The 54,137-nt window shown below is 71.2% G+C and carries 60 protein-coding genes, 3 tRNA genes and 2 pseudogenes (2 of these 65 cut by a window edge); 43 read left to right on the plus strand and 22 right to left on the minus strand.

Annotated features, from left to right (window positions below):
• Positions 1-757: the 5' portion of a glutamyl-tRNA reductase gene (locus QK288_RS03400; protein WP_281266409.1), read on the minus strand. The gene continues 554 nt to the left of window position 1, outside the view; only the first 757 of its 1,311 coding nucleotides appear in the window; the start codon lies at positions 755-757; its stop codon lies off the left edge, out of view.
• A gap of 38 nt (positions 758-795) precedes the next feature.
• On the opposite strand from QK288_RS03400, the gene hemE reads away from it, so the two are divergent.
• The 12 genes and pseudogenes from hemE (at position 796) to QK288_RS03460 (ending at position 10,884) form a co-directional block, all read left to right on the plus strand.
• Positions 796-1,917, plus strand: coding sequence for a uroporphyrinogen decarboxylase (gene hemE, locus QK288_RS03405; RefSeq protein ID WP_281266410.1), 1,122 nt, complete (start codon positions 796-798; stop codon positions 1,915-1,917).
• Entirely contained in the window at positions 1,914-3,230 is a 1,317-nt protein-coding gene (locus tag QK288_RS03410; RefSeq protein ID WP_281266411.1) for an FAD-dependent oxidoreductase, read from the plus strand. Before hemE ends, QK288_RS03410 begins: the two co-directional genes overlap by 4 nt.
• 95 nt (positions 3,231-3,325) lie before the next feature.
• Positions 3,326-3,580: a hypothetical protein gene (locus QK288_RS03415; RefSeq protein ID WP_281266412.1), complete on the plus strand. Its 255-nt coding sequence runs from the start codon at positions 3,326-3,328 to the stop codon at positions 3,578-3,580.
• Positions 3,577-4,035, plus strand: coding sequence for a phage holin family protein (locus QK288_RS03420; RefSeq protein ID WP_281266413.1), 459 nt, complete (start codon positions 3,577-3,579; stop codon positions 4,033-4,035). The genes QK288_RS03415 and QK288_RS03420 overlap by 4 nt, the downstream gene beginning before the upstream one ends.
• Before the next feature lie 26 nt (positions 4,036-4,061).
• Positions 4,062-4,298 (plus strand): DUF3618 domain-containing protein, encoded by a 237-nt coding sequence (locus QK288_RS03425; RefSeq protein ID WP_281266414.1) that lies wholly within the window; start codon positions 4,062-4,064, stop codon positions 4,296-4,298.
• Positions 4,299-4,356: 58 nt separating this feature from the next.
• Entirely contained in the window at positions 4,357-5,076 is a 720-nt protein-coding gene (hemQ, locus tag QK288_RS03430; RefSeq protein WP_281266415.1) for a hydrogen peroxide-dependent heme synthase, read from the plus strand.
• Complete coding sequence (locus QK288_RS03435) at positions 5,073-6,308, plus strand: ferrochelatase (protein ID WP_281266416.1); 1,236 nt, start codon at positions 5,073-5,075, stop codon at positions 6,306-6,308. The genes hemQ and QK288_RS03435 overlap by 4 nt, the downstream gene beginning before the upstream one ends.
• A complete protein-coding gene (hemC, locus tag QK288_RS03440) occupies positions 6,305-7,282 on the plus strand; it encodes a hydroxymethylbilane synthase (protein WP_281266417.1) in 978 nt (325 codons plus the stop codon). Before QK288_RS03435 ends, hemC begins: the two co-directional genes overlap by 4 nt.
• Positions 7,283-7,311: 29 nt before the next feature.
• A pseudogene (locus QK288_RS03445) lies at positions 7,312-7,995 on the plus strand (uroporphyrinogen-III synthase); the annotation flags it as partial.
• A 66-nt stretch (positions 7,996-8,061) separates the two neighbouring features.
• Positions 8,062-9,054, plus strand: a complete 993-nt coding sequence (gene hemB / locus QK288_RS03450; protein ID WP_281267650.1) for a porphobilinogen synthase — start codon at positions 8,062-8,064, stop codon at positions 9,052-9,054.
• Between the two features lie 20 nt (positions 9,055-9,074).
• A complete protein-coding gene (gene hemL / locus QK288_RS03455; protein ID WP_281267651.1) occupies positions 9,075-10,406 on the plus strand; it encodes a glutamate-1-semialdehyde 2,1-aminomutase in 1,332 nt (443 codons plus the stop codon).
• A 19-nt stretch (positions 10,407-10,425) separates the two neighbouring features.
• Entirely contained in the window at positions 10,426-10,884 is a 459-nt protein-coding gene (locus QK288_RS03460; protein ID WP_281266418.1) for a DIP1984 family protein, read from the plus strand.
• Positions 10,885-11,107: 223 nt separating this feature from the next.
• Here QK288_RS03460 and QK288_RS03465 read toward each other — a convergent pair whose 3' ends face one another.
• The 5 genes from QK288_RS03465 to QK288_RS03485 all read right to left on the minus strand — a co-directional run bounded on the left by QK288_RS03465 (position 11,108) and on the right by QK288_RS03485 (position 16,083).
• A complete protein-coding gene (locus QK288_RS03465; RefSeq protein ID WP_281266419.1) occupies positions 11,108-11,893 on the minus strand; it encodes an ATP-binding cassette domain-containing protein in 786 nt (261 codons plus the stop codon).
• Entirely contained in the window at positions 11,890-13,218 is a 1,329-nt protein-coding gene (locus QK288_RS03470; RefSeq protein WP_281266420.1) for an FCD domain-containing protein, read from the minus strand. Before QK288_RS03470 ends, QK288_RS03465 begins: the two co-directional genes overlap by 4 nt.
• 38 nt (positions 13,219-13,256) lie before the next feature.
• On the minus strand, positions 13,257-13,925 hold the full coding sequence (locus QK288_RS03475; RefSeq protein WP_281266421.1) for a GntR family transcriptional regulator: 669 nt from the start codon (positions 13,923-13,925) through the stop codon (positions 13,257-13,259).
• Positions 13,926-14,013: 88 nt separating this feature from the next.
• Positions 14,014-14,991 (minus strand): acryloyl-CoA reductase, encoded by a 978-nt coding sequence (locus QK288_RS03480; protein WP_281266422.1) that lies wholly within the window; start codon positions 14,989-14,991, stop codon positions 14,014-14,016.
• Between the two features lie 63 nt (positions 14,992-15,054).
• Entirely contained in the window at positions 15,055-16,083 is a 1,029-nt protein-coding gene (locus QK288_RS03485) for a 6-phosphofructokinase (RefSeq protein WP_281266423.1), read from the minus strand.
• A gap of 74 nt (positions 16,084-16,157) precedes the next feature.
• On the opposite strand from QK288_RS03485, the gene QK288_RS03490 reads away from it, so the two are divergent.
• Complete coding sequence (locus QK288_RS03490; protein ID WP_281266424.1) at positions 16,158-17,111, plus strand: DNA-3-methyladenine glycosylase 2 family protein; 954 nt, start codon at positions 16,158-16,160, stop codon at positions 17,109-17,111.
• A gap of 125 nt (positions 17,112-17,236) precedes the next feature.
• On the opposite strand, the gene QK288_RS03495 is transcribed toward QK288_RS03490, so the two are convergent.
• Positions 17,237-17,815 carry a hypothetical protein gene (locus QK288_RS03495; protein WP_281266425.1) on the minus strand — a complete coding sequence of 193 codons (579 nt, stop codon included), beginning with the start codon at positions 17,813-17,815 and terminating at the stop codon, positions 17,237-17,239.
• A gap of 139 nt (positions 17,816-17,954) precedes the next feature.
• Between QK288_RS03495 and QK288_RS03500 the strand changes: the two genes are divergently transcribed.
• Genes QK288_RS03500 through QK288_RS03510 form a run of 3 tightly spaced genes read left to right on the plus strand, consistent with a single transcriptional unit; the run spans position 17,955 to position 19,845 of the window.
• Positions 17,955-18,638 carry a YceI family protein gene (locus tag QK288_RS03500; protein WP_281266426.1) on the plus strand — a complete coding sequence of 228 codons (684 nt, stop codon included), beginning with the start codon at positions 17,955-17,957 and terminating at the stop codon, positions 18,636-18,638.
• Positions 18,635-19,150 carry a sigma-70 family RNA polymerase sigma factor gene (locus QK288_RS03505; RefSeq protein ID WP_281266427.1) on the plus strand — a complete coding sequence of 172 codons (516 nt, stop codon included), beginning with the start codon at positions 18,635-18,637 and terminating at the stop codon, positions 19,148-19,150. The genes QK288_RS03500 and QK288_RS03505 overlap by 4 nt, the downstream gene beginning before the upstream one ends.
• Positions 19,147-19,845, plus strand: a complete 699-nt coding sequence (locus QK288_RS03510) for a zf-HC2 domain-containing protein (protein WP_281266428.1) — start codon at positions 19,147-19,149, stop codon at positions 19,843-19,845. The genes QK288_RS03505 and QK288_RS03510 overlap by 4 nt, the downstream gene beginning before the upstream one ends.
• 12 nt (positions 19,846-19,857) lie before the next feature.
• On the opposite strand, the gene QK288_RS03515 is transcribed toward QK288_RS03510, so the two are convergent.
• A complete protein-coding gene (locus QK288_RS03515; RefSeq protein WP_281266429.1) occupies positions 19,858-20,325 on the minus strand; it encodes a MarR family winged helix-turn-helix transcriptional regulator in 468 nt (155 codons plus the stop codon).
• Between the two features lie 94 nt (positions 20,326-20,419).
• Between QK288_RS03515 and QK288_RS03520 the strand changes: the two genes are divergently transcribed.
• Entirely contained in the window at positions 20,420-23,977 is a 3,558-nt protein-coding gene (locus QK288_RS03520) for a bifunctional proline dehydrogenase/L-glutamate gamma-semialdehyde dehydrogenase (RefSeq protein WP_281266430.1), read from the plus strand.
• Positions 23,978-23,980: 3 nt separating this feature from the next.
• Here the strand turns inward: QK288_RS03520 and QK288_RS03525 are convergent, their stop codons facing one another.
• Complete coding sequence (locus tag QK288_RS03525; protein WP_281266431.1) at positions 23,981-24,613, minus strand: nucleotidyltransferase domain-containing protein; 633 nt, start codon at positions 24,611-24,613, stop codon at positions 23,981-23,983.
• A gap of 30 nt (positions 24,614-24,643) precedes the next feature.
• On the opposite strand from QK288_RS03525, the pseudogene QK288_RS03530 reads away from it, so the two are divergent.
• From QK288_RS03530 to QK288_RS03540, 3 genes and pseudogenes are all read left to right on the plus strand, one after another.
• A pseudogene (locus tag QK288_RS03530) lies at positions 24,644-24,784 on the plus strand (tyrosine-protein phosphatase); the annotation flags it as partial.
• A gap of 110 nt (positions 24,785-24,894) precedes the next feature.
• Entirely contained in the window at positions 24,895-25,173 is a 279-nt protein-coding gene (locus QK288_RS03535) for a tyrosine-protein phosphatase (protein ID WP_281266432.1), read from the plus strand.
• Between the two features lie 45 nt (positions 25,174-25,218).
• Positions 25,219-26,040, plus strand: a complete 822-nt coding sequence (locus QK288_RS03540) for an ornithine carbamoyltransferase (RefSeq protein ID WP_281266433.1) — start codon at positions 25,219-25,221, stop codon at positions 26,038-26,040.
• A 3-nt stretch (positions 26,041-26,043) separates the two neighbouring features.
• Here QK288_RS03540 and QK288_RS03545 read toward each other — a convergent pair whose 3' ends face one another.
• The 3 genes from QK288_RS03545 to QK288_RS03555 form a co-directional block, all read right to left on the minus strand.
• Complete coding sequence (locus tag QK288_RS03545) at positions 26,044-26,241, minus strand: hypothetical protein (protein WP_281266434.1); 198 nt, start codon at positions 26,239-26,241, stop codon at positions 26,044-26,046.
• Between the two features lie 218 nt (positions 26,242-26,459).
• The gene (locus QK288_RS03550; RefSeq protein ID WP_281266435.1) at positions 26,460-26,807 is read right to left on the minus strand and encodes a hypothetical protein; all 348 of its coding nucleotides are present in this window, start codon (positions 26,805-26,807) and stop codon (positions 26,460-26,462) included.
• Positions 26,804-27,082, minus strand: a complete 279-nt coding sequence (locus tag QK288_RS03555; RefSeq protein ID WP_281266436.1) for an SDR family NAD(P)-dependent oxidoreductase — start codon at positions 27,080-27,082, stop codon at positions 26,804-26,806. The genes QK288_RS03550 and QK288_RS03555 overlap by 4 nt, the downstream gene beginning before the upstream one ends.
• A gap of 80 nt (positions 27,083-27,162) precedes the next feature.
• Between QK288_RS03555 and QK288_RS03560 the strand changes: the two genes are divergently transcribed.
• Positions 27,163-27,780 (plus strand): HAD family hydrolase, encoded by a 618-nt coding sequence (locus tag QK288_RS03560; RefSeq protein ID WP_281266437.1) that lies wholly within the window; start codon positions 27,163-27,165, stop codon positions 27,778-27,780.
• A gap of 3 nt (positions 27,781-27,783) precedes the next feature.
• Here QK288_RS03560 and QK288_RS03565 read toward each other — a convergent pair whose 3' ends face one another.
• Positions 27,784-28,095 (minus strand): hypothetical protein, encoded by a 312-nt coding sequence (locus QK288_RS03565; RefSeq protein ID WP_281266438.1) that lies wholly within the window; start codon positions 28,093-28,095, stop codon positions 27,784-27,786.
• A 28-nt stretch (positions 28,096-28,123) separates the two neighbouring features.
• Between QK288_RS03565 and QK288_RS03570 the strand changes: the two genes are divergently transcribed.
• Positions 28,124-28,930: an alpha/beta hydrolase-fold protein gene (locus QK288_RS03570; RefSeq protein WP_281266439.1), complete on the plus strand. Its 807-nt coding sequence runs from the start codon at positions 28,124-28,126 to the stop codon at positions 28,928-28,930.
• A 21-nt stretch (positions 28,931-28,951) separates the two neighbouring features.
• Here QK288_RS03570 and QK288_RS03575 read toward each other — a convergent pair whose 3' ends face one another.
• The 3 genes from QK288_RS03575 to QK288_RS03585 are packed head-to-tail and all read right to left on the minus strand — an operon-like array spanning position 28,952 to position 30,932.
• Complete coding sequence (locus QK288_RS03575) at positions 28,952-29,716, minus strand: DUF2071 domain-containing protein (protein WP_281266440.1); 765 nt, start codon at positions 29,714-29,716, stop codon at positions 28,952-28,954.
• Positions 29,713-30,564 carry a nitroreductase family protein gene (locus QK288_RS03580; RefSeq protein WP_281266441.1) on the minus strand — a complete coding sequence of 284 codons (852 nt, stop codon included), beginning with the start codon at positions 30,562-30,564 and terminating at the stop codon, positions 29,713-29,715. The genes QK288_RS03575 and QK288_RS03580 overlap by 4 nt, the downstream gene beginning before the upstream one ends.
• A complete protein-coding gene (locus tag QK288_RS03585; protein WP_281266442.1) occupies positions 30,561-30,932 on the minus strand; it encodes a hypothetical protein in 372 nt (123 codons plus the stop codon). Before QK288_RS03585 ends, QK288_RS03580 begins: the two co-directional genes overlap by 4 nt.
• A gap of 81 nt (positions 30,933-31,013) precedes the next feature.
• Here QK288_RS03585 and QK288_RS03590 point away from each other — a divergent pair, with 81 nt between their 5' ends.
• A complete protein-coding gene (locus tag QK288_RS03590) occupies positions 31,014-32,009 on the plus strand; it encodes a DUF418 domain-containing protein (RefSeq protein WP_281266443.1) in 996 nt (331 codons plus the stop codon).
• 7 nt (positions 32,010-32,016) lie between these two features.
• Here the strand turns inward: QK288_RS03590 and QK288_RS03595 are convergent, their stop codons facing one another.
• Positions 32,017-32,454, minus strand: a complete 438-nt coding sequence (locus QK288_RS03595) for an Lrp/AsnC family transcriptional regulator (RefSeq protein ID WP_281266444.1) — start codon at positions 32,452-32,454, stop codon at positions 32,017-32,019.
• Positions 32,455-32,672: 218 nt separating this feature from the next.
• Here QK288_RS03595 and ddaH point away from each other — a divergent pair, with 218 nt between their 5' ends.
• A complete protein-coding gene (ddaH, locus tag QK288_RS03600) occupies positions 32,673-33,566 on the plus strand; it encodes a dimethylargininase (RefSeq protein ID WP_348639036.1) in 894 nt (297 codons plus the stop codon).
• Positions 33,566-34,798: an ornithine--oxo-acid transaminase gene (rocD, locus tag QK288_RS03605; protein ID WP_281266445.1), complete on the plus strand. Its 1,233-nt coding sequence runs from the start codon at positions 33,566-33,568 to the stop codon at positions 34,796-34,798. Before ddaH ends, rocD begins: the two co-directional genes overlap by 1 nt.
• Positions 34,799-34,843: 45 nt before the next feature.
• Here the strand turns inward: rocD and QK288_RS03610 are convergent, their stop codons facing one another.
• Positions 34,844-35,842 (minus strand): SDR family oxidoreductase, encoded by a 999-nt coding sequence (locus QK288_RS03610; RefSeq protein ID WP_281266446.1) that lies wholly within the window; start codon positions 35,840-35,842, stop codon positions 34,844-34,846.
• 265 nt (positions 35,843-36,107) lie between these two features.
• Between QK288_RS03610 and QK288_RS03615 the strand changes: the two genes are divergently transcribed.
• Positions 36,108-37,118: an aldo/keto reductase family protein gene (locus tag QK288_RS03615; RefSeq protein ID WP_281266447.1), complete on the plus strand. Its 1,011-nt coding sequence runs from the start codon at positions 36,108-36,110 to the stop codon at positions 37,116-37,118.
• Positions 37,119-37,181: 63 nt separating this feature from the next.
• Here QK288_RS03615 and QK288_RS03620 read toward each other — a convergent pair.
• The 3 genes from QK288_RS03620 to QK288_RS03630 all read right to left on the minus strand — a co-directional run bounded on the left by QK288_RS03620 (position 37,182) and on the right by QK288_RS03630 (position 37,474).
• Positions 37,182-37,254: transfer RNA gene (locus QK288_RS03620), tRNA-Phe, on the minus strand.
• A gap of 1 nt (position 37,255) precedes the next feature.
• Positions 37,256-37,332, minus strand: a tRNA-Asp gene (locus QK288_RS03625).
• A 69-nt stretch (positions 37,333-37,401) separates the two neighbouring features.
• A tRNA-Glu gene (locus tag QK288_RS03630) sits at positions 37,402-37,474 on the minus strand.
• Between the two features lie 323 nt (positions 37,475-37,797).
• Here QK288_RS03630 and QK288_RS03635 point away from each other — a divergent pair.
• Positions 37,798-39,084: a M23 family metallopeptidase gene (locus tag QK288_RS03635; protein ID WP_281266448.1), complete on the plus strand. Its 1,287-nt coding sequence runs from the start codon at positions 37,798-37,800 to the stop codon at positions 39,082-39,084.
• 32 nt (positions 39,085-39,116) lie between these two features.
• Complete coding sequence (locus tag QK288_RS03640) at positions 39,117-40,520, plus strand: C40 family peptidase (RefSeq protein ID WP_281266449.1); 1,404 nt, start codon at positions 39,117-39,119, stop codon at positions 40,518-40,520.
• A 109-nt stretch (positions 40,521-40,629) separates the two neighbouring features.
• On the opposite strand, the gene QK288_RS03645 is transcribed toward QK288_RS03640, so the two are convergent.
• Complete coding sequence (locus QK288_RS03645) at positions 40,630-41,121, minus strand: inorganic diphosphatase (protein ID WP_070417329.1); 492 nt, start codon at positions 41,119-41,121, stop codon at positions 40,630-40,632.
• 64 nt (positions 41,122-41,185) lie between these two features.
• On the opposite strand from QK288_RS03645, the gene tilS reads away from it, so the two are divergent.
• From tilS to QK288_RS03720, 15 genes are all read left to right on the plus strand, one after another.
• Positions 41,186-42,205 (plus strand): tRNA lysidine(34) synthetase TilS, encoded by a 1,020-nt coding sequence (gene tilS / locus QK288_RS03650; RefSeq protein ID WP_281266450.1) that lies wholly within the window; start codon positions 41,186-41,188, stop codon positions 42,203-42,205.
• Between the two features lie 9 nt (positions 42,206-42,214).
• Positions 42,215-42,766, plus strand: coding sequence for a hypoxanthine phosphoribosyltransferase (gene hpt / locus QK288_RS03655; RefSeq protein ID WP_144765016.1), 552 nt, complete (start codon positions 42,215-42,217; stop codon positions 42,764-42,766).
• 127 nt (positions 42,767-42,893) lie between these two features.
• Positions 42,894-44,879: an ATP-dependent zinc metalloprotease FtsH gene (ftsH, locus tag QK288_RS03660; RefSeq protein ID WP_281266451.1), complete on the plus strand. Its 1,986-nt coding sequence runs from the start codon at positions 42,894-42,896 to the stop codon at positions 44,877-44,879.
• Between the two features lie 5 nt (positions 44,880-44,884).
• Complete coding sequence (gene folP, locus QK288_RS03665) at positions 44,885-45,808, plus strand: dihydropteroate synthase (protein WP_281266452.1); 924 nt, start codon at positions 44,885-44,887, stop codon at positions 45,806-45,808.
• Positions 45,805-46,200, plus strand: coding sequence for a dihydroneopterin aldolase (folB, locus tag QK288_RS03670; RefSeq protein WP_281266453.1), 396 nt, complete (start codon positions 45,805-45,807; stop codon positions 46,198-46,200). The genes folP and folB overlap by 4 nt, the downstream gene beginning before the upstream one ends.
• Positions 46,197-46,841 (plus strand): 2-amino-4-hydroxy-6-hydroxymethyldihydropteridine diphosphokinase, encoded by a 645-nt coding sequence (folK, locus tag QK288_RS03675; protein WP_281266454.1) that lies wholly within the window; start codon positions 46,197-46,199, stop codon positions 46,839-46,841. The genes folB and folK overlap by 4 nt, the downstream gene beginning before the upstream one ends.
• Positions 46,838-47,314 carry a DUF3180 domain-containing protein gene (locus tag QK288_RS03680; protein ID WP_281266455.1) on the plus strand — a complete coding sequence of 159 codons (477 nt, stop codon included), beginning with the start codon at positions 46,838-46,840 and terminating at the stop codon, positions 47,312-47,314. The genes folK and QK288_RS03680 overlap by 4 nt, the downstream gene beginning before the upstream one ends.
• A 19-nt stretch (positions 47,315-47,333) precedes the next feature.
• A complete protein-coding gene (locus tag QK288_RS03685; protein WP_281266456.1) occupies positions 47,334-47,855 on the plus strand; it encodes a PH domain-containing protein in 522 nt (173 codons plus the stop codon).
• Between the two features lie 8 nt (positions 47,856-47,863).
• The gene (locus tag QK288_RS03690; RefSeq protein WP_281266457.1) at positions 47,864-49,618 is read left to right on the plus strand and encodes a PH domain-containing protein; all 1,755 of its coding nucleotides are present in this window, start codon (positions 47,864-47,866) and stop codon (positions 49,616-49,618) included.
• Positions 49,615-50,307, plus strand: coding sequence for a Rossmann-like and DUF2520 domain-containing protein (locus tag QK288_RS03695; RefSeq protein WP_281266458.1), 693 nt, complete (start codon positions 49,615-49,617; stop codon positions 50,305-50,307). The genes QK288_RS03690 and QK288_RS03695 overlap by 4 nt, the downstream gene beginning before the upstream one ends.
• A gap of 2 nt (positions 50,308-50,309) precedes the next feature.
• Entirely contained in the window at positions 50,310-50,786 is a 477-nt protein-coding gene (locus QK288_RS03700; RefSeq protein WP_281266459.1) for a hypothetical protein, read from the plus strand.
• A 40-nt stretch (positions 50,787-50,826) separates the two neighbouring features.
• On the plus strand, positions 50,827-52,395 hold the full coding sequence (lysS, locus tag QK288_RS03705) for a lysine--tRNA ligase (protein ID WP_281266460.1): 1,569 nt from the start codon (positions 50,827-50,829) through the stop codon (positions 52,393-52,395).
• A 40-nt stretch (positions 52,396-52,435) separates the two neighbouring features.
• Positions 52,436-52,639 (plus strand): hypothetical protein, encoded by a 204-nt coding sequence (locus tag QK288_RS03710; RefSeq protein ID WP_281266461.1) that lies wholly within the window; start codon positions 52,436-52,438, stop codon positions 52,637-52,639.
• 79 nt (positions 52,640-52,718) lie between these two features.
• A complete protein-coding gene (locus QK288_RS03715) occupies positions 52,719-52,850 on the plus strand; it encodes a hypothetical protein (RefSeq protein ID WP_281266462.1) in 132 nt (43 codons plus the stop codon).
• A 340-nt stretch (positions 52,851-53,190) separates the two neighbouring features.
• Positions 53,191-54,137: the 5' portion of a sigma-70 family RNA polymerase sigma factor gene (locus QK288_RS03720; protein ID WP_281266463.1), read on the plus strand. The gene runs 115 nt beyond the window's last position; the window shows 947 of its 1,062 coding nt (coding positions 1-947); its start codon is at positions 53,191-53,193; its stop codon lies off the right edge, out of view.

Raw genomic sequence — 54,137 nt, forward strand, 5'->3', positions numbered from 1 at the left:
CGATCACCGGGACCTCGCTCGAGGTGCAGGTGATGACGACGTCGCTCGTGGCGATCGCCCGGCGCAGGTCGTGGGCGGCGACGAGGTCGTGCTTCGCGGCGAACCACGGGGCGCGGCCGGACGGCGAGTACACCTGGATGCGCTCGGCTCCGCGGTCGCGCAGTGCGGCGATCGTCGTGGCCGCGTAGCTGCCCGTCCCGACGAGGAGCACGTTCGTCTGCGCCCAGTCGGTCACGCGGGACGACGCGAGTTCGAGGCCGAGGCGCACGAGCGAGCGACCGGCCGCCCCGATGCGGGTGCGGGTCTTGACGCCGCGGGAGGTGTGCGCGGCTTCCTGGAAGAGCCGCTCGAGGTCGGAGGTGGTGGTGCCGTTGGCGCGCGCGTCCTCGAGCGAGCGGCGGACCTGTCCTGAGATCTCGGTCTCGCCGATGACCACGGACTCCAGGCCGCTGGAGACGGCGAAGAGGTGCTGGACGACGTCCTTGCCGCCGAGCACGGAGACGGAGTCGAGGACGTCGGTGCCGGCCAGTCCGCTGGCGCTGGCGACGGCCTCAACCGTGGCGGACACGGCGGAGTCGCTGTCGCCGGCGATGTCGAGGTAGGCCTCGAAGCGGTTGCAGGTCGCGAGGACCACGGCACCGTCGAGGACGTCCGACTCGGTGACCAGTCGGGAGGCGGCCGCGGGGGCGCCGATGCTCAGTCGCTCCAGGAGGTCGAAGCTGGCGTTGCGATGCGACGCCGTGAGACAGATGAGCACGTACTCCATGGTACCGCGCTCGATGGGAGAATCGTGCGGTGACCGACGCATCCACAGCCGTACTGCCCGCAACGCACCCGCTCGCCGACGGTCGCACCGCCCGATCCCCGCTGGTCAGGGCGCTTCGCGGGGACCGCCCCGAGACGCTGCCGGTGTGGTTCATGCGCCAGGCCGGACGGTCGCTCCCCGAGTACCGCGAGCTCCGCGTCGGCACCGCGATGCTCGACGCGTGCCTCGACCCGGCGATGGCGTCCGAGATCACGCTGCAGCCCGTCCGCCGGCACGGGGTGGACGCCGGCATCTTCTTCAGCGACATCGTCGTCCCGATCAAGCTCGCGGGTGTGGACGTCGAGATCGTCCCCGGTCGCGGCCCGGTCCTCGGTTCCCCGATCCGCACGGCTGCTGACGTCGACGCGCTCGAGTCGCTCGACCCGGCCGCGCTCGCACCGATCGCCGAGGCCGTCCAGCGCACCGTCGCCGAACTCGGGAGCACCCCGCTCATCGGGTTCGCCGGTGCCCCGTTCACCCTCGCTGCCTACCTGGTCGAGGGCGGCCCGTCGAAGGACCACATCCGCGCCCGCACGCTCATGCACGCCGAGCCGGAGACGTGGTCGCGCCTGCTCGCGTGGGCGGCCGAGGTGTCGGGGACGTTCCTCCGCGCCCAGGTGCTCGCCGGGGCATCGGCCGCACAGCTCTTCGACTCGTGGGTCGGGTCGCTCTCCCGCGCCGACTACCTCGAGCACGTCGCACCGCACTCCGCCGCGGCGCTCGCGCACGTGGCCGACCTCGGCGTCCCGCGCATCCACTTCGGCGTCGGCAGCGGTGAGGTCCTGCGGGACATGACGACCCTCGGCACCGACGCGGTCCAGGTGGACGCGGTCGGCGTCGACTGGCGGCTCCCGTTGGACGAGGCCGTCGCCCGCGTCGGCACCGGCGTCACCGTGCAGGGCAACGTCGACCCGGCGATGCTCTCCGCGCCGTGGGAGGTGCTCGAGGCGCACGTGCGCGACGTTGTCCGTCGCGGTGGCGCTGCACGCGCGCACGTCGTGAACCTCGGGCACGGTGTCCCGCCGGAGACCGACCCGACCGTGCTGACCCGCCTGGTCGAGCTCGTGCACGCGCTCGGGGACGGAACCGACGTCGCCGGGAGCCCCGCGTGACGGAGGCGATCGTCGTCGGCGGCGGGGTCGCCGGGCTCGTCGCCGCTCGTGACCTCGCCAAGGCCGGGGTGCACGTGGTGCTCGTCGAGGCCTCCGGCACGCTCGGCGGCATGGTCCGCCGGCACACCGTCGCCGGCATCGACCTCGACATGGCGGCGGACTCGTTCGCGACGAGGACCGACGCCGTGTCGACGCTCGCGATCGAACTCGGCCTCGGCAACGACGTCGTCGCGCCCGACCCCCGGGGTGCGTGGCTCATGACGCGCTCCGGCAGGGTCGCCCCGATCCCCGCGACCGGGCTCCTCGGCATCCCCGGCAGCCCCATGGCCGCCGACGTGCTCGCCGTCGTCGGCCAGGGCGCCGCCTTCCGGGCCCAACTCGACTCCCTCATCCCGTCACCCGTCGGCGCGAAGGCCCGGTCGCTCGGCGAGCTCGTCCGGAAGCGGATGGGCGCGAGGGTCCTCGACGACCTCGTCGTCCCGATCGTCGCCGGTGTCCACTCCACGCACCCGGACGACCTCGACCCCGACCGTGTCGCACCGGGACTCCGTGCCGCCCTGCAGCGCGAGGGCTCCCTCGCCCGCGCCGTGCTCGCGCTCCGCGAACGTGCGACGGCCGGCTCCGCGGTGCAGGGCATCCGGGGCGGGATCGTCCGGATCGTCGACGAGCTCGTCCGTGACATGGAGACGTACCGGGTGGACGTCCGGCTGCACACCCGTGCGACTGCGATCGAGCGCGCCGCGGTCGAGGTGCGGGGAGCGGACGGCACCACCGAGCGACTCGTCGCCGACCACGTCCTGTCGGCGGTGCCCGACCCGCACCGACCGGCGGCACCGAACCGCACCGGCATCGAGCTCGTCACCGTGGTGGTCGACCAGCCCGCCCTCGACGCCGCGCCGCGCGGCACCGGGATGCTCGTGCACCCGGATGCCACCGGTGTGCGGGCAAAGGCGCTCACGCACGCCACCGCGAAGTGGCCGTGGCTGGCCGATGCGGCCGACGGGCGCCACGTCCTGCGACTCAGCTATGCGACGTCCGCAGCCGACCCGGCGGACGTGGGTACGAGCCTCCCGATCGACCCGCGGAGCGAGACCGGCGTGCGGGCGACGACGGACGCGACCACCCTGCTCGGGACGCCGATCGCCCCGGAGGACGTCCTCGGAGCAGCCCGCGTCCTCTGGAACGGTCCGGACGGCGGCGCCTCCGGCCTCGCCGACGGCGTCGTCGGGATCGGGGAGGGGTCCCGCGGTCGGGGGCTCGCCGGGATCGTCGACGGAACCAGGTCCGCCGTGCGGGGTCTGCTCGGTTCCTGAGCGGACCGCCGACCTCCCGAGGGCTACTGTTGGTGGAACGCCGACACATTCCGTTCGGCGCATGACCACCGCACACTGACTCAAACGGAGGAACCATGCGAGGCAGGCTCCTGTTCGTCGCCGGCGCAGCACTCGGGTACGTCCTGGGATCGCGAGCCGGACGGGCGCGGTACGAGCAGATCAAGACCGTCACCGGCAAGATCTGGAACAGCAACGGCGTCCAGCAGGGCGTCCACACCGTCGAGGAGTTCGTCGCGGACAAGACGCCCGACGTGGCCGAGTTCGTCGGTGAGCAGACCAAGAAGGTCGTCCGCAAGGTCGGCCAGAAGAAGGACGCCCAGGCCTCATGACCGACACCCGTGACCGGAAACCGCGATCGCTGTTCGGTCTCGTCGGGGACGTCCCACAGCTCGTCAAGAACCTCGTCAAGGGTGAGATCGCGCTCCTCAAGGCCGAGCTGGTCGGCAAGGCGAAGGTCTTCGCGATCGCCGCGGGGCTGCTCATCGCGGCGCTCGTCATCGTGCTGTACGCGATCGGCGTGCTGCTGACGGCCGCCGTGATGGGCCTCGCGACGGTCATGCCCGCGTGGCTGGCTGCGCTGGTCGTCGCCTTCGTGATGCTGGTCGTCGCCGCGATCCTCGGGTTCGTCGGCTGGAAGCGTTTCAAGAAGGGGCTGCCGATCACGCCGAAGCGCACGATCGACAGCGTGAAGAACGACATCAACGCGGTGAAGGGCATGGGCAAGAAGCCCACACCAGAGACCCAGCACGCGTCCCGCAAGCCGGACGTCGGCGGCCGGTTCTGACGCCCGTACCATCCCCGGAGGAACCCGTGACCGACCAGCACCCCCACGACCAGCTCGCCGACGACGTCGCCGCGACCCGTGCCCAGCTCTTCGACACCCTCGACGCGATCGAAGACAAGCTCAACGTGCCGAAGCAGATCGGCATCGCTGCGTCGAAGGTGAAGCGCGGCGCGCAGGAGAACCCGGTGCCGTACCTGGCCGGGCTCGCAGCGGGCGTGGCAGTGGTCGGGGGTATCGTCGTATCGGTGCTCCGACGGCGGTAGCGCTCGCCGCCGGACGGGGAGCGGCGTTCCCCCTTGCAACCGATAGGACAATGGACGCATGAGTTCCACCGTGCCCACGCACGAGCCGTCTGCTGACTCCGGGATCGACCCGAACCTCCTCACGGCGTACGCGCTGTGGGCCGTGTTCCGCCGGCCCCTCGGCCCGATCCACACCGTCGGTGACGACGCCGTGGCCGAGCTCGACGCCGTCGTGACCGCCGCCGCCGACCGTGGCGTGACCATCCGCGGGTTCTACGACGTCTCCGGCTTCCGTGCCGACGCGGACGTCATGATCTGGCTGCACGGCGACGACGCGCAGGCGATCCAGGCCGTGCTGCGCGAGATCCGCCGGACCGGGTTGTTCCAGGACGCCGAACCGGTGTGGCACGCGATGGCGATGCACCGCGAGGCCGAGTTCAACAAGCGGCACACCCCCGCGTTCCTCCGCGGCAAGGACCCGGAAGCGTGGATCACGGTGTACCCGTTCGTCCGCTCCTACGAGTGGTACCTCCTGCCCGAGGAAGAGCGCAGCACGATGCTCCGCGACCACGGGATCGCCGGCGCGAAGTACCGCCGCGTGCTGACGAACACCATCGCCACCTTCGCCCTGAGCGACTACGAGTGGATCCTGCCGCTCGAGAGCCCCGACCTGGTGGACCTCGTCGACCTGATGCGCGACCTGCGCTACACCGAGGCGCGCATGCACGTGCGCGAAGAGGTCCCCTTCTTCACCGGTCGTCGGGTGACGACCGCCGAGCTGCCGGAGGTCCTGTCATGACCGACACGTCCAAGATCACGAACGGCCAGCTGGTGATCGCCGCGACCCCCGCTGCTGCGGACGGCCCCGAGCACGTCGAGACCCCGGTGGCGTACGACGCCATCCTGCTCGCCGGGTTCGGCGGACCAGAGGGCCAGGACGACGTCATCCCGTTCCTCCGCAACGTCACGCGTGGCCGTGGCATCCCGGACGAGCGACTCGAAGAGGTCGCGCACCACTACCGCCACTTCGGCGGGGTCAGCCCGATCAACGCCCAGAACCGTGCGCTGAAGGCCGCGCTCGAGGCAGAGCTCGCCGCGCGCGGGATCGACATGCCGGTCCTCTGGGGCAACCGCAACTGGGAGCCCTACCTCGAGGACGCCTTCACCGAGGCGGCCGAGAAGGGTCACACCAAGCTCATCGCCATCGCCACGAGCGCCTACTCGTCGTTCTCGAGCTGCCGGCAGTACCGCGAGGACTACGCCCGCGTGCTCGACGCCACCGGCCTGATCGACACGATCCAGGTCGACAAGGTCCGGCAGTTCTTCGACCACCCGGGCTTCGTCCGTCCGTTCGTCGATGGTGTGCGGGACGGCATCGCACAGGCGATCGCCGAGAACGACGGACTCGACGTCGCGAACGAGCTGCAGATCCTGTTCTCGACGCACTCGATCCCGTCGACCGACGCCGCCAAGTCCGGTCCGGACTTCCGTGGCTTCGGCGACGGCGGTGCGTACGCCGCCCAGCACGAGGCCGTCGCCCAGGTCGTCCTCGACCAGGCGTGGGCGGAGCTCCTCGAGCAGCCGGAGCACGCGCACCTGCAGGGCACGACGAAGCCGGCGTGGAAGCTCGTCTACCAGTCGCGCTCCGGCCCGCCGACGCAGCCGTGGCTCGAGCCCGACATCAACGACTACATGAACGAGGAGCTCAAGGGCGGCCCGACCCGCGCGGTGCTCATCGTGCCGCTCGGCTTCGTGAGCGACCACATGGAGGTCATGTGGGACCTCGACGAAGAGGCGACCGAGACCGCCGAGGAGCTCGGCTTCTGGTCGATCCGCACGCAGACGCCCGGCGTCGACCCGGCGTACGTCGCCGGCCTCGTCGACCTGGTGCTCGAGCGCGTCAATGGCACCCCGACCGCGGAGCGTCCGCACATGACGGACATCGGCCCCTGGTACGACGTCTGCCGTCCGGGGTGCTGCGAGAACGAGCGTGCCGGGTTCAAGCCGGCGGCTGCCGGGCTCGCACCGTGACCGACGAGCAGCCGGCCGCCGGTGGCCCGACGCCGATCCGGCTCGGGACCCGCGCCAGCCGGCTCGCGGTCGCGCAGTCGCAGGACATCGCCGACCGTCTGTCGAAGGCGGCCGGTCGTCCGGTCGAACTCGTCACGGTGACGAGCGAGGGCGACACGAACCGTGCGTCGCTGGCATCGCTCGGCGGCACCGGCGTCTTCGCCAGCGCCCTGCGCGAGGCCCTCGTCGCGAACGAGGTCGACGTCCTCGTGCACTCGCTCAAGGACCTGCCGACGGCGCCGTACCCGGGGCTGACGATCGGCGCGGTGCCGAAGCGTGCCGACGCCCGTGACGTCCTGGTGGCCCGGAACACCGCCACGCTCGACTCCCTGCCGGAGGGCGCGAAGGTCGGCACGGGGTCGCCCCGCCGCGTCGCCCAGCTCAAGGCGAAGCGCCCAGACCTCGAGGTCGTGGACATCCGCGGCAACATCGACACCCGCATGGGCCGCGTGGAGGACGACCTCGACGCCGTGGTGCTCGCCGCCGCCGGCCTCGGCCGCATCGAGCGACTGAACGAGGCGACCGAGCTCCTCGACCTCGGTTTCTGGCCGAGTGCTCCCGGGCAGGGCGCGCTCGCGGTCGAGATCCGTTCGGACGAAGTCGACCGGAACCTCTTGGCTGCGCTCCGGAAGATCGAGCACGCGGCGACGCGACTGACCGTGTCGGCCGAGCGTCGGGTCCTCGAGAAGCTCGAGGCGGGCTGCTCCGCACCGATCGGCGCCACGGCCATCGTCGACGCCGAGATGCTGCTCGTCTCGGCCACGGTCTACCGACCGGACGGATCCGAGTACCGCACCGCGTCGCACGCCGCCGTCCTCGACGGCTCGGCGCAGGAGCGTCTCGCCGACGCGCTCGAGGTCGGTGACCGCGTCGCGGCCGAGCTCCTCGAGAACGGTGCCGCCGACCTGGCGGACATCGCGACGTCGTCGGAGTAGCCACGGACACCCGGGCGTCCGTCGTCGTCATCCCGCGGGGTGGCGGCTGGGGCGACCGTGTCGCCGCGGCCGCGCGCGAGCGCGGGCTGGACCCACGGATCGTCCCGTTGATCTCGTCTGCGCCCCCCGTGGATCCGGTCCCGTTGGAGACGGCGGCCTGGAGGCTCGGATCACCCTCCGCCGCCGGTGACGAAACCAGCGTGGCTGGGTACGAATGGATCGTGGTGACCAGTGCGACGGCGGTGCGCGTCCTCGCCGGACGCGTGGCGGTCCTCCCGTCGGGTGTCCGCGTGGCGGCGGTCGGTGACCGCACCGCCCAGGCCGCCCGCGATGCGGGCTGGGCGGTCCACCTCGTCCCGGAGGACGCGTCGGCGCGCGGGCTCGTCGACGCGTTCCCGGACGTGTCCGGCGCGGTGCTCTTCCCGCGGTCGGACATCGCCGCTCCCACCGTCGTCGACGGCCTGCGCGCCCGCGGCATCGACGTGGACGACGTGGTCGCGTACCGTACCGTGGGGACCGGCGACGAGCCGGTCTCCCTCGACACGGTGCCGGATGCGGTCCTCGTGACGAGCGGCAGCGTCGCCCGCGAGATCGCCCGCCGGATGACCCCGCTCGACCCCCGCACGCTCGTGGCGTGCATCGGCCCCGGAACCGCCGCCGACGCCCGCGCCGCGGGACTGCCCGTGCACGTCGTCGCGCCGGCCCGCTCCGCAGAATCCCTCCTCGACGCCGTCGTCGAGATCCTGAACCAGAACGCCCCCGAACAGGAAGGCACCTCAGTGACCGGCCGCTTCCCCCAGGTCCGCCCCCGCCGACTCCGCGCCACCCCGGCGATGCGTCGTCTGGTGGCCGAGACCCGTCTCCACCCGTCCGAGCTCGTGCTGCCGATGTTCATCCGCGAGGGCGCCACGTCCGCGGTGGACATCTCGAGCATGCCCGGGGTGCAGCAGCACTCGCTCGACTCGTTCCGGCGCGCGCTCGTCGACGCCGCCGACGCCGGGATCGGCGGGGTGAACCTGTTCGGCGTGCCCGTCTCGAAGGACGCGACCGGTTCGGGTGCGACCGACCCCGACGGCATCCTCAACGTGGCGATCCGCATCGCGCGTGAAGAGGTGGGTGACGCGCTCGTCGTGCAGTCCGACCTGTGCCTCGACGAGTTCACCGACCACGGGCACTGCGGTGTCCTGGCCGCGGACGGCAGTGTCGACAACGACGCGACCCTGCTGCGCTACCGCGACATGGCGGTCGCCCAGGCCGAGGCCGGCGCCGAGCTCGTCTGCATGAGCGGCATGATGGACGGCCAGATCGCCGCCGCACGTGACGCGCTCGATGCCGCGGGGTTCACCGGCACCGCACTCCTCGCGTACGCGGCGAAGTACGCGTCGGCGTTCTACGGCCCCTTCCGCGAGGCCGTGTCGTCGTCGCTCGTCGGCGACCGGCGGACCTACCAGATCGATGCCGCGAACGGTCGCCAGGGCCTCCGCGAGGTGGCTCTGGACGTGGACGAGGGCGCCGACATCGTGATGGTGAAGCCCGCGATGAGCTACCTCGACGTCCTCGCGTCGACCGCTGCGACGTCGCCGGTCCCGGTCTGGGCGTACCAGATCTCCGGCGAGTACGCGATGATCACCGCGGCGGCGCAGAACGGCTGGATCGACCGCGACGCCGCCGCGATGGAGTCGCTCGTCGGCATCAAGCGCGCCGGCGCCGACGCGATCCTGACCTACTTCGCGGTCGACATCGCCCGCACGCTCCGCCAGGAAGGCATCTGATGACGACCGCAGCTTCTCCCATGACGAACGGCCAGCTCTTCGGCCGCGCGAAGAACAGCATCCCCGGCGGCGTGAACTCGCCGGTCCGCGCCTACGGTTCCGTCGGCGGCACCCCGCGGTTCCTGGTGTCCGCGAAGGGGCCGTACGTCACCGACGCCGAGGGGCGCGAGTACGTCGACATGGTCGCGTCGTGGGGGCCCGCGATCCTGGGGCACGCGCACCCGGGCACGGTCGAGGCCGTCCAGCAGGCCGCCGCACGCGGGCTGTCGTTCGGTGCGTCGACCCCCGGGGAGACCGAGCTCGCCGAACTCGTGAAGCAGCGGGTGTCGGTCGACGGCGACGGCCCCATCGAGAAGCTCCGACTCGTGTCCACCGGGACCGAGGCCACGATGACGGCGATCCGGCTCGCCCGCGGGTACACCGGTCGGGACCTGCTCGTGAAGTTCGCCGGGCACTACCACGGCCACTCCGACTCCCTGCTGGCCGAGGCCGGATCCGGCGTCGCGACACTTGCGCTCCCGGGGAGCGCCGGCATCACCGCGGAGACGGCGGCGCAGACCCTCGTGCTGCCGTACAACGACCTCGACGCCGTCCGCCGCGCGTTCGACGAGCACTCCGAGCGCATCGCCGGCGTCATCGTCGAGGCCGCCGCCGCGAACATGGGTGTGCTCGCGCCGGAACGTGGCTTCAACCGGGCGCTCGCGCAGATCGTGCAGTCGCACGGCGCGCTGCTCATCGTCGACGAGGTCCTGACCGGGTTCCGCGTCGGGGCCGCCGGGTGGTGGGGGCTCGAAGCGTCGAAGGTCGTCCCGGACGGCGCCGGGTGGAAGCCCGACCTGATCACGTTCGGCAAGGTCATCGGCGGCGGTATGCCCCTCGCGGCGCTCGGTGGTCGTCGCGAGGTCATGGACTACCTCGCCCCGCTCGGCCCCGTGTACCAGGCGGGGACGCTCTCCGGGAACCCGCTGGCGGTGGCCGCCGGGATCGCCACGCTCCGTGCGGCGACGGCATCGGTCTACGAGTCGCTGAACCGGACGGCGTCGGTGATCTCCGCGGCGACGTCGGAGGCGCTGTCGGCCGAGGGGGTCGCGCACACCGTCCAGCGCGCCGGGAACCTGTTCTCGTTCGCGTTCTCGGAGCAAGCACCGCGCAACTACGACGACGTGCGGGCGCAGGACACCTGGCGGTACGCGCCGGTCTTCCACGCGATGCTCGATGCCGGTGTGACGCTGCCGCCGAGTGTGTTCGAGGCGTGGTTCGTCACGGCCGCCCACGACGACCGTGCCGTCGGGCGGGTGCTCGACGCGCTGCCGGCTGCGGCGAAGGCGGCTGCAGCGGCCACGGCCCCCTGACCGCTGGTTGGATGGCGGCATGCAACTCGCCGAAGCCCTCATCGAGCGGGCCGACCTGCAGAAGCGCATCGAGCAGCTCCGCGCCCGGATCGCGGGGAACGCCCGCTACCAGGAGGGCGAGGAGCCGGACGAGGACGCCGCTGCGCTCCTGGTCGAAGCCGAGTCGGCGATCGATGCGCTGGAGTCGCTCGTCGCCCGCATCAACGCGACGAACTCCGCGACCGTGCTCCCCGACGGCACGACCGTGACCACACTCCTGGCGCGCCGTGACGCACTCCGGCTCCGGCACGCGCTGGTCACCGGCGCGGCGGACGCGACCGGTGGTGGCTCGTACCGGCAGATGCGCAGTGAGCTCCGCACGTTCGCCGCGCTGCCGACGGCGGAGCTCCGGTCACGTGCCGATGCCCTCGCGAAGGAGCTCCGCGAGCTCGACGCGACGATCCAGCGCACGAACTGGGAGGTCGCCCTGGCGGACTGACACGACGAGCACGCGGTGCGTCGGTAGGCGGACCGGGGCGGGTACGGACCCGATGGACCGGCGGGTGATCCGGTCCTCTGTCGGCGCCGTGGGCAGCGCCAGGCGCAAGCCGTGCACATCGCAGCCCAGCACCGAGCACCGGTGACGGCGTACAGGGCACATCGCAGAACCGCGTACCGACCGGACCACCGAGGGTGGGACAGGGGACAGCACCGCTTCCCGGCTAGGCCGAGCGTCGAGCGTGCCAGCGCCCTTCTGCGCGCACGATGGCGAGCGGGAAGTCGAACGCGTGCGACACGGCGGACGACGTGATCACCTCGTCGGCGTCGCCCTGCGCGACGGCGGCACCGTCCCGGAGCAGCATCGCGTGGGACGTGGACGCCGGCAGGTCCTCGAGGTGGTGCGTGACCATCACGCTGCCGAGGTCCGGGTGTCGTCCGCGGAGGGCGTCGATCGTCTCCAGGAGGTGCTCGCGGGCGGCGACGTCGAGCCCTGTCGCCGGCTCGTCGAGGAGCAGGAGCTCCGGCTCCGACATCAGTGCTCGGGCGATGAGCGCACGGCCGCGTTCGCCCTGGGACAGGACCGGCCACCGGGAGTCGCGACGTGCCGTGAGTCCCACCGAGGCGATGTGCTCCTCGGCGCGTGCGACCTCGTCCGCCGTCGGCTCCCACCGCATCATGAGGTCCGTCGTCCCGGTCAGCCCGGTCAGGACGGTCTCGAACACCGTCAGCGGGGAGAGCATGCGGTGCCGGGGGTCGACGTGCCCGATGTGCTCGCGGAGTGCTCGGACGTCGACCCGGCCGAGCCGCGATCCGAGGACCTCGACCGTGCCGGCGGTGGGGTGCCCTGTCGCCCCGAGAACGGCGAGCAAGGTCGACTTGCCGGCGCCGTTCGGTCCGAGCAGGGCCCAGTGCTCGCCGCGCCGGACGGTCAGGTCGATGTCGTGCAAGAGGTCTCGGCCGGACCGGGTCACGCGGACGCCGGCGGCACTGATGAGGACGTCGTTCACGACTCCATCGTTCCGTACCGCGCACGGACGTCGACGACGTGCGCGTCGAAGTGGGTGGCGAGCGCGTGGAACGCCTCCGACACGGTGTCGGCGTCGCGGGAGTGGACTGCCTGGTCGAGCAGCTGGAGGTAGTCCTCGACGGCCCACTGCCGAACCGGCGGCGGCTCCGGCAGGATGTACGCCAACCGGGAGATCACGACGCTCGTCGTCTGTCGCATGGCGCGGTTCGGGCTGCGGAGCGCGAAGAACCTGGCGATCTCGAGCAGCGTGCCCGTGTAGGCGAAGTCCCGGACCCTGGCCTCACGCCGGGTCCGAGCGACCAGGGCGTCCAGCTCGGCGACGTCCGCGTCGGTCAGGTCCGCGATGCAGGTCCGTGCACACATCTCGTGCAGTCCGAGCAGCAGCCCGACCGTCTGCGCCCAGTCGTCGACCGTCGGCGTCGTCACCAGGATGCTGTCGTCGCGGTCGGGACCGGCGGCGACGAGCCCCATCACCTCGAGCCGTCGGATCATCGGCAACAGGCGCTGCAGGGGGACCCGGAACCGTGCGGTGAGGTCCCGGAACGCGTACGAGCGACCCGGTTCGAGCGACCCGTCGCGCACGGATCCGAGGAGTTCGAACCAGTCGTCGTCCGCGCGCCAGTCGGCCCAGTAGAGGGTCTCCGACGCTCCTCCAGCCGGGCGGGCCAGCGAGTCCGGCTCCCGGCCCAGTTCTCGGGCGCTCTCCGCCAGGTAGCGGCTCCACAGCCGCGCCAGCACGTGCGCGGCGCGTTCGGCGCTCCGGACGTCCCGGAGGCGGAGCGCCTGCGACGAGGAGGCCAGCCAGGCCTCGACGTCCGGGTTCCGCCACGGGGGTCTGGTGGCGAGGCCGTAGCGGGTCTGCTGCATCGACCGCACGAGGAGCCGTGCCGTGAAGGAATCCGGGCTCGTGCCCGCCCAGAAGTCGAGCGTCGCGAGCACCGTCGTGTCGAGCTCGTCGCCACGGTCGGCAGCCGCACGACGCGTGGCGGCCACGAGGGCGGCGTACCGCTCGACGTCGTCGTCCGCCGCGACGGGCACCAGGGCGCGCATCGCCACCTCGACGACACCGACGAGCAACCAGGTGCCCTCGGCCCACGCCACCGGGTCGAGCGGCGGGAAGCGCACCACGTCCCCGGGCAGCACGCGGGCCAGGCCGATGTCCGCGAGCCGCTGCAGGGCGCCCTCGAGCACCGCTGGGTGCACGGCGAACCGATCGCAGAGCGCGAGCACGTCGTAGTCGGTGTCGTCGCGGAGCGAGCCGTCCCGGATGCCGGCGAGCACGGTGGTGAACGCCTCGTCGAACACGGGACGACGGTCCCTGCCCGAGCGCGCGTCGTCCATGGTCAGCCGCGCGCGGCGCGGACCGACTCGATGTGCTGCTCGAAGTTGCGCGTGAGTGCACGCCCTGCCTCGGCCGCGGTCTCGCCGTCGCGGTCTTCGAGCGCGGAGCGCAGGATCGAGAAGAAGGCCTCGGACTCGTACTGCTCGAACGCCGGCGTCGGGTTGAGCGTGAAGCGCACGCGCTCCAGGGCGCCGTCGGCAGCGACCTGCACGAGCGGGTTGCCGCCGTGCGCGATCGCGAACTCGACGATCTCGGTGACGGCGCCGCTGAACCCGTAGTCGCGGACCCTCCGGAGCCCGTCGGCACGGTCGAGGAGCTTCTCGAGCGCGGAGGCATCGGCGTCGGTGTACTCGGGAACGCCCCAGCGCAGGCTGAGTTCGAAGAACCCGGCCATGGCGCGCGTGGCGATCACCCAGTCGTCGATCGTCGGCGTCGCGACACGGGTGTACCGGTTCGCTTCCATCTCCACGAGCCCGATGTCGACGAGCTTCGCGATCGCCTCGCGGATCGGGGTGCGACTCACCCCGAGCCACTGCACCAACTCGTCGTCATTGAGGCGTTCGCCGTGCTGGAGCGTGCCGTCGCGGAGCGCCGCGAGCATCTTGTCGTAGACGACGTCGCGCAGGAGCTTCCGGGGCGAGTTCTCGACGGTGGACTTCGGGACCGGCATCCGGGTGCTCCTCACATTGCGGCGTTCGGAATTCCAATCCTAACGTGTCAATATGCAAGCGTTTGTAGAATAATAGTATTGCAGAACGTCAGTACGATGTATCGACGATGGTTCGACCGTGCACCTGCCCGGCGACGATCGACGGCCCGAGCGCGATCGCCTCGGAGAGACCGACCGTGCGGGTGACGGACGCGAGCAGGGTCGGGTCGAGTTCGGCGGCGAGCAGGTTCCATGCCCCGCGCCGGAGCGCAGCCGGAGCGTCCACCGAGTTGATGCCGAGCAGCGACACCCCGCGCAGGATGAACGGCAGCACCGTCGTCTGGAGCTGGACGTCCTGGGCGAGCCCGCAGGCCGTCACCGCCCCGCCCCAGCGGGTCGAGGCGAGCAGGTTCGCGAGCGTCGCGCCGCCCACGCTGTCCACCGCGCCGGCCCACACCGCCTTCTGCATCGGCTTGCCGCGCTCCCCGAGCGGTCCACGGTCGACGACGTCCGTCGCACCCAGCGCCCGGAGCGACTCCGCGTTGCCCGGACGGCCGGTCGAGGCGGTCACGCGGTACCCGCGCCCGGCGAGGAGGGGGATGGCGACCGAACCGACGCCGCCGGAGGACCCCGTCACGAGGACCGGGCCGTCCGACGGGTCGACGAAACGGGCGAGCGCCAGCACGCTGAGCGCGGCCGTGAACCCGGCGGTGCCGATCGCGGCGGCGAAGTCCTCCGGCACCGAGTCGGGCAGCACCACGAGCGACGCCGACGGCACGACCGCCCGGGTCGCCCACCCGCCGTGCCGCGTCTCACCGGCGCCGGCGCCGTTCAGGACCACGTGGTCGCCGATCGCGACGTCGTGCACGCCCGGGCCGAGCGCGGAGACCGTCCCGACCACGTCGATCCCCGGTACCAGCGGGTCGATCCGGGCGACGCCCGGGTCACCGGCCAGCGCGAGGCCGTCCTTGTAGTTGACGCTGGAGTACGAGACGTCGACGAGGGCTTCGCCCTCGCCGGGGTCCGCCACGTCGACGGACGTGACGGCGGGGGCACTGGAACTGGAGACGAGGACGGCGCGGGTCACGCGCCGAACGCTACCCCGAGCCTCCAGTCAGGGCTCGACCGGAAGGCCGGACCGGACCGGAGGTCACCCGAACAGGATGGCGGCCTCGTCGAACCGCGCCTGCGGCACGGTCTTCAGCTCACCGAGCGCGTCCTCGAACGACACGTGCACGATGTCCGTGCCACGGAGCGCCACCATCCGTCCCCAGCGCTCCTCGACCACGGAGTCGATCGCCGCCAGGCCCAGGCGCGTCGAGAGCACCCGGTCGTACGCCGTCGGGGTGCCGCCGCGCTGGATGTGGCCGAGCGTCGTCGCACGTGTCTCGATGCCCGTCATCTCCTCGATGAGCGGTGCCAGGCGCTCGCCGATGCCCCCGAGCCGCGGGCGGCCGAAGGCGTCGAGCCCGCGCTCGGAGTGCGCGTTGTCCTCGTGGTCGGGGACGAACCCCTCGGCGACGACGACGAGCGGCGCGCGGCCGCGGTCGTACGCGGACCGGACCCAGGACGCGATCTGTTCGAGCGAGGTCTTCTGCTCCGGGATGAGGATCGCGTGCGCACCGGCCGCCATGCCGGACTGCAGTGCGATCCAGCCGACGTGCCGGCCCATCACCTCGGCGACCATGCAGCGCGAATGCGACTCGCCGGTGGTGCGCAGGCGGTCCATCGCCTCGGTCGCGATCTCGACCGCGGTGTCGAAGCCGAACGTGTAGTCGGTGGCGCCGAGGTCGTTGTCGACCGTCTTCGGGACGCCGACGATCTTCAGCCCGGCATCGGTGAGCCGCTTCGCCGCCGCCAGGGTGCCCTCGCCGCCGATCGCGATGATGGCGTCGATGCCGTGGCGCTCGAGCATGCGCTCGATGTTCTCCACGCCGCCCTTCTCGCCCTCGAACGGGTTCGTCCGGCTCGTCCCGAGGATCGTGCCGCCCTGCTTCGCGATGCCCTGGATGTCCTTGCGGCCGAGCGGGACGATGTCGCCCTCCACGACGCCGCGCCAGCCGTCGCGGAAGCCGACGAACTCGTGGCCGTGGATCGCGATGCCCTTGAGGACCGCGGCACGGATGACCGCGTTGAGGCCGGGGCAGTCGCCGCCGGAGGTGAGGATGCCGATGCGCATGGTGGGACTCCGATGTCGGGTGTGTGGATCTGGTCCCATCTTGGCCGACGGTGGTTTCGCTTACCATCCCTGTCATGCGCCTCGCCCGTCTCGACCCGGCTCCGACCGGCGGCGTGCGACGGTTCGACACGGTCTACCGGCCAGGAGGCCCTGTGCACGTGGCCGCGACGCTCCGGCCCCTGCAGCGCGGCTCCGGCGACCCCGCGTTCCGGGTGGTCGGCTCGGACGTGTGGCTCGCGTTGCGCACGCCGGACGGGCCCGCGTCGGTGGCGATCCGGCAGGCCGGGGACTCGATCGGGATCTCCGCGTGGGGGGACGGCGCGGAGTGGGCGGTCGAGCACGGACCGGACCTGGTCGGGCGTGGCGACGACTGGTCCGACCTCGACGTGTCCTCGCACGCGTTCCTCGCCGACGCCCGGCACCGGCAGCCGGGGCTGCGGTTGTGCCGGACGAACACGGTCGTCGCGATGCTCGTGCCGGCGATCATGGAGCAGAAGGTCACCTCCCGGCAGGCATGGGGTGCATGGCGGTACCTGTTGCGCAAGTACGGCACCCCGGCACCAGGGCCCGCCCCCGTCGGGATGATCGTGCCGCCGTCCGCCGCCGAGTGGGCGAAGGTGCCGAGCTGGGAGTGGCACCGAGCCGGCATCGAACCCGGGCGCTCGGCAACGGTCATGCGTGCCGTGAAGGTCGCCCCGGCCCTCGAACGGACGCTGGCGCTCGGCCGCGGGGGCACGGTCGTCGCCGCCCGGCTGCAATCGATCCCCGGCATCGGGAAGTGGACCGCTGCCGAGACGGCGCAGCGCTCCCACGGCGACCCGGACTCCCCGAGCGTCGGGGATTACCACGTGCCGGCGCTCGTCGGGTGGGCGCTGACGGGAGGCCCGGTGGACGACGACGGCATGCTCGAACTCCTCGAGCCCTGGCGTGGGCACCGCGAGCGGGTCGTGCGGCTCATCGGCGGCAGCGGTTTCCGGAAGCCCGCGTTCGGCCCCCGCATGACGATCCAGGACCACCGCCACCACTGACCCCGCGGTGCCCGCGTACCCGCGTACCCGCGTACCCGCTTCGCACCCCGCCACGAACATCGCGCCCCGACACGACGGGGCGCGATGTTCGTCCTGGGGCGCGATCCCGGGATCGCCGCCCAGGGCTACTTCTGCTCGGTGCCGTCGGGGTTCACGACGTACCAGACCCCGCCGACGCCCTGCCCGGTGACGTCGCCCGGCTTCGCGTCCGCCGCGTAGGTGTAGATCGGGCGACCGTCGACCGTGACCTGGAGCTTCCCGTCGACGCCCGTGATCGTGCCGACCTCGCCCGTCACCCCGGACACGGCGGGCTTCGCCGCGTCGGACTCGATCGCCGGCCATGCAGCGGCGCACCCGCCGGAGCAGGAGCTCTTCCCGGAGCCCTTGACGTCCTCGTCGTAGAAGTAGGCGGTCATGCCTTTCCCGTCGACCACGACCGTGCCGAGCGAGGTGGACGCCGTCGCGATGCCGTCGTCGGCGCCGTGCCCGCCGCCGCTGTCGCCGCCCTTGTCGTCGGTGCCGTACGCGCCGCCGGACGACGGAGACGACGCAGACGACGCAGACGACGAAGACGCCGACGCGGACGGAGCGGACGACCCGCCCGACGACGCCGACGACCCGGCCGAACAGCTCGCGAGCGCCAGCGCCGCGAACGCGACGCTCGCGACCAACAGCACGGAACGGGTGGAACGTGTGGTGCGCATGGGTGACCCCTGTCCTGCGGAGCCGAGCCGGGCCTCCCGGCACGAGCGGTCCCGCTCACCGGTGACACGGGTCGGCGGACCGGATCGTTCGATCCCGACCCGGATTGAACGATCCCGCTCCCTGCGTCGTTTCCCGGGCATGAGGACTCGGACCAAGGTGCTGCTCGGGATCGCCGCAGGCGTGGTCGTCATCGGCGCGGCCGGTGTGATCGGCGGACCGATCGTCTACGCGAACCTCGTGAACGGCTCGGCGGAGGCCGAGCCGACGCTCGCCCCGACCGGCGGGGCGACGCTCGACCCGGCCGATGCCGACGGCACGTGGCAGGCGGGCAACGACTCCTTCGCCGGGTACCGGGTGCACGAGGTCCTCCGGGGCCAGGATGTGACCGTGACCGGACGCACGAAGGACGTCGACGCCACCGCCACCGTGGCCGACGGGTCGCTCGATCGTGCGACGGTCACCGTGCAGGTCGCCTCGATCGCCACCCCCGAGTCGGCCCGCGACGAGTACTTCCGCTCCCAGGCCCTGCAGACCGACCGCTTCCCCACCGCCACCTTCCGGGTGACCGACCCCGTCGACGTGCGGGCGGCGCTCGCCGGCACCGACCGGGACGTGACCCTCCGCGGCGACCTGACCATGCACGGTGTGACGAAGACGGTGGAGGCGGACGCGCAGCTCGGGGTCGACGGCGACGGGCACGTCCAGGTCGCCGGGTCGATCCCGGTCACGTTCGCCGACTACGGCGTCGACGCGCCCGACCTCGGCTTCGTGAAGGTCGACGGCTCCGGCGCGGTCGAGTTCTCCCTCGAGCTGACGCGGTGACCGTGGGGGAGCGTCCCGCCGACGAACCGCTCGTGGCGCTGCACGCCGAGCACGGGGACGCGCTGCTGCGGTACGTGCGGCACCTCACTGCGGACCGAGCGCTCGCCGATGACGTGGTGCAGGAGACCCTGGTGCGGGCGTGGCAGCGACCAGCGGTGCTCGAGCGCGAGCCCGATGCTGCTCGGGCCTGGCTGTTCACCGTCGCGCGGAACCTGGTCGTCGATGACGCCCGCTCCGCCCGGCACCGACGCGAGTTCGGGACGGAGACCCCGGTCGACGAGGTGCAACCCGACCGGACAGACGCGGTGCTCGACGGCATCGTCGTCGCCGACGCACTCGCAGCACTCTCACCCGAGCACCGGCGGGTCGTCGTCGACGCGTACTGGCTCGGCCACACCGTCCCCGAGATCGCCCGCCGCCACGGCATCCCCGAGGGCACCGCGAAGTCCCGCCTGCACTACGGCCTCCGCGCACTCCGACTCGCACTGCAGGAACGAGGGGTGACCCGATGACCGAGGACCGCTACCGGGACTGGGACGCCGCGTACGTGCTCGGCTCGCTGCCGAGCGACGAGCGGCTCGAGTACGAACGGCACCTGGAGACGTGCGCCGCGTGCCGCGCCGCCGTCGCGGAGTTGGCCGGCATGCCGGGGCTGCTCGGTCGGTTGCCTGCCGAGGACGCCGTCGCGATCGCGGACCCGGACGGGAGGCCCGACCCGGCTCCGGCACGCCCGCTCGCCACGGTCGCGCACCGGGTGAGGACCCGCCGTCGCCGCCGCAGGGTGCTGGTCACCGTCACCGCGGGGCTCGCCGTCGTGGCCGCCGTGCTCGGCGGGGTCGCGATCGGTGCAGCCCGCGTTGGTCCGGCTCCGACGTCCGTGTCCGCAGGGTCCGAGCGCTACGCGATGTCGCCCGTCGCGGCCGCCGGGCTGCGGGTGGACCTCGACGTGACCCGGAAGGCCTGGGGGACCCGGTTCGACTGGGGCTGCACGTACGGCGGCCGCGACTGGGGGAACGGCAGCAGCGTCATGTACGACCTCGTCGTGGTGCGGAAGGACGGCACCGACGAGACCGTGGCGTCGTGGACGGCGTCCGGGCGCTCGGCTGCCGGCCTCGCGGCGGCGACGGACGTGCCGCTCGGCTCGATCGCGTCGGTCGAGGTCCGGTTGCACGGCGACACGAGGACCCTGGCGACCGTCCGGATCTGAGGGTCGTCCTGGTCAGTCGTGCACGGGGTCGACCGGGCCGAGCGCGTCCTGGACCCGGGCGCTGACCGACCGCAGCGTGTCCGCGTGGTCGCCCACGGGCTTCCAGAACAGCTGCTCGAGTGCGGCGGTGTGCGCGCGGATGCCGGCGAGCACCGCGCGGCGGCCGTCCGGCGTCATCACGACCCAGCTGCCGCGGCCGTCCGTCGGGCAGTCCGCGCGCTCGACCAGGCCGCGGGACACCATGCGCGTGACCTGGTGGCTGACGCGGGACTTCTCCCAGCCGATGCCGGCCGCGACGTCCCGCACACGCAAGCGGTGGTCCGGCTGCCGGTGCAGCCCGATCAGGATCTCGAACTCCGGGATCGAGATGCCCGCGCCGTGCTGCACGGCGTGGTCGAGGGCGCGGTCGAGACGTCTCCACACGTCGTGGTACGCGTCCCAGGTGGCCCAGTCGTGGCCGCCATCGCCCTGCTTCGACATGCGAGCAAGCGTATCCCGCTGACACATCGCTGACTGTTGGCCAGCACTCGGCGCGCTCCGAGGTGAGGTCGGTGCTGCGGCATACGATCAGACCATGCCGAGCGCCCGCCTCCAGGACTGCACCGACGACGCCGTGGCGCTCGTGCGACGCTGGCTCGCCGCGTCCGCGGGGGTCAAGCCCGATCCGGGTGCGGCCCGGCTGGCTGGCGTGCTCCGCGACGAACAGGGCCTCGACTTCACGTTCGGCTTCGTCGACAAGGTGATCCGTCCGGAAGACCCTCGCGTCGCCGCACGGAACCTCGAGAAGGTCAGCCAGGACGTCCCCGACTTCCTCGCCTGGTACCTCCGCGGCGCGGTCACCTTCGGTGGCGGCTTCGCGACGATGGCGCCGTGGGCCGTCATCCCCACGGCACGGAAGATCCTGCGCCGGATGACCGGCCACCTCGTCGTCGACGCGACCCCGGCGAAGCTCGGTCCGGCGCTCGCCAAGATCGGCGGCGACGGCACCCGGCTCAACGTGAACCTGCTCGGCGAAGCCGTCCTCGGCAGCGCCGAGAGCGACCGCCGGCTCCAGGGCACGATGGACCTCCTCGCGCGGGACGACGTCGACTACGTCTCGATCAAGGTCAGTGCCGTGGTGCCGCAGATGTCGATGTGGGCGTTCGACGAGACCGTCGACCGCGTCGTCGACCGCCTCGTGCCGCTCTACCGGCTGGCGGCGTCGAGCCCCACGCCGAAGTTCATCAACCTCGACATGGAGGAGTACCGCGACCTCGACGTCACGCTCGCGGTCTTCCAGGAGCTGCTGGGGCGCGAGGAGTTCCTCGGCCTGCACGCCGGCATCGTGCTGCAGGCGTACCTGCCGGACGCCGCGGGAGCGCTCGAGTCGTTGACGTCCTGGGCGATCGCCCGCAGGGCACGCGGTGGTGCCCCCGTGAAGGTCCGGCTGGTCAAGGGGGCCAACCTCGCGATGGAGCGCGTCGAGTCGATCGTGCACGACTGGCCGCTCGCGACGTGGGGCAGCAAGCGCGAGACCGACACCGCGTACCTCCGGATGCTCGACACCGCCCTGACGCCCGAGCGCACCGACGCCGTCCGCATCGGCGTCGCCGGGCACAACCTCTTCGACCTCGCGACCGCGTGGGTGCTCGCCCAGCGCCGCGGGGTGACCGACGCCGTGGACGTGGAGATGCTCCTCGGCATGGCCGCCACGCACGCCGACGCCGTCCGCGCCGACGTCGGACAGATCCTCCTCTACACACCCGTCGTCCAGCCGGACGAGTTCGACTCCGCGATCGCGTACCTGGCTCGGCGCCTGCAGGAGAACGCCAGCCCCGAGAACTTCATGTCGGGGGCGTTCGACATCGACCACGACCAGGCCGTGTTCGACCGGGAACTCGCCCGTTGGACCGCGTCCGTCGCGGCGCTCGACGACCCGGTCCCGGCGACGAACCGCACGCAGGACCGACGACGCCGCCCGGCCGAACCCGGCCCGCGCGACCACTTCGACAACGTCCCGGACACCGACCCGGCGATCCCCGCGAACCGAGCGTGGGCGGCGGACGTCCTCCGCCGCGTGCCCCGGTCGCAGCTCGGCAGCCAGACCATCCGCGGCGCACGGGTCCTCGACCGCACCAAGCTCGAACGGATCGTCGGCAGCACCGCCCAGGCCGGCGTGAACTGGGGCCGTCAGGACCCAGGTGACCGCGCCGAGCTGCTCGACCTGATCGGGCACGAGCTCGAGGTCCGGCGCGGCGACCTCATCGAGGTGATGGCGGCCGAGACCGGCAAGACCATCACCGAGGCCGACGCAGAGGTCAGTGAGGCGATCGACTCCGCCCACTACTACGCCGACCAGGCTCGAGGGCTCGCGTCCGTCACCGGTGCGCGGTACGTGCCCCCGCGACTGACCGTCGTCGTGCCGCCGTGGAACTTCCCCGTCGCGATCGCCGCCGGTGGGGTGCTCGCCGCGCTCGCCGCCGGCAGCGGGGTCGTCCTGAAGCCCGCCCCGGAAGCGAAGCGCTGCGGTGCCGTCCTCGCCGACGTGCTCTGGGACGCCGGAGTACCGCACTCGCTGCTGCAGCTCGTCGACCTCGACGAGGACATCCTCGGCCGACAGCTGATCGCGCACCCGGCCGTCGACCGCATCATCCTCACCGGGGCCGCCGAGACCGCCAGGTCCTTCACGTGGTGGCGTGCCGGGCTGCCCCTCACCGCCGAGACCAGCGGGAAGAACGCCATCGTCGTGACGCCGTCGGCCGACCTCGACCTCGCCGTGCAGGACGTCGTCCGATCGGCGTTCGGGCATGCCGGCCAGAAGTGCTCCGCGGCGTCGCTCGTCATCCTCGTCGGGTCCGTCGCCGAGAGCGAGCGGTTCCGTCGGCAGCTCGTGGACGCCACCAGGACGCTCCGGGTCGCCTGGCCCGACGATCCCACGGCGCAGATGGGTCCGCTCATCGCCGAACCGAAGGGCAAGCTCCGCACGGGTCTGACCGAGCTCGGCCCGGGGGAGTCCTGGCTCGTGCAGCCGGTCCCGCTCGACGACTCCGGTCGGCTCTGGTCGCCCGGCATCCGCGACGGCGTTCGTCCCGGGAGCGACTTCCACCAGACCGAGTACTTCGGCCCGGTGCTCGGGATCATGCACGCCGAGACCCTCGACGACGCGATCGCGATCCAGAACGGCACCGACTTCGGCCTCACCGCGGGGATCCACTCCCTCGACGTCGACGAGGTGGCCGACTGGATGGACCGCGTTCAAGCGGGCAACCTGTACGTGAACCGCGGCATCACCGGGGCGATCGTCCGACGCCAACCCTTCGGCGGGTGGAAGCAGTCCTCAGTCGGTACGGGTACCAAGGCGGGTGGTCCGATGTACGTCGCGACCCTCGGCCGCTGGGAGCCGACACCGCGCAAGGTCCACAAGAGCATCCAGCTGCACGGTCTCCCGCCGCGGGTCACCGCCGTGATCGAGGCAGCACGCAGCGGGCTGACCTTCGAGGAGTTCGACCAGGTCCGGGCCGGTGCCATCAGCGACGTGCAGGCCCGCACGGAGCAGTACGGCGTCTCGCACGACCCCTCGGCGCTCGTCGTGGAGCGGAACGTCTTGCGCTACCGCCCGCAGTCGATCATCGTGCGCCAGTCCGAGGATGCGTCGAGCGGGGACCTCATCCGCGCGCTCGTCGCCGCCACCGCCGCGCGCGCACACATCCTCCTGAGCACGGCGCGGCCGTTGCCCGGTCCCCTCACCCAGCTGTTCGCGTCGAGCAGGTCCCCGCTCGACGTCGTCGACCACCTGGTCGAGTCGGACGAGGAGTTCCACCGTCGCGCGGCATCGGGCGACGTCTTCCGCGACAGCTGGTCGAGCCCGACCGACGAACCGGAAGACGCCCTCGACGTCGTCCTGTCACAGGGGCGCGAGCGCCCGAAGCACACGGCCTTCGGCGGACCGGGCGCGCGCATCCGCCTGCTCGGCGGGGACGCCCTCGCGCTCGAGGAAGCGCTCGGCGCCAGCATCGACGTCGCGATCCACCACGCTCCCGTCGTCGAGTCGGGGCTGATCGAGATGCTGCCCTACCTCCGCGAGCAGTCGGTGTCGATCACCACGCACCGCTTCGGCGACGTCGACCGCGAGTTCGCCGAGCTCCGCGTCTGAGCGTCAGCCGCCGTCCGCGAGGTCGATCAGCGCGACGAGGCCGGCGGGATCTGGTGCATACCCGGAGTCGCGCTCCGACCGCCGTGCGCCGTAGAGCTCGTAGGCGCGGAGCGCCGTCTCCGGCTCCAGCCGATCCGACGTGAGCGCCGCCACCTCGGCCGCGCGCGCGTCGAAGGGAGTGGCGACCCGGTGGTGGACGGTCCCCGCTGCCAGGTCGGCGGCGCGCATCGACTCGACCAGTGCCTCCCGTCCGATCCCCAGGACCAGGTGCAGGCCGATGAGCAGGTTGCCGCGACCGAGCCGCGTGGCGGCGAGGGCCGCGTCGAACCGCACGGCGTTGTCGACGGGAGGCTCCGGCAGGACGAGCGTCGACCCGATGGCCGTCAGGTCGACCCGACGGCCATCCCGGGTGACCAGGCGGAGCACCTGCCCGTCGTCCGTGACGGACTCCTGCCAGGCCCACAGCCGGGTGTCGAGCAGCCGCTCGACGTCGAGGTGCTCGGACGTCGAGACCTCGACGTCGAGGTCGCTCCACTCGTCCAGGTCCCCGTCGACGAGCGAACCGTACGCCCGCACGCTCCCGTCCGGCAGCGCAGCGCGCAGCCGCTCGAGCAGTTCCGCCTGCCACGTCGCCATCGCTCCAGCATGCCGGATTACGGTGTCGGGATGGCACCGACAGCACGCAGGCTCGCCGCCGAGGGGCTGGTCAACGCCCGTGACCTCGGGGGCCTGCCGACGAGGGACGGCGGGACCACGCCGGCCGGTCGGTTCTTCCGGTCCGAGTCGGTCGACCGGGTCACGACGGACGGGTGGGCGGCGCTCCGCGACGCCGGCGTCCGGACCGTCGTCGACCTCCGGGCGCCGAACCCGGGGGTGTGCTGTTCCACTGCGCCGGCGGTCGGGACCGGACCGGGATCGTGTCCCTCGCGCTGCTGTCGATCGCCGGGGTCGCGGCTGACGCCATCGTGGACGACTACCTCGTCACGGTGGAGACCGCACCCGCATTGTTCGCCTCGATCGGTGTCCCGGTGCACGAGGAGCAGATCGAGGCGCTCTGCGCCGAGCACGGCACCACGGTCGCGGACGCGTTCCGCGCCGTCGTCGACGGCTTCGACGTGGACGCGTTCGTCGCCCGGTCCGGTCTGGACGCATCCGAACTGGAGGCCCTGCGCACGTTCCGCGCGCGCGTCACGTGAGTCGTGCCTCCCGTCCAGGGCAGCGGTCGCCCCTATCGTGGAACGATGCGGCACCTGATCCGACTCGACGACTGGACGGCCGCCGACGCGGCGGCCGTGTTCTCCCTCGCCGACGCCTACCGCGGTGGCGCGGGGCCGGTGACGGACGGTGCGGCGGTGATGTTCTTCCCGCCGTCGAGCCTGCGCACGCGGGTCTCGTTCGAGCGGGGTGCGCAGCTGATGGGCCTGCAGCCGATCGTCTTCCCGCCGGAGACGCTCGACAAGCCCGAGGCGCTCGGCGACGTCGCGGGGTACCTGGCGCAGTGGGCCGACGTCGTCGTCGCCCGGCACCCGTCGATCGCGGTGCTCGAGGAGCTGGCAGGTGCGGACGCGCTTCCCGTGGTGAACGCGATGACCGACGAGAACCACCCGTGCGAGGTGCTCTCCGACGTGTACGCGCTGTCACGGCAGAGCGACGTCCGCGCGCTGAACTTCCTGTTCGTCGGCGCGAACGGCAACATCGCGCGGGCGTGGCAGGAGGCCGCCGCGCTCTTCGACCTCGACCTCGTCCAGTGCTGCCCCGACGGACTCGCGACGCCGGGAGCGGTGTGGACGGACGACCTCGCGACCGCGATCCGTTCCGCCGACGTCGTGCTGACCGACGGGCCGGGTCGACACACTGCGGCGCTGGAGCGCTTCCGGATCACCACGGAACTGCTGGCGACCGCACCGTCCGGCGTGCGGTTCGCCCCGTGTCCGCCCTTCGTCCGCGGGCGAGAGGCGACCGCCGAGGCGCTCGCGGGGGAGGCCTTCGTCGGGTACGGGTTCAAGCGGTCCCTGTTGCCCGTGCAGCAGGCCGTACTGGCGTACTGCCTCGGCCTCGGCTAGCGATCAGTCCTCTTCGTCGCCGCGGTCTTCATCCACGACGCCGGTCTCGTCCATCCGGTCGCGGAGGTGGTCGGCCATCGCGGCCGCGCCCTCGTGCCCGTGGTCCTGGTCGACCTGCTCGATGAGGCCCGAGAGCTTCTCGTGGTTCGTGGCCTCGGTGGCGCCGTCCATGACGGGCTCGGTCTGTTCGTTGTCGCTCATGGTCGGGACGCTACGCGCGGGCCCCGTGAGCCACGCGAAACGGACACCCGAACTGGGGGACCGAACTGTCTGTCCCCCTTTGTGCGGACCCGCTAGTGTCGTCATCAGCGAACCGCACCCGATCGGCGGTACCCCCGACCGCCGAAGGTTCGCCGAGAGCAACGATGCTCCGGCCCTTGAGCGTCCCCTGTGCTCGGGCCGGAGCATCCTTGCTCGTGTCAGCGCCTGCGGCCTGCCCCGACCAGGGTCACCTCGGCCACCGCGAGTGCGCTGGCGATGGCGAGCTGGCTGGTCGCGACCCGCTGCCATGGGCCGCCGACGAACAGCAGGGGCAGCATGGTCACCGCGTGGACGACGTCGACGGCTGCTCCGAGTGTGTGGGCGTTCCCGGATCCGGAGCGCAGCAGCAGCGTCGCCTGCGCGAGCTGTCGCGCTCCGAGGACCCGGTTGAAGACGGCGGTCCGCGGCTGCCGCCCCGCGCCGAGCAGGTGCACGACCCCGAGCGTGGCCCTGACGCCCTCGACGACCGATGCGCCCCGAGCGCGGGAGACCCTGACCCGACTCACCGACGTCGCCCCGCTGCGACCGCCGCGGGCAGGCTCTGTCCGTCCTCCGCCTCGGTCTGCTGCCCCGACACCAGTGTCTTCGCGGCGTACCAGTCGGCGAATGAGGCACTGACGCGGTTCCCGATGATGGTGGCGCGGACCTCTGCTGCCGCGGCTTCCGTGCCGTCCAGTCCGCGGGCGAGGACCGCGACGTCCCACCCGCGGGCGGCAAGCTCCCGAACCGTTGCTCGTCCGAGGCCTGCCGAACCACCGGTCACCACTGCTACTCGTGTCATGTGCCCCTTGTACCGGGGCGAGTCCGCGTCGGGCTCAGGTGCTGTCCCCCGGACGCGCTCGTCGATGAGAGCATTCCGATGTGTCTGTTCTCAGCGGTGTCCGTGCGGTCGTGTTCGACGTCGGCGAGACCCTCGTCGACGAGACCAGGGCATGGACCGAGCTCGCGAGACACGCCGGTGTCACGCCGTTCACGCTGATGGCTACGCTCGGGGCGCTCATCGAGCGTGACGTCGCCCACCGCCAGGTCTGGGACGCGCTCGGAGTGCCGGCACCAGGACGGACGCAGGGGGTCGAACCAGCCGATCTCTACGACGATGCACTGTCGACACTCGACACCGTGCGCGACGCCGGATTCCTGGTCGGCATCGCCGGCAACCAGCCGATCGGGATCGAGCGGCAGCTCGCGGCCGCGGGGTTCGTGGCGGACTTCGTCGCGTCGTCCCAGGCATGGGGGACGGAGAAGCCGTCGTCGGCGTTCTTCGACAGGATCGTGGAGCGCACCGGTACGACGCCCGACCGGATCCTGTACGTCGGTGACCGACTCGACAATGACGTGCTCCCCGCCAGACGTGCGGGCATGCGCACGGCGTTCATCCGGCGTGGGCCGTGGGGGCATCTGCACGCCGGACGACCCGAGGCGAAGCTCGCCGACGTCACGATCAGCTCGCTCCAGGAGCTTCCGCCACTGCTCGGCTGATCGTCAGAGACCCTTGCGGCGGTCGGTCTCCCACAGGTCGAGCTCGATCGAGTCGCCCTCCGGCAACAGCCCGGCGAGGATCTCGACCAGGCGCTGCGCCTGCGAGGCGTGTTCGCGTGCCTCGCCCTCGGTCGGCCAGCCCGACTCCCATGAGTACCGGTCGTTGAAGTTCGCGGCCCACGCACGGACTGCCGCCTCGACTCGTGGCGGCAGGTCGGGCTGACCCGGGCCGCACTTCCCGACGTCGGCCCAGAACGGCCAGAGGACGCCGTACTCGTTCATCAGCCGGTAGTGCATCGGTTCATCAAACGGCATGGAACGGTCGTCGGCTAGCGTCGCTCGTGTGAGTCGCGATGTCGAGACCCTGCCGAAGACCTACCAGCACGGACCGGACTCGGTCCCGCACGACGGGATCCCACGCGGTCGCATCGAGCGGTTCACGTGGGATGCCAGCAGCGTCTACCCGGGCACGACCCGCACGGTCCACGTGTTCGTCCCTGCGCAGTACGACCCCGCGGAGCCGGCAGCGCTCATGGTGTTCCAGGACGGAGGGCTCTACCTCGACCCAGGACTCGACATGCGCGCGGGGACGGTCTTCGACAACCTCATCGCCGAGGGGGCGATGCCCGTCACGATCGGGGTGTTCGTCGATCCTGGGCAGCCCGGGAACCGCAACGCCGAGTACGACCCCGCCGACAGCCGGTACGGCGAGTTCCTGCTGCGCGAGATCCTGCCGGCCGTGCGCGAGCGGTTCGGACTGGCGATCACGGACGACCCCGATCAGCGCGCGATCTGCGGCGGCAGCAGCGGTGGCAACTGCGCGTTCACGGTCGCGTGGGAGCACCCCGATTCGTTCCGCAGGGTGCTGACGTTCGTCGCGAGCTTCGCGCAGATCCCCGGTGGCAACCCGTACCCGTCACTGATCCGCTCGACGCCCGCGAAGCCGCTGCGGGTCTTCCTGCAGGCGAACCGGTTCGACCTCAACCACGACGAGCCCGAGCTGAACTGGTACAGCAACAACCTCCTCGTCGACGCTGCTCTCGCGGAGCGCGCCTACGACCACCGTCTGGTGCTCGGCGACGGCGGCCACAGCCCGAACCACGGGGGAGTGATCCTGCCTGATGCCCTGCGCTGGTTGTGGCGGGCATGAGGATGCCCGCCGAAGCGAGCCTCAGCGACCGACACCGAACCGCGTCGTCACCCCCGGCGAGTACAGCACCGAGTCCGGCGGCAGCTCCGCGAGCGAGAACGGCAGCCCTGCGGCCCCCAGCAGGTCGTCCCGCACCATCCGCACCGACGCCCGGTGCAGTGGCCACGACTCGTGCTCGTTCGGCCAGAACCGCGTGACCCCGGCTCGACGGACGTGCATGCCCCACCGCGCCGTCAGGAACGTGTCGAGCGCCGAGGGCTCGTCGATCGCATCGCCGATCGACACGTCGACCACCGACCGCAGCTGCGTCCCGTGTCGACGCATCGCGTACCCGACCCGACCAGAGCCGACCCGGCACTCGGCACGCGCCCAGTGGTACGGCAACCCGGTGAGCGTCCGAGCACCGATGGTCGGAGCGAGGCGCCCGGCATCGAGCGACAGGAACACGACCCCGTGCTGTCCGTGCTCGTCGACGGTGTACACGCGGACGTTCACCTCGACGAAGGTCCCGAGTCCGTCCGGCACGGCGATCGGCGGGAACCGGGTGTCCTCGAACCGGAACCCGATGAGCCCCACCCACGTGGTCGTCCCGTCGTCGGTGCCGTCCGCGGCCATCGTGTCGGGTCGGGTCCCCGCCGGCAGGAGCGGTGCCACCGCCGAGATGTCCACCCGCCAGTGCACGAAGACGACGTCGCGCCACGCCTGCTCGATCCACGGTCGCCCCGGCAGAGCAGGGGCAACCGCCTGGAGGCCCGGCTCGAACCCGGCAGACCGGGCGGCGGTCACGAGACGCTCGCGTCGTCGATGTGGGTCGCCACCGGCGCGTCGTCCCACCCCTGCTGCGGGGTGTCGCAGGTCCCACGGAAGACGTACTGCGACGGCCGCTTGCGCTCGCTCGAGGTCCAGTCGATCGCGGGTCGCCGACGCTCCGGCGGCAGGTACCCGATCCGGTACACGGCCATCAGCTCGAGCTCCGGCGGCACGCGCAGCAGCCCCTCGATCTCCTCCCACGCGCCGGGGGTCTCCATCGGGAACGACACGAACTGGATGCCGAGGCCGAGCTCGGTCGTCGACAGCCAGATGTTCTCCATCGCGGCGCCCATGCTGAACACCGAGTAGAAGCCGGAGAGCTCCTCCTTCCGGTACTCGTGCCGGTCGAGCATCACCCCGAGCAGCAGTGGCGACCCGGCGACGAGCTTCCGGTTCTCCTCGCCGAGCGTCTGCGGCACCCGGAGCGTGTTCATGAGGAGCTGCCCGCGCTTCGTGAACACCTGCTTCGTGAAGGGCTTGAGCGGCCCGGGGAGCTTGTCGAACAGCATCCCGTCGCGCCGTTCGTCCATCTCGGCCTGGCTGAAGCGGAAGTAGGGCTTGTAGCGCTGGAAGAACGTCCCCTCGGCCATCGTGCGGGTCATCGAGCGCCCGCTGATCTCCGCGACGCGTTCGATGGTCGGCCGTTCCTCGACGAGCACGAACCGCCACGGCTGGCTGTTCAGCTGCGACGGAGCCCGGCCGGCGAGCTCGACGAGGAGCCGCTGGTGCTCCTCGGAGACCGGATCGGGCAGGAACGCCCCGTTCGTCGTGCGCCGGCGCCGGATGGCCTCGAAGAGCTCCACTGCTGTCCTCCCAGCGGTCATCGCCGGAACAGCATCGCCCCGAGGTAGGACGGCGCGGCGGCGACCGCGACTCTCCAGTGTGCTCCGGTGCGGGGGTTGGTGCGCGGCGCCATCGCGAGCGGCACCAGTGCCGGCAGCAGGAACAGCGCCGACCGGGAGCGCGTCCAGAACGGCGTGGTCGCCGCGACACCCGTGAGGGTCGCGGTCACGACGAACAGGCCGTGGTGCACGAACCGCAGCTTCTTCGTCCGGATCAGGCGCACCGCCACGGCGGTGCCCCAGAGGCAGTTGGCGACGTAGGCGGCGGTCGCAGCGGTGACCATCCGGCGGGCGGCCACCGATCCGCCGGGAGGCTGGGGGAGCCTCCCGGCCGTCGTCTTGCGTCCCATGGATGCCAACCTACGCGCTCACCCCCCGAGATCATCCATGATGCTGACGCGTGGAATATCAGTATTCAGTACGGTGAAAGGATGACATCGAGTTCCGAACGCCACCGTTTCATCGACGTGCTCAGGGGCTTCGCGCTCTTCGGCATCCTCTTCGTCAACGCGATCGACATCTCGCGTGTCGGGAGCGGCTGGGTCGAACTCCACAACACCGCGCTGCCGGCCGACCCGGTCCGCGATCTGCTGTACCTCACGACGCAGACGCGGTTCGTCCCGATCTTCAACACGCTGTTCGGAGTGAGTCTCTTCTTCGTCCTGCAGGGCGCTCGGGAACGCGCCGCACGGCCCTGGCTCGTGATGGTCCGCCGACTGGTGGGTCTGGTGCTCATCGGTGCCGTGCTCATGCTGGTCTACCCGGGGAACGTCCTGACCGAGTACGGCGTCGCCGGACTGGTCGTGCTGCCGATCGTCCTGTTCGCACCCCGCTGGCTCACCCTGACTGTCGGGGTGGTGCTCACGGTGGCCGGGTACGCGCTGACCGGAGGCGGTCTCGCGGCGACACCGGGGCTCATGCTGCTCGGCGCCGGACTCGCTGCCTACGGCATCCCGAAGGCGCTGGGCGGCTCGGGGCGCTGGGTCGTCGTGGTGTTCGTCGTCGCGACCGCGGTCGGTGTCCCGCTGGCGTGGGCGCAGGTGGCCGAGCACTCCGGGGACCCGCGGTTCTCCGTCATCGGTGGGATCGCCGGTGGCGTGACGGCGGTGGCTTACACGACCGGGCTCGCCCTCCTCTGGCGGACTCCACTCCGACGAGGACTCGCGGCGTTCTTCGAGCCGCTCGGGCGGATGGCGCTCACGAACTACGTCGCCGCAGCTGTGGTGCTCGCCGCCATCAGTGCGGTCGTGGACTTCTCCATGGTGACTGCCGTGTGGCCGGTCGTGGCGATCGGCTTCGTGCTCATCGTGGTCCAGTCGGTGTGCAGCCGATCCTGGCTCCGGCGTTTCGCCTACGGGCCGGTCGAGTGGCTCTGGCGGACGGCGACCTGGGTGCGTCCGGCACCGTGGCGGTCCGTGGCCCGATGACGGCGGTTCAGGCGGATTCGCGCGAGACGAGCCGGGACAGCACGATAGCGCTGCGGGTGTGGTCCACCTGCGGGGCGAGCCGGACCCGATCGAGCGCTTCCTCGAGCGCGGGGAGGTCCTTCGAGCGCATGTGCACCACCGCGTCGGCGCTGCCCGTGACCGTGCCGGCGTCGACGACCTCTGGCACGGAGTCGAGCAGCGAGCGCAGCTCGTCGGGGGAGACCGTGCCGCGGCAGTAGAGCTCGACCCAGGCCTCGGTGCCACGGTCCTCGACCGCGGGGTCGACCTTGATCGTGAACCCACGGATGACGCCGTCGGCGACGAGCCGGTCGACGCGACGCTTCACGGCCGATGCGGAGAGCCCGACGATCGATCCGATGTCGCCGTAGCCGGCGCGTGCGTTGTCCCGGAGTTGATCCAGGATGCGGTGGTCGAGCGAATCCATCGATGACCATCGTACGCGGAGTTCTTGCGAGAACGTCGGGCTGAACGCACGAAACGTGCGCGCCGACCTGCTGCCTTCTCCGCCGCGGCTTCCCTAGACTGGGCCTCGGCGTCGACCTGGTCCGCCCGCGGAACACACGGTGAGTGAGCCTGCATCTCACCGAGATCTCTCGAGGTGGTTCCTGGCAGGCTCGGGCCCGAAGTCCCAGGAGGACTCCAGTGTCGACTCAAGCACCCGCCACCACCACGGCACCGTTCCGGACCGCCACGAAGCGCACGATCCTGATGTGCAAGCCGGACTTCTACACGGTGAGCTACCGGATCAACCCGTGGATGCACCCCGAGGACCCGACCGACACCTCGAAGGCCGTCGCGCAGTGGCAGGACCTGTACGACGTGTACCAGGGGCTCGGCTTCGAGATCCACCTCATCGACCCGATCGACGGCCTGCCCGACATGGTCTACGCGGCGAACGGCGGCTTCGTCCTCGACGGGGTCGCGTACGGCGCCAAGTTCCAGTACCCGGAGCGCCAGCCCGAGGGCCCCGCGTACATGGACTGGTTCCGGCAGGCGGGCCTCCGGGTCGCCGAGCCCGTCGAGACGAACGAGGGCGAGGGCGACTTCCTGCTCGTCGGCGACGTCATCCTCGCCGGCACCGGGTTCCGGTCGGACAGCACGTCGCACGACGAGATCGCGAAGGTCTACGGCCGCGACGTCATCACCCTCAAGCTCATCAACCCGAGCTTCTACCACCTCGACACCGCCATCGCCGTGCTCGACCCGGAGCCCGACGCCGAGGGCAAGTCGAACATCGCGTACCTCGAGAGCGCGTTCGACGAGCCGTCGCTGGCGATCCTCCGTGAGCGCTTCCCGGACGCGATCATCGCGACCGAGGAGGACGCCGCGATCCTCGGCCTGAACTCGTACTCCGACGGGTACAACGTCGTGATCGCCTCGCGTGCGACGACCTTCGCGTCGCAGCTGCGCGAGAAGGGCTACAACCCCATCGGCGTCGACCTGTCCGAGCTGCTGCTCGGCGGCGGCGGCGTGAAGTGCTGCACGCTCGACCTGCACCCCGTCGGCACCGGCACGTCCGTGGCCCGGTCCGTCTGATGACCGGGTCCAGCACCGCGCTCGGCACGAAGACGGCCGCGGCGCTCGCCGTCGAGGACCGCGCCCTCGCGCACAACTACAGCCCGCTGCCCGTCGTCATCGCGTCGGGCGACGGCGCGTGGGTGACGGACGTCGACGGCAAGCGGTACCTGGACGGTCTCGCGGCGTACTCCGCCGTGAACTTCGGGCACGGCAACGCCAGGCTGCTCGATGCCGCACGCGCGCAGCTCGACCGCGTCACGCTGACCAGCCGCGCGTTCGTGAACGACCAACTCGGGCCCTTCGCCGCGGGGCTCGTCGAGCTGACGGGCACCGACATGGTGCTCCCGATGAACACCGGGGCCGAGGCCGTCGAGTCCGCGATCAAGGTGTCGCGGGCCTGGGGCTACCGGGTGAAGGGCGTGCCGCAGGGCAAGGCCACGATCATCGTCGCGTCGGGGAACTTCCACGGCCGGACGACGACGATCATCTCGTTCTCGGACGACCCGGTCGCGCACGACGACTTCGGGCCGTACACGCCGGGGTTCCGGACGGTGCCGTACGGCGACGCGTCGGCGCTGCGGGACGCGATGGACGACACCGTCGTCGCCGTGCTCGTCGAGCCGATCCAGGGCGAGGGCGGCGTGGTCATCCCGCCCGCGGACTACCTGCCGTCGGTCCGGGCGATCTGCGACGAGTTCGGCGCGCTGTTCGTCGCCGACGAGATCCAGTCTGGGCTCGGGCGGACCGGGCACACCCTCGCGGTGTCGCGCGTCGACGTCCGTCCCGACCTCATCACGCTCGGCAAGGCACTCGGTGGCGGGATCGTCCCCGTGTCCGCGGTGGTCGGCTCCCGCGATGTGCTCGGCGTCCTGCGCCCAGGGGAGCACGGCTCCACGTTCGGCGGGAACCCCCTGGCCGCGGCGGTCGGCTCCGAGGTCGTCGCGATGCTCGGTGAGGGCACCTTCCAGCAGCGGGCACTCGCCGGCGAGCCGGTCCTCCGTGGGCTGCTCGACGACCTGGTCGGCAAGGGTGTCGTGACGCACCGCGTCGCCGGGCTCTGGGCGGGCATCGACATCGACCCGGCACTTGGCACCGGCAAGGAGATCGCGACGGCGATGGCCGAGCGCGGGGTGCTCGTCAAGGACACCCACGGGTCGACGATCCGCTTCGCGCCGCCGCTCGTCGTGACCGACGACGAGATCGCCACGGCGATCGGGGCCCTGGAGTCGGTCCTGCGCGACCGCAACTGACCTGCCGGACCCGCACCAAGCCTCCCGGCCGGTGCCGGCCCGCGGTCAGACCGCCCAGCGCTCCGCGAGCTCGTCCATCAGCGAGTCGAGTCGCTCGTCGACGACCTGGGCTTCCGGGTGTGCCTCGAACCAGGCGATGACCTCGCGAGCACCTTGCCGGTACGTCGTGCGCGGGCGGTACCAGGGCACGAGCCCGCGGATCTTGCTGTTGTCGAACACCGAGCTGTTGGCCTTGTCGCCGAGCAGCGCTGCGCCCCACTCGGCGTCAGCCGCGGCGATCGCGTCTGCTGGAACGTGCACGATCTTCAGGTCGTCGACCCCGGCCGCGTCGGCGATCGTCCGCGCGATGGCGTTCCACGTCGGGGCCTCGTCGCTCGTGATCGTGAACGCCTCGCCGATCGCCTCGTCGCGGTCGAGCAGACCGGTGAACCCGACGGCGAAGTCGCGGCTGTGCGTCAGGGTCCAGAGCGAGCTTCCGTCGCCCGTGATGATGATCGGCTTGCCGGCGCGCATCCGGGCGACAGCGGTCCACCCGCCGGTGAGGGGGAGCTTCGTCTCGTCGTAGGTGTGCGACGGGCGGACGATCGTCACCGGGAAGTCCTGCTCGCGGTACGCCTGCACGAGCAGTTCCTCGCAGGCGATCTTGTCGCGGGAGTACTGCCAGTAGGGGTTCTTCAGCGGGGTCGACTCGGTGATCGGCAGGTGCGTCGCGGGGGTCTGGTACGCCGAGGCCGAGCTGATGAAGACGTACTGGTTTGTCCGGCCGGCGAAGAAGTCGATGTCGGCCTGCACCTGGTCCGGCGTGAAGGCGATCCAGTTGACGACGGCGTCGAAGTGTCGATCGCCGAGGGCGTCCGCCAGCGCCGCCCGGTCGGAGACGTCGGCGCGGAGCCGGGTGACGGCGTCGGGCAGCTGCCGCGCGTCGGTGGTGCCGCGGTTCAGCACCGTGACGTCGATGCCCTGCGACACCGCCTCGTGCACGCAGGCCGCGCTGATGACGCCGCTTCCGCCGATGAACAGGACACTCGCTCCGTTGCTGGTCATGGGTCCACGAAACCACGTCGTGCGGCGGGGGTCGCGCAGCTTCGGCCGCGGAGCGCCTCGTCCTCGCTGCGGAGGTGTGGCCGGGACGAAACTGCGTTGCTATCACCGACGTGAAGACCCCGGAACGATCACTGGCTCAGGCCACATCGCCGGGGTTTCGTCTTGTCGCTCGTCGCTTGGCGGCGCATCCATGAGCGCACGAGACCGGGGGACTAGCGTCACGACCGAGCCGCACCGACGCGGCCACGACAGGAGTGACACGCACATGGAGTACCGCTACCTCGGCAACTCGGGCCTCAAGGTCTCCGAGATCACCTACGGCAACTGGCTGACCCACGCGTCCCAGGTCGAGAACGACGCCGCCATCGCCTGCGTCCGGGCAGCGCTCGACGTCGGCATCTCGACGTTCGACACCGCCGATGTGTACGCCAACACCGGTGCCGAGACCGTCCTCGGCGAGGCACTCAAGGGCGAACGCCGGCAGTCGCTCGAGATCGCCACGAAGGTCTTCGGGCCGACCGGACCCAAGCAGCACAACGACACGGGGTTGTCGCGGAAGCACATCCTCGAGTCGATCGACGGCTCGCTCGGTCGCCTGCAGACGGACTACGTCGACCTGTACCAGGCGCACCGCTTCGACTACGAGACCCCGCTCGAGGAGACGATGCAGGCCTTCGCTGATGTCGTCCGGCAAGGCAAGGTGCTCTACGTCGGCGTCTCCGAATGGACCGCCGAGCAGCTGCGCGCGGGTGCGGCGCTGGCGAAGGAGCTCGGCTTCCAGCTCATCTCGAACCAGCCGCAGTACTCGGCGCTCTGGCGGGTCATCGAGGGCGAGGTCGTCCCGACCTCGAAGGAACTCGGCATCTCGCAGATCGTCTGGTCGCCGATCGCGCAGGGCGTGCTCACGGGCAAGTACAAGCCGGGCCAGCCGCTGCCCGAGGGCTCGCGTGCCACCGACGACAAGGGCGGCGCGGACATGATCAAGCGGTTCATGCGCGACGAGGTGCTGTCGTCGGTGCAGGAGCTCGAGCCCATCGCGAAGGAGCTCGACCTGTCCATGGCGCAGCTCGCGGTCGCGTGGGTGCTGCAGAACGAGAACGTCGCGTCGGCGATCATCGGCGCATCGCGTCCGGAGCAGGTGCAGGACAACGCCGGCGCCGCGGGGGTCACGATCCCGGCAGAGCTGCTCTCGCGGATCGACGACGTCCTGGGCGGCGTCGTCGAGCGGGACCCGGCGAAGACGAACGACAGCTCGCCGAAGACCCGAGAGGCCTGAACGGCAGACCCGAGAGGCTTGAACGGCGAAAGGCCCCTCACTCGCGTGAGGGGCCTTTCACCGTGGCTGGACACGGCATCGATCCGTGGACCTTTCGATTTTCAGTCGAACGCTCTACCAACTGAGCTATCCAGCCGTGGCGACCCTGACGGGACTTGAACCCGCGACCTCCGCCGTGACAGGGCGGCACGCTAACCAGCTGCGCTACAGGGCCATGTTGTGTTGTGTCTTGCTCTTCGTACCGGTCTTGCTCTGCACTACGTTACTTGCTCACTCCGGAGAGTGACCCCAACGGGATTCGAACCCGTGCTGCCGCCGTGAAAGGGCGGTGTCCTAGGCCACTAAACGATAGGGCCGCAAGCAGTGCATCGCGCTACCGATGGACAAGCATACGGATGCCCCGCCCCGATGACAAATCGGGGCCCCGGACGTGCGTCCTTCCGGCGTGTCGCGGGTCTCCGTACACATGCCGCAGCTTCACTCACCGTGGAGCAAACTGCTCCGATCGTGGGAGAGACTCCTGACGATCATGTGCCGTCGATGGCCGAGTGCGACCATCGTCGTCGGCCCGTGCCCCTCATCCGAGGGGCTGGAGCGGGTCGGCACCTGTTGTTACTGTTGCGTTTGTTAACAGTGTTACGTGCGTGAGCCTTGCCGCGCTGTTACGAAATCGAGATACATGTCGACCTCACCTTCGCAGTCCCTCAGCTACCGTCGCCGCCTCATCGCGGCAGCGGTCGCCGTCGTGCTCACCGCCGGGACCATCGCCGCGATCGCCCCGGTCGAGCAGGCCTCGGCGGCGAGCTACCCGAGCTGGAACGACGTGCAGGCGGCCAAGGCGTCGCAGGCCGCACAGCAGGAGAAGGTCACCGAGATCAAGGGCCTGATCTCGAACCTCAAGGCCGACGCCGCGGCGAAGCAGAAGTCGGCGGACGCTGCCGGGACGGCGTACCAGACGGCGCAGACGAAGTACGACGAGGCCACGCTCCAGCAGCAGAAGCTGCAGACCCAGGCGGACGAGGCCGAGAAGACCGCGGCCCAGTCGGAGCAGCAGGCGGGTCAGCTCGCGGCACAGCTCGGTCGGGCCAGCGCGAACGACGTCACGACGGACCTCCTGACGCACCCGACCGACTCGAAGGACTACCTCTACGAGCTCGGCGCCATGTCGAAGCTCAGCGAGCAGGCCGACGGCATCTACTCCCAGGCAACGCAGGACCGGGGGACCGCACAGGCCCTCGCGGACAAGTCGGACGTCGCGAAGAAGGCGCTCGGTGACCTCGCCGACGCCGCGCAGCAGAAGATGCAGGCCGCACAGTCCGCAGCGGATGCGGCCGAGAAGGCCGTGGACGCGCAGAACAGCAACCAGGCGCGGCTCGAGGCGCAGCTCACCCTGCTGACCTCGAACGCGTCCGACGTCGAGGCGAAGTACAACAAGGGCGTCGCCGCCGAGAAGGCCCGTCAGGCGGCACTGGCGAAGGCTCGCGCGGAGGCCGCGGCGAAGGCGGCTGCCCAGGCGCCTGCGGCGAGCGGTGGGACCGGCGGCGGCGCAGCGAACGCGTCCGGCTGGGTCCGCCCGAGCGCCGGGTACCAGACGAGCCCGTACGGCTACCGCATCGACCCGTACACCGGAGCGCACGCGCTGCACGCCGGCGTCGACCTGGCCCCCGCCTGCTACTCCCCGATCTACGCGGCCCACGACGGCACCGTGACCTTCGCGGGCAACGGCGGCGGCTACGGCAACGAGGTCGTGCTCGACAACGGCGGCGGCATCTCCACCGCCTACGGGCACATCGTCAACGGCGGGATCATGGTCGCGAGCGGCCAGCACGTCTCCGCCGGGCAGCAGATCGCCCAGGTCGGTTCGACCGGCTGGTCGACCGGGTGCCACCTCCACTTCGAGACCCGGGTGAACGGCGCCGCCGTCGACCCGGTCCCCTTCATGGCAGCGCGGGGGATCTCGGTATGACCGTGTGCGCGCCCGAGAGGCCCTGACACCACATGAAGAAGCCTGCACGTTCCCTCGCCTGCGGGATCGCGACCGTCTCGTTGCTCGGCATCGGGCTCTCGGTCACGATCGCCGGACCGGCCGAGGCGGCACCCAAGGCCCCGTCGTGGGCGGACGTGCAGGCGGCGAAGGCCGACCAGGCCGAGACGCAGCAGACGGTCGACGAGCTCGCCTCGCGCCTGTCCTCGCTGCAGGACTCGGCGGACCAGGCCGGGATCGTGGTGCAGCAGGCGGGCCAGACGTACGCGCTCGCGGCGTCGGAGCAGCAGGAGGCGCAGTCGACGCTCGACGACCTCAGCGCGCAGGCCAAGCGGGCGAAGACGAAGGCGGACGACTCCGCGTCGCAGGTCGCAGCACTCGTGGTCGAGCTCTCGCGCACCGGCGGCGGTGACCTGTCCACGAGCATGCTCGTCGACTCCTCGGACGCGAAGGACCTGCTCTACCAGGTCGGCACGATGTCGCACCTGTCCGAGCGCTCGGCGACGGTGCTGGCGCAGGCGAAGGCCGACCAGCGGACGGTCGACTCCCTCGCCGCGCAGAAGTCCCAGGCGACGAAGGCGCTCGCGAAGGCGACCGACGCCACGAAGTCCGCGCTCGACGCGGCCAACGACACGGCGGCGTCCGCGAACGCGAAGCTCGACGAGGCGCAGAGCCAGCAGAACGAGGTGCTCGAGCAGCTCGCGTTCCTCAAGGGCACGACCGTCGCGACCGAGAGCGCGTACTACACCGAGCAGCGCGCGAAGCAGGCCGAGGCGCAGCTGGCGTCGCAGACCACGACCACCACGTCGAAGAGCGCCGCGAAGCCGAGCTCGAACACCGGATCGAACACCGGCACGAACCCCGGCGCGACGAACCCCGGCACCTCGAACCCCGTGACGCCGAGCCGCCCGTCGAACCCCGCGCCGTCGCAGCCGAACAACCCCGCGCCGTCGAAGCCGAGCAACCCGGCACCGAGCAACCCGGCGCCCAGCAACCCCGCCCCGAGCAACCCCGCACCGTCGCCGTCGAAGGCCGCCGGCGCGATCGCCTACGCCCGCGGACAGCTCGGCAAGCCGTACGTCCTCGGCGGCGCCGGCCCCAACACGTGGGACTGCTCCGGCCTGGTGATGATGGCCTACAACTCCCAGGGCATCACCACGGGCGGCCACAACGTGGTCTGGCAGTACAACCACTTCGCGTCGATCGGTCGCCTCGTGCCGCTCTCGCAGCGGCAGCCGGGCGACATCCTCTTCTACTCGTCGAACGGCACCGCGTCCGGTGGGTACCACGACTCGATCTACACCGGCGGCGGGATGATGGTCGAGGCCGCGCGCCCCGGTGTCGGCGTCGTCGAGCGCGCGATCTGGACCCCGAGCCAGCTGCTGCCCTACGTGGCACGCCCGAGCGGCTCCCTGTAGCAACGCAACGCACCCCCGTACGAACATCGCGCCCCGTCAGGACAGGGCGCGATGTTCGTACGGGGGTGCGATCCCGTGACCGGCAAGCTGCGCGAGCCGGGACGGACCGTCAGTGACCGGCGGGCACGTACGCGGCCTGGCCGGCCGTGACGATCGCCTCGGCCTCGGCGGCGTCGCCCCAGCCCTCGGCCTTGACCCACTTGTTCGGCTCGAGGTCCTTGTAGCGCTCGAAGAAGTGCGCGATCTCGGCCTTCGTCTGTTCGTCGACGTCCGAGATGTCCTGGATGTGCGCCCAGCGCGGGTCCTTGGCGGGGACCACGAGGACCTTCGCGTCGTTGCCGGCCTCGTCGCTCATCTTGAAGACGCCGACCGGGCGGACCTTCACGCCGACGCCGGGGAAGGTCGGGTACTCGAGCAGCAGCAGCGCGTCCACGGGGTCACCGTCGTCCGCGAGCGTCTTCTCGAAGAAGCCGTAGTCCGTCGGGTAGACGAACGACGTGAACAGCACGCGGTCGAGGTACACGCGACCGGTCTCGTGGTCCACCTCGTACTTGTTGCGGCTGCCCTTGGGGATCTCGACGACGACGTCGTACGCGGCCATGTGTGCACTCCTGGTTTGTCGATGGGTCTGTCGGAGGTTCCGAAAGCGCGGCTAACGTTACCGGGTGAACTCTCCGCGTCCCCGGCTGGATCCCGCAGTCGCCGACACCCGTCGCGCGGTCCGCGACCTCCTCGCGCAGGCGATCGACCAGGACCTCGTGCACGCCGGCGACCTGGTCCTCGTCGCGCTGAGCGGCGGACCCGACTCGCTCGCACTCGCCGCGGCCACCGCGTTCGAGGCACCCAAGCAGGGACTCCGGGCCGGCGCGGTCGTCGTCGACCACGCGCTCCAGGCGGGCTCCGAGGCGGTGGCGAGCGGAGCCTCCAGGCAGGCATCCGAGCTGGGTCTGGACCCGGTGGAGGTCCGCAGGGTCGCGGTCGGCACCGCAGGTGGTCCGGAGGGCGCCGCACGGGAGGCCCGGCACGCGTCGATCGCGGACGTCGCGTCCGCCGTCGGGTCGCCGCTCGTGCTGCTGGGCCACACCCTGGACGACCAGGCCGAGACGGTGCTGCTCGGCCTGCTGCGCGGCAGCGGGCCGGACAGCCTGTCCGGCATGCGCCCGCTGGCGGTCCGCGACGCCGGGCCGGCCTACGGCCGGCCGCTGCTGACGGTGCGGCGGCACACCACCAGGCAGGCGTGCGCCGCTGCCGGGCTCGCGCCGTGGCACGACCCGCAGAACGACGACCCGGCGTTCACCAGGGTGCGCGTCCGGAACACCCTCATGCCGGTGCTCGAGCGCGAACTCGGCGCCGACGTGCACGAGGCACTGGCCCGCACGGCCGACCAGCTGCGGGAGGACTCCGCGGCGCTCGACCACTTCGCGGAGGAGATGGCCGAGGACCTCGCCGAGCACTCCGAGGCCGGCATCTCCCTGTCCGTGCGGCAGCTGCACGCGAACCCACCTGCCCTCCGGCAGCGGCTCGTCCGGCTCGCGGTGGAGAGCGAGTTCGGCGTGACGCTGTCCAGGGTGCAGACGCTCGAGGTCTGCCGACTCGTCACCGAGTGGAGCGGGCAGGGGCCGATCGACCTCCCCGGCGTCCAGGTGTCGCGGAGCGGGGATCGTCTGCTCTTCGCAGCGAGTTAGGCTGTCCCGGTGGAACTCTCCGACGTGCAGGACGACCTCTCCGAAGTGCTCTTCACCCCCGAGCAGATCGACGACAAGATCGCCGAGCTCGCGGCGGCGGTGGACCGTGACTACGGGGACAAGGACCCGCTGCTCGTCGGCGTGCTGAAGGGCGCGGTCATGGTCATGGCCGACTTCTCCCGCCACCTGACGCTCCAGGCGAAGATGGACTGGATGGCCGTGTCGTCCTACGGCTCCGGCACGAAGTCGTCCGGTGTGGTGCGGATCCTCAAGGACCTCGACACCGACCTGCACGGTCGCGACGTCATCATCGTCGAGGACATCATCGACTCCGGTCTGACGCTGTCCTGGCTCAAGCAGAACCTCGCGTCCCGTGGAGCCGCGAGCGTCGAGATCGTCGCGCTCCTCCGCAAGCCAGAGGCGGCGAAGGTCGAGGTGGACGTCAAGTACGTCGGCTTCGACATCCCCGATGCCTTCGTGGTGGGATTCGGCCTGGACTACGACGAGCGGTACCGCAACCTGCGCGGTATCGGGGTCCTCGCCCCGCACGTCTACTCCTAGACGGGTCGTCGGCGAACGGGGAGTTCGCCCGCAGAGGACACCCATTCTCGCCACAGAATCGCGGCCGTATGCTGATCAGCACGCAACTTCGGCAGAGAAAGGTGTCGGGCCCTGGCGCCCGGATCACATGGACTTCAAGCGCATCCTCCGCGGGCCGTACATCTACGTGCTCATTGCGATCGTGGGGATCTGGATCGGCTGGGCGTTCATCTCCCAGTCCGGCACCCAGCAGATCGACACCCAGAAGGGCCTCGAACAGCTCGCCGACGGCAAGGTCTCCTCCGCGGTCGTGAACTCGACCGACCAGCGCGTCGACCTCACCCTGAAGGACGGCGGCGCCACCGAGCAGTTCTACTACTCGACGCCGCGCGGCACCGAGGTCGTCGAGGCGGTCGCCAAGGCCGACCTGCCGAAGGGCTACAACGACACCGTCCAGCAGTCGAACTGGTTCTTCACGCTCATCCTGACGCTGCTGCCGTTCCTGCTCATCGGAGCCCTGTTCTGGTTCCTGCTCTCGAGCGCCCAGGGCGGCGGTTCGAAGGTCATGCAGTTCGGCAAGTCCCGGGCGAAGATGAACAACAAGGAGAACCCGCAGGTGTCGTTCGCCGACGTCGCGGGCTCCGACGAGGCGATCGAGGAACTCCACGAGATCAAGGAGTTCCTCAAGGAGCCGGCGAAGTTCCAGGCCGTCGGCGCCAAGATCCCGAAGGGCGTGCTGCTGTACGGCCCTCCCGGAACCGGCAAGACGCTGCTCGCTCGAGCCGTCGCCGGCGAAGCGGGTGTGCCGTTCTACTCGATCTCCGGTTCGGACTTCGTCGAGATGTTCGTCGGTGTCGGTGCGAGCCGTGTCCGTGACCTCTTCGAGCAGGCCAAGGCGAACTCGCCGGCCATCGTCTTCATCGACGAGATCGACGCCGTCGGTCGTCACCGCGGTGCCGGCATCGGCGGTGGCAACGACGAGCGCGAGCAGACGCTCAACCAGCTCCTCGTCGAGATGGACGGCTTCGACGGCAAGACGAACGTCATCCTCATCGCCGCGACCAACCGTCCCGACGTCCTCGACCCCGCGCTCCTCCGCCCCGGCCGCTTCGACCGCCAGATCGGCGTCGACGCGCCGAGCCTGCAGGGCCGCAAGCAGATCCTCGAGGTGCACGCGAAGGGCAAGCCGCTCGCCGCGAGCGTCGACCTCGAGCTCCTCGCCCGCAAGACGCCGGGGTTCACCGGCGCCGACCTGGCGAACGTGCTCAACGAGGCCGCACTGCTCACCGCCCGCTCGAACGCGCAGCTCATCGACAACCGTGCCCTCGACGAAGCGGTCGACCGCGTGATGGCCGGCCCGCAGCGCAGGACCCGGATCATGTCCGACCAGGAACGCCTCATCACCGCGTACCACGAGGGCGGCCACGCCCTGGCGGCAGCGGCGATGCGCCACACCGACCCGGTCACGAAGATCACGATCCTGCCGCGCGGCCGCGCCCTCGGCTACACGATGGTGCTCCCGCTCGAGGACAAGTACTCCGTCACCCGCAACGAGCTCCTCGACCAGCTCACCTACGCCATGGGTGGACGCGTCGCCGAGGAGATCGTGTTCCACGACCCGACCACGGGTGCGTCGAACGACATCGAGAAGGCCACTGGTACCGCACGCAAGATGGTCACCGAGTACGGCATGAGCCAGGCCGTCGGTTCCGTCAAGCTCGGCTCCGGGTCGAGCGAGCCGTTCGTCGGCCGTGACATGAGCGGCGGCACCGGTCGCGACTACTCGGAGAACATCGCCGAGATGGTCGACGCCGAGACGCGTGCCCTGCTCGAGTCCGCGCACGACGAGGCGTACCAGGTGCTCAACGACAACCGCGACATCCTCGACCGTCTGGCCGGCGAGCTCCTCGAGAAGGAGACGCTGGACGCGCCGGAGCTCGTCGAGATCTTCAAGGACGTCCGGAAGCTGCCGGAGCGCCCGCAGTGGCTGTCGAGCGACAAGCGCCCGGTCAGCGACCTGCCCGCGATCGAGGTCCCCGGCAAGGCGGCGAACACCGCGGCCGAGACGACCGACGAGCCCTCGAAGACCCGTCGTCACCGTCCGTTCGGCAACCCGGGTATCGCCCCCGCGTAGGCCGGATGTCCGACCTGCCGACGCGACGTTCGCGCCGACTCGCTGCGATCGACCTCCGAGCACCGGAACCGGTGCCGGAGGTCGTCGTGCGCCGTCGCCGTGACCGCGGTGCCCCGACGCCCGAGCGCACCCGGGTGATGGGCATCCTCAACGTGACTCCGGACTCGTTCTCCGACGGCGGGCTGCACCTCGGGATCGACGCCGCCCTGGCGCACGCGCGCGAGCTCGTCGCCGCCGGGGCCGACATCATCGACGTCGGCGGGGAGTCCACCCGCCCCGGCGCCGACCGGGTCCCGCTGGCCGTCGAGCAGGAGCGCGTGCTGCCCGTCGTGCGCCAGCTCGTCGCCGAGGGGATCGTGGTGAGCGTCGACACCATGAACGCCGACACCGCCGAACGTTCGGTGGAGCTCGGTGCCGCGATCGTCAACGACGTCTCCGGCGGCCTGGCCGACCCGGACATGGCGCGCGTCGTCGCATCCACGGGGACGGGCTTCGTGGTGATGCACTGGCGTGGCCACAGCGACCGGATGTACCGCGACGCCGTGTACGAGCACGCGGTGGACGAGGTCCGTCGCGAGGTCGAGATGCGCGTCGCGGAGCTCATCGTGCTCGGGGTCCGGCAGGAGCAGGTCGTCATCGACCCGGGGCTCGGGTTCGCGAAGCAGGGCGTGCAGAACTGGGAGATCCTGGCCGGGTACGAGCGCTTCGCGTCGATCGGCCTCCCCGTGCTCGTCGCCGCGTCCCGCAAGCGCTTCCTGGACGGCGTCGGCAGCCCGGCGGGCGCCCCGCCGAAGGACCGCGACCTCGCAACAGCCGCCATCAGCCTCCTCTCCGCCGAGCGCGGGGCATGGGGCGTCCGCGTGCACGACCCCGCACCGACCCGCGCGGTGCTCGACGTCTGGGAAGCCTGGAGGGCAGCTCGATCGTGAACGACACCATCCGCCTCGTCGGGGTCCGCGCCCGCGGCCACCACGGCGTCTTCGACCACGAGCGCGCCGACGGACAGGACTTCGTCGTCGACGTCGCGGTGGAGGTCGATGCCCGCGCTGCCGCCGGCTCCGACGACCTCGACCGCACCGTGCACTACGGCGTGCTGGCCGAGCAGGTCGTCGCCGAGATCGAGCGCGACCCGGTCGACCTCATCGAGACCCTGGCGGAGCGCATCGCCGCCGCCGTGCTGACGCACCGGGCTGCCCTGGCGACCGAGGTCACCGTGCACAAGCCGCAGGCGCCCATCACGGTGCCGTTCACCGACGTCTCGATCACCATCCGCCGCGAGCGAGCCGCCGAGCCAGCCGACGAGCGGACGGGCGCCGCGTGATCCGCGCCGTCATCGCCCTCGGCGCGAACCTCGGCGACCGGGGGAGCACGCTGCGCGCCGCCGCCGCCGAGATCGCGGCGATCCCCGGGGTCGCACCGGTGTCCTCCAGCCACGAGGTCGAGTCGGTCGCCCTGACGCTCGACGGACTCGACCGGACGAAGCCCCGGTACCGGAACGCGGTCGTGGTCGTCGACACCACGCTGACGCCCCAGGAGCTCCTGGACGCCCTGCACGTCGTCGAGGACACCCACGGCCGGACCCGAGAGGTCCGCTGGGGTGATCGCACCCTCGACCTCGACGTCGTCGCGATCACGGACGACGCCGGTGTGCACCAGCGCATCGACACCGAGACCCTCACGGTGCCGCACCCCCGCGCGCACGAGCGTGCGTTCGTGCTCGCGCCGTGGCTCGACGCGGACCCGGACGCCGTGCTGCCCGGCAGCAGGCCGGGTGCCGGGCCGGTCGCCGACCTGCTCGCCGCACTCGGCGACGACACCGACCGTGTCGACGAGCCGCGCCTGTTCGCGGAGCCGACCCGAGCCTCCCGGCCGACTGCGCCGACCGCGCCGACTGCGCCGACCGCGCCGATTGCGCCGACCGCGCCGACCGCGCCAGCGACCACGAGCGAGAGGACCCCGTGAAGCCCACCCGCGCCTCCACCCTGATCAGCGTCGCCGTCGTCGCGGTGATCGCCGGCTTCGCCCTCGACGCCGCACTGGCGTCCCGGCAGGCCCCCACGCTCATCCTGTTGTCGCCCCTCGGGCTGACGCTCGCGTTCATCGGCATCGCCCTCGTGATCATGGCCGTCCCCGTCCGGCGGCACGTGAAGGGCAGGGCGGAGCGCCGCGTGGACCCGCTCTACGCGACCAGGGTGGTGGTGCTCGCCAAGGCCTCGAGCATCATCGGGGCCCTGCTCGGCGCGTTCGCGCTCGGGCTCATCGCGTACCTCCTGACCCGTTCGGTGACGCCTTCGCTAGGCTCGACCCTGCCGAACGCCGTGGCGGTCGGTGGCGGAATCGTGCTCACCGTGTGCGCGCTCGTCGCCGAGCGCATGTGCATCGTCCCGCCGGACGACGATCGTGACGACCAGCAGGGCGGCACCACGGCGAACTGAGACACCAGGAGGGGCCCAGATGCCGCGCGAACGACTCGACGAGCCGGGACTCGGGCTGACCGGCATCACCTGGACCAGGGTGTCGCCGAAGCTCCTCTGGACGGAACTCGTGCAGACGGTGCTCGCCGGAGTCGTCGTGACCGCCGGGTGCGTGATCATCGGCGTCGTCAGCGGCGGGTTCGAACGCACCGCAGGCGTCGTCTGGATCCTGATCGGCATCGTGGTCGCGGTCGTCACCCTCGTCACCGCGGCGCTGACCCCTCGTCGGGTCCGTGCGATCGGCTACGCCCTGCGCGAGGACGACTTCGTCCTGCGCCGCGGGCTGATGTGGCAGCGCTTCACGGCGGTGCCGTACGGCCGGCTGCAGCTCGTCGACGTCGCCCGCGGCCCGCTCGACCGTGCGCTCGGCATGAGCGAGCTGAAGTTCGTGACGGCCGCAGCGTCGACCAACGTGCGCGTGCCGGGCATCCCCGCCGAGGACGCTGACGAGCTCCGCGACCGGCTCGTGGAGCTCGCCGAGACCCGTCGCGCCGGGCTGTAGGGGGACCCGTGACGTTCCGACCAGGTCCGCCCCCGCCGGCACCGCCACGCAGCGGGAATGCCGCAGCGGCCGCTCCGCTGACCGACGGCGAATGGCACCGCCTGCACCCGCTGACCCCGCTGCTTCGCGGTGGGATCTTCCTCATCGTGGTGCTCGGCATCGTGGTGAACAACCTCCGCGACACCCTCGTGAACATGTTCATCCCGGGTGCCGACGGGCCCCAGGAAGAGGGCGATCCCGTCCGCTACGTCTACGAACACGGCGCCGTCGGCTGGGTGCTCCTCGGCATCGCGGGCTTCCTGGTGGTGCTGATCGGCCTGTTCTACCTGTCCTGGCGGATGCACGAGTTCCGTGTCACCGGCGAGATCGTCGAGGTGCGCTCCGGCGTGCTGTTCCGGAACCACCGCAAGGCCAGGCTGGACCGGATCCAGGGCATCAACATCACCCGGCCGCTCGTCCCGCGGATCTTCGGGACCGCGAAGCTCGAGATCGCGCAGGCCGGCAACGACGCCAACGTGCAGCTCGCGTACCTCGGGGCGACGGCCGCAGACGACCTCCGGCAGCGCATCCTCGTGCTCGCCTCCGGTGCGCAGGAAGAGGAAGCGGAGTCGGGCGAGCGCCACAGCAACGGCGTCGTGCAGGACCGCGTGAACGAGTTCCTGTCGCCCGAGCTCGACCCGTCCGCCGTGCACGCCACGCGCATCGTCAAGGTCAAGCCGGGGCGGCTCATCGCGTCGATGGTGCTCTCCGGCACGACGGTGTTCCTCGTGCTCGTCATCGTCGCGATCATCGTCAGCATCACCGTCACCGGCCGGTACTTCCTGCTCGTGTCGCTGTTCCCCGCGGTGATCGGTGCCGGTGGGTACTACATCCGGAAGTTCTCGCGGTCGCTGCAGTACACGATCGCCGACACCCGGGACGGCATCCGGATCGGCTTCGGCCTGGTGTCCACGACGAACGAGACCCTGCCCCCCGGTCGCATCCACGCCGTGAGCGTCGCGCAGCCGCTCCTCTGGCGGCCGTTCGGCTGGTGGGACGTCCGCATCAACCGGGCGACGAACGCCGGCAACGGTGCCTCGAACAACCAGCAGGTGTCCTCGATCGTGCTGCCCGTCGGCGACGCGGCCGACGTCCGGCAGGTGCTCGAGATCATCCTGCCGACACTCGTCGGCTCCGCGGTCGTCGGGCCGGCCGCCTCGATGGACCGGCTCCGCGAGGGGTCAGCCGAAGCCGTCAGCGTCGTCGACGACAGCCTCACCACGACCGGGGACCAGGGCGGGTTCACGCACTCGCCCCGCCGCGGCCGGTGGCTCCGACCGTTCTCGGCCCGCCGCAACGGGTACCGGTTCGTGCAGGGTGCCGTGCTGCTCCGGCTCGGTGCGGTGTGGCGGTCACTCGTCGTCGTCCCCCTGCCGCGGGTGCAGAGCGTGAAGGTGTCGCAGGGGCCGCTCGAGCGGGCACTCCGGCTGGCGACGGTGCACGTGCAGACCGTGTCGGGTCCGGTGAACGCGACGGTCGGTGCGATCGACGCGGAGGACGCGCAGGGCCTGTGGGCCGAGACCGCGCGGCTGGCCGTCGAGGCGGCGGTCACCGACACGTCGCACCGCTGGCGATCCGGCACGTCCGGCACGTCCGCTGCACCCGGCCTGGAGGCTCGCCCTGCGCCCGCCCCGCCCCCTGCGGAACCGCAGGCGGCGGCACCATGGCCCCACGAGCCTCCCGTCGGTTGGGGCGAGGTCCCCCCAGCAGGAGCCGCACGATGAGGGCGGGACGGCTGGGAGTCGGCGTCGTCGGCGCCGGCCGTGTCGGGCCGGTGCTCGGCGCCGCCCTGGCGAACGCGGAACACGCGATCGTCGGCATCACCGCGGTGTCCGCGGAGAGCGTCGACCGCGCGGAGGCACTGCTCCCCGGCGTGCCGCTGCTCGAGACGCCCGACCTCGTCGAGCGCAGCGAACTCGTGATCCTCGCGGTGCCGGACGACCAGCTCGCCGGACTCGTGCAGGGCCTCGCCGACGCGGGCATCTGGCAGGCGGGGCAGCTCGTCGTGCACACCAGCCCCGACCACGGCGTCGGGGTCCTCGGGCCAGCCCTCGCCGCCGGCGCGATCCCGCTGGCGATCCACCCGGCCATGGCGTTCACCGGCACAAGCGTGGACCTCGCGCGACTCCGCGATGCGTACTGCGCCGTCACGGCGCCCGCGCCGGTGCTCCCCATCGCCCAGGCGCTCGTCGTCGAGATGGGGGCCGAGCCGTTCGTCGTGACCGAACAGGACCGGCCCGCGTACGCCGATGCCGTGCGCGCCGCCGTGAGCTTCTCGACCGCGATCGTGGACCAGTCGGCGGGCACGCTGTCCGGCATCGGCGTCGACCACCCCGGGCGCGTGCTCGGCGCGCTCGTCCGCTCCGCCGTGGACAACGCGCTCGCCGCGGCCGACGGGCAGTCCAGACTGTGACCATGGGGACCATCCGCATCACCACCGCCCAGGCCAAGGTCGGGTACCTCGTCGGCGCCGTGATCGTCGAGGTGCTGCTCGCGCTCCTGCTCTGGGCGATCGGGCTGCCGGACGATGCCGTGCCGTTCCTGTCGGCCCTCGGACTCGTGGCGATCGTCGTCGTGGGCGTCCGGTTGTTCCGGAACGAGGGCGAGCCCGTCGAACCGCCTCGTGCGTGGTGGCGCATGACCGGTCGGCCGTTCGCCGGCTTCCTGCTGGCGGCGTACTTCGTCGCCGACGCGCTGTTCGCACGGGCGTCCACGGTCGGCGCGTTCGACGTCCTCGGCACCACGGTGATGCTGGTCGTGGCTGCCGCGTACGTCGGGTCGTCGGTGACGATGCTCGTGTTGCGCGCGCAGGGGCGGCCGCCCGTCGGTGCGTTCGCGTCCGGGGCGGGCCACGGGGCCGTCGATTCCGGGGATGCCGCGCCCCGCGGGTAGCATTCCCCTGCACCCCCACGACCTCCGGAGCCGCACCCGTATGACCGACGAGACCGTCACCCCCGAGACCGCCGCTGCACCCGCCGACGCCGCTGCACCCGCCGACGCCGACGCGCTCGCCGACGCCGTCGCGCTCGCCGAGCAGGAGACGAGTGAGCAGCGACAGGTCCGGCTGGACAAGCGGGCACGTCTGCTGGAGTCCGGGATCGAGGCGTACCCCGCCGAACTCCCGATCACGACGACGATCCCCGCGGTGCGTGCGCAGTACGGCGAGCTGGAGACCGGGGTCGAGACGGATGACGTCGTCGGTGTCGCCGGCCGCATCGTGTTCTCCCGCAACACCGGCAAGCTCTGCTTCGCGACGCTGCAGTCCGGCGACGGTGCCCGCGTCCAGGCGATGGTGTCCCTCGCCGAGGTGGGCGAGGAGTCGCTGGCGCGCTGGAAGGAGTTCGTGGACCTCGGCGACCACGTGTTCGTGCACGGTCGGGTGATCTCGTCCCGTCGTGGCGAGCTGTCGATCATGGTCGACGAGTGGGCGATCGCGGCCAAGGCGATCCTGCCGCTCCCGAACCTGCACAACGAGCTGAACGAGGAGACCCGGGTCCGCCAGCGGTACCTCGACCTCATCGTCCGCGACCAGGCCCGCGAGACCGTCCGTGCCCGTGCCGCCGTGATGGCGTCGCTCCGCCAGACCTTCACCGGCCACGAGTACCTCGAGGTCGAGACGCCGATGCTGCAGACCCAGCACGGTGGCGCCTCGGCCCGTCCCTTCGTCACGCACTCGAACGCGTTCGACACCGAGCTGTTCCTGCGCATCGCACCGGAGCTCTTCCTGAAGCGCGCCGTCGTCGGCGGCATCGACCGGGTCTTCGAGATCAACCGCAACTTCCGGAACGAGGGCGCCGACTCGTCGCACTCGCCCGAGTTCGCGATGGTCGAGGCGTACCAGGCCTACGGCAACTACGAGCAGATGGCCGACCTCACGCAGGAGCTCGTGCAGAACGCGACGCGCGCCGTCACCGGTGGTTCCCTCGAGGTCACGCTGCCCGACGGGACGACGTACGACCTCGGCGGCGAGTGGCCGCGCATCGACATGTACGGCTCGCTCTCCTCGGCGGCCGGGCGTGAGATCACGCCGTCGACCCCGCTCGGAGAGCTGCAGGCGCTCGCCGCGGCCGAGGGCGTCGAGGTCGCGCACGCCACCCACGGCAAGTACGTCGAGGAGCTCTGGGAGCACTTCGTGATCGACTCGCTCGACCGCCCGACGTTCGTCATGAACTTCCCGGTGGACACCTCACCGCTGACGCGTGAGCACCGCACCCGCCCCGGCATCGTCGAGAAGTGGGACCTGTACGTGCGTGGGTTCGAGCTCGCGACGGCGTACTCGGAGCTGGTCGACCCGGTCGTGCAGCGCGAGCGCTTCGTCGAGCAGGCGAAGCTCGCGGCGGGCGGCGACCCCGAGGCGATGCGCGTCGACGAGGAGTTCCTCCGTGCGCTCGAGCACGCGATGCCCCCCTCGGGCGGCATGGGCATGGGCGTCGACCGCCTGCTCATGGCGATCACGGGCCTCGGCATCCGCGAGACGATCCTCTTCCCGCTGGTCAAGTAGCCCGTCGGTTGCTCACGAGCGGGCGGGTTAGGATGCTCGGGTGCCGCATGGAGTCGTGACCGGGATCATCTTCGCCCTGACGCCGACCGTCGTCGTCGGCCTCGTGTTCTGGTTCGTCATGCGCGCCATCATGCGGGCCGACCGAACCGAGCGCGCCGCCTACGCCAAGGTCGAAGCCGAAGAGCGCGCCCGCTTCGAGCGCGAGCACGGCGTCCCCGCGTCCGCACCGGCGTCCGCGGAGTAGCAGCAGCGTTCACCCCTTCGACGCCCATCGTCACCGTTCGTTCATGTGGGCGTTGCCGCACGGTGTGAGCATCGTCCGCATGTCCATCACGCAGCTGTTCCGCACTCGTAGCCTGGTCGGCGACATCGAGAGCGAGTACGACGAGTACGACCGCGACGCCGACATCGAGGTCTCCAAGCGCCGAGAGGGCTGGCTCGAACCCTCCTGGTGACCCCCATCCGTTCGTCTTTCGGGGTACGGAGTCCGGATCGCATCGATCCGTGACGACGTACCCCTTTCGCATGCCCGACGAAGTCCTGCTGGCGAGGTGCATCCTCTGCAATGCGCCAGAAACACCCATGCAACGCCGGAATCACGCGGTGGACCCCTTGCCCTCGGGGCGGTCGGGGGACGAGACTGGTCGTGCGCTGTACCCCGTGGGGTGCGGTTCCGATGGTGAAGCACGGAGAACCCTGGGAATCATTCCGTTTGGTTTGTGGGGTACACCTCCCGCCCGCTTTACTCGTGATCACCCCACGAAGGCCATCACCGTCGAATGCAGGGAGAGTCAGATGACGATCGCAACGGCAGCACCGAGCACCACCTCGCGCCGGACGAAGAAGGCAACCGCGAAGACCGAGTCGGCCAAGGTCGAGAGCACCACGCTCGACACCGCCGCGGCAGAGGTCGAGGCGGACGAGCAGCTCGCTGGCGTCCGCGGCGCATCGGTCGACCAGGTCGGCGACTACCTCCGCCACATCGGGCGTCTCGCGCTCCTCACGGCCGAGGAAGAAGCACAGATCGCCCGCCGGATCGAGGTCGGTCTGTTCGCGGGCGAGAAGCTCGCCACGGAGCAGGGACTCGCGAAGTCCCTGCAGCGTGAGCTCAAGTGGCTGGTCCGGGACGGTGAGCGCGCCAAGGAGCGCATGATCACCTCGAACCTCCGACTCGTCGTGAGCATCGCGAAGCGCTACTCGCAGCGTGGCCTGCCCTTCATGGACGTGATCCAGGAAGGCAACCTCGGCCTCGTCCGCGCAGTCGAGAAGTTCGACTTCACGCAGGGCTACAAGTTCTCCACATACGCCACCTGGTGGATCCGTCAGGCGATCTCGCGTGGCCTCGCCGACAAGGCCCGCACGATCCGCATCCCGGTGCACACCGTCGAGCTGATCAACAAGATCTCGCGCACCGAGCGTGACCTCACCGTCGACCTCGGCCGCGCGCCGATGCCGGAAGAGGTCGCAGCCGAGCTGAGCATGTCCGTCGAGGAACTCGTGGACCTCAAGGGCCGCTCGCACGAGCCGGTCTCGATCCACACCGTCGTCGGCGACTCCGACGACAGTGAACTCGGCGACTTCATCGAGGACGAGGACGCTGCGTCCCCGAACGAGCTCACCGAGACGACGCTCCTGCACCGCGACATCCGCTCGATCGTCGCGGAGCTGCCGAGCGACGAGGCGAACGTGATCCGCATGCGCTACGGCCTCGACGACGACAAGCCGATGACGCTCGACGAGAT

Origin of the sequence: Curtobacterium sp. 9128, assembly GCF_900086645.1 — a bacterium.
Taxonomy (GTDB): Bacteria; Actinomycetota; Actinomycetes; order Actinomycetales; family Microbacteriaceae; genus Curtobacterium.

What these genes read in the sequence shown, in the direction of transcription:
- lysS (WP_281266460.1), top strand. Translation starts at nt 50,827, where the DNA reads ATGACCGACGAGACCGTCACCCCCGAGACCGCCGCTGCACCCGCCGAC.
- QK288_RS03460 (WP_281266418.1), top strand. Translation starts at nt 10,426, where the DNA reads ATGCAACTCGCCGAAGCCCTCATCGAGCGGGCCGACCTGCAGAAGCGC.
- QK288_RS03415 (WP_281266412.1), top strand. Translation starts at nt 3,326, where the DNA reads ATGCGAGGCAGGCTCCTGTTCGTCGCCGGCGCAGCACTCGGGTACGTC.
- QK288_RS03565 (WP_281266438.1), bottom strand. Translation starts at nt 28,095, where the DNA reads ATGCCGTTTGATGAACCGATGCACTACCGGCTGATGAACGAGTACGGC.
- QK288_RS03595 (WP_281266444.1), bottom strand. Translation starts at nt 32,454, where the DNA reads ATGGATTCGCTCGACCACCGCATCCTGGATCAACTCCGGGACAACGCA.
- QK288_RS03700 (WP_281266459.1), top strand. Translation starts at nt 50,310, where the DNA reads ATGGGGACCATCCGCATCACCACCGCCCAGGCCAAGGTCGGGTACCTC.
- QK288_RS03545 (WP_281266434.1), bottom strand. Translation starts at nt 26,241, where the DNA reads ATGAGCGACAACGAACAGACCGAGCCCGTCATGGACGGCGCCACCGAG.
- QK288_RS03640 (WP_281266449.1), top strand. Translation starts at nt 39,117, where the DNA reads ATGAAGAAGCCTGCACGTTCCCTCGCCTGCGGGATCGCGACCGTCTCG.
- QK288_RS03475 (WP_281266421.1), bottom strand. Translation starts at nt 13,925, where the DNA reads ATGCCGGTCCCGAAGTCCACCGTCGAGAACTCGCCCCGGAAGCTCCTG.
- QK288_RS03635 (WP_281266448.1), top strand. Translation starts at nt 37,798, where the DNA reads ATGTCGACCTCACCTTCGCAGTCCCTCAGCTACCGTCGCCGCCTCATC.
- folP (WP_281266452.1), top strand. Translation starts at nt 44,885, where the DNA reads ATGTCCGACCTGCCGACGCGACGTTCGCGCCGACTCGCTGCGATCGAC.
- QK288_RS03685 (WP_281266456.1), top strand. Translation starts at nt 47,334, where the DNA reads ATGCCGCGCGAACGACTCGACGAGCCGGGACTCGGGCTGACCGGCATC.
- hemQ (WP_281266415.1), top strand. Translation starts at nt 4,357, where the DNA reads ATGAGTTCCACCGTGCCCACGCACGAGCCGTCTGCTGACTCCGGGATC.
- QK288_RS03585 (WP_281266442.1), bottom strand. Translation starts at nt 30,932, where the DNA reads ATGGGACGCAAGACGACGGCCGGGAGGCTCCCCCAGCCTCCCGGCGGA.
- QK288_RS03525 (WP_281266431.1), bottom strand. Translation starts at nt 24,613, where the DNA reads ATGGCGACGTGGCAGGCGGAACTGCTCGAGCGGCTGCGCGCTGCGCTG.
- QK288_RS03580 (WP_281266441.1), bottom strand. Translation starts at nt 30,564, where the DNA reads ATGACCGCTGGGAGGACAGCAGTGGAGCTCTTCGAGGCCATCCGGCGC.
- QK288_RS03520 (WP_281266430.1), top strand. Translation starts at nt 20,420, where the DNA reads ATGCCGAGCGCCCGCCTCCAGGACTGCACCGACGACGCCGTGGCGCTC.
- QK288_RS03500 (WP_281266426.1), top strand. Translation starts at nt 17,955, where the DNA reads ATGAGGACTCGGACCAAGGTGCTGCTCGGGATCGCCGCAGGCGTGGTC.
- hemL (WP_281267651.1), top strand. Translation starts at nt 9,075, where the DNA reads ATGACGAACGGCCAGCTCTTCGGCCGCGCGAAGAACAGCATCCCCGGC.
- ftsH (WP_281266451.1), top strand. Translation starts at nt 42,894, where the DNA reads ATGGACTTCAAGCGCATCCTCCGCGGGCCGTACATCTACGTGCTCATT.
- QK288_RS03715 (WP_281266462.1), top strand. Translation starts at nt 52,719, where the DNA reads ATGTCCATCACGCAGCTGTTCCGCACTCGTAGCCTGGTCGGCGACATC.
- QK288_RS03610 (WP_281266446.1), bottom strand. Translation starts at nt 35,842, where the DNA reads ATGACCAGCAACGGAGCGAGTGTCCTGTTCATCGGCGGAAGCGGCGTC.
- QK288_RS03495 (WP_281266425.1), bottom strand. Translation starts at nt 17,815, where the DNA reads ATGCGCACCACACGTTCCACCCGTTCCGTGCTGTTGGTCGCGAGCGTC.
- QK288_RS03540 (WP_281266433.1), top strand. Translation starts at nt 25,219, where the DNA reads ATGCGGCACCTGATCCGACTCGACGACTGGACGGCCGCCGACGCGGCG.
- QK288_RS03645 (WP_070417329.1), bottom strand. Translation starts at nt 41,121, where the DNA reads ATGGCCGCGTACGACGTCGTCGTCGAGATCCCCAAGGGCAGCCGCAAC.
- QK288_RS03515 (WP_281266429.1), bottom strand. Translation starts at nt 20,325, where the DNA reads ATGTCGAAGCAGGGCGATGGCGGCCACGACTGGGCCACCTGGGACGCG.
- QK288_RS03420 (WP_281266413.1), top strand. Translation starts at nt 3,577, where the DNA reads ATGACCGACACCCGTGACCGGAAACCGCGATCGCTGTTCGGTCTCGTC.
- QK288_RS03485 (WP_281266423.1), bottom strand. Translation starts at nt 16,083, where the DNA reads ATGCGCATCGGCATCCTCACCTCCGGCGGCGACTGCCCCGGCCTCAAC.
- QK288_RS03590 (WP_281266443.1), top strand. Translation starts at nt 31,014, where the DNA reads ATGACATCGAGTTCCGAACGCCACCGTTTCATCGACGTGCTCAGGGGC.
- QK288_RS03615 (WP_281266447.1), top strand. Translation starts at nt 36,108, where the DNA reads ATGGAGTACCGCTACCTCGGCAACTCGGGCCTCAAGGTCTCCGAGATC.
- QK288_RS03435 (WP_281266416.1), top strand. Translation starts at nt 5,073, where the DNA reads ATGACCGACACGTCCAAGATCACGAACGGCCAGCTGGTGATCGCCGCG.
- QK288_RS03695 (WP_281266458.1), top strand. Translation starts at nt 49,615, where the DNA reads ATGAGGGCGGGACGGCTGGGAGTCGGCGTCGTCGGCGCCGGCCGTGTC.
- rocD (WP_281266445.1), top strand. Translation starts at nt 33,566, where the DNA reads ATGACCGGGTCCAGCACCGCGCTCGGCACGAAGACGGCCGCGGCGCTC.
- QK288_RS03510 (WP_281266428.1), top strand. Translation starts at nt 19,147, where the DNA reads ATGACCGAGGACCGCTACCGGGACTGGGACGCCGCGTACGTGCTCGGC.
- QK288_RS03555 (WP_281266436.1), bottom strand. Translation starts at nt 27,082, where the DNA reads ATGACACGAGTAGCAGTGGTGACCGGTGGTTCGGCAGGCCTCGGACGA.
- QK288_RS03490 (WP_281266424.1), top strand. Translation starts at nt 16,158, where the DNA reads ATGCGCCTCGCCCGTCTCGACCCGGCTCCGACCGGCGGCGTGCGACGG.